The 53,079-nt window shown below is 68.0% G+C and carries 46 protein-coding genes and 1 pseudogene; 24 read left to right on the plus strand and 23 right to left on the minus strand.

Translation table 11 applies throughout. From position 1 onward, the window contains the following. A pseudogene (locus ACFWPX_RS07035) lies at positions 1 to 330 on the plus strand (hypothetical protein); the annotation flags it as partial. Here the strand turns inward: ACFWPX_RS07035 and ACFWPX_RS07040 are convergent. The 3 genes from ACFWPX_RS07040 to ACFWPX_RS07050 all read right to left on the minus strand — a co-directional run bounded on the left by ACFWPX_RS07040 (position 225) and on the right by ACFWPX_RS07050 (position 2,053). After that, a complete protein-coding gene (locus ACFWPX_RS07040) occupies positions 225 to 842 on the minus strand; it encodes a zf-HC2 domain-containing protein (RefSeq protein WP_378926585.1) in 618 nt (205 codons plus the stop codon). The pseudogene ACFWPX_RS07035 and the gene ACFWPX_RS07040 sit on opposite strands and share 106 nt — an antisense overlap. Then, on the minus strand, positions 839 to 1,348 hold the full coding sequence (locus tag ACFWPX_RS07045) for a sigma-70 family RNA polymerase sigma factor (protein WP_378904606.1): 510 nt from the start codon (positions 1,346 to 1,348) through the stop codon (positions 839 to 841). Before ACFWPX_RS07045 ends, ACFWPX_RS07040 begins: the two co-directional genes overlap by 4 nt. A 66-nt stretch (positions 1,349 to 1,414) precedes the next feature. Beyond that, complete coding sequence (locus ACFWPX_RS07050) at positions 1,415 to 2,053, minus strand: YqgE/AlgH family protein (protein ID WP_378926586.1); 639 nt, start codon at positions 2,051 to 2,053, stop codon at positions 1,415 to 1,417. 106 nt (positions 2,054 to 2,159) lie between these two features. Between ACFWPX_RS07050 and ACFWPX_RS07055 the strand changes: the two genes are divergently transcribed. Continuing rightward, on the plus strand, positions 2,160 to 2,918 hold the full coding sequence (locus ACFWPX_RS07055; protein WP_378926587.1) for a lysophospholipid acyltransferase family protein: 759 nt from the start codon (positions 2,160 to 2,162) through the stop codon (positions 2,916 to 2,918). On the opposite strand, the gene ACFWPX_RS07060 is transcribed toward ACFWPX_RS07055, so the two are convergent. After that, positions 2,912 to 3,223 (minus strand): GNAT family N-acetyltransferase, encoded by a 312-nt coding sequence (locus tag ACFWPX_RS07060; RefSeq protein WP_378916212.1) that lies wholly within the window; start codon positions 3,221 to 3,223, stop codon positions 2,912 to 2,914. The genes ACFWPX_RS07055 and ACFWPX_RS07060 overlap by 7 nt on opposite strands. Before the next feature lie 390 nt (positions 3,224 to 3,613). Here ACFWPX_RS07060 and ACFWPX_RS07065 point away from each other — a divergent pair, with 390 nt between their 5' ends. After that, a complete protein-coding gene (locus ACFWPX_RS07065; RefSeq protein WP_378926588.1) occupies positions 3,614 to 4,741 on the plus strand; it encodes a glycerate kinase in 1,128 nt (375 codons plus the stop codon). On the opposite strand, the gene ACFWPX_RS07070 is transcribed toward ACFWPX_RS07065, so the two are convergent. Continuing rightward, positions 4,736 to 5,131 (minus strand): winged helix-turn-helix transcriptional regulator, encoded by a 396-nt coding sequence (locus tag ACFWPX_RS07070; protein ID WP_378926589.1) that lies wholly within the window; start codon positions 5,129 to 5,131, stop codon positions 4,736 to 4,738. The genes ACFWPX_RS07065 and ACFWPX_RS07070 overlap by 6 nt on opposite strands. Before the next feature lie 144 nt (positions 5,132 to 5,275). Here ACFWPX_RS07070 and ACFWPX_RS07075 point away from each other — a divergent pair, with 144 nt between their 5' ends. Further along, the gene (locus ACFWPX_RS07075) at positions 5,276 to 6,151 is read left to right on the plus strand and encodes an NAD(P)-dependent oxidoreductase (protein ID WP_378916221.1); all 876 of its coding nucleotides are present in this window, start codon (positions 5,276 to 5,278) and stop codon (positions 6,149 to 6,151) included. Beyond that, on the plus strand, positions 6,151 to 6,993 hold the full coding sequence (locus ACFWPX_RS07080) for an NAD(P)-dependent oxidoreductase (protein ID WP_378926590.1): 843 nt from the start codon (positions 6,151 to 6,153) through the stop codon (positions 6,991 to 6,993). Before ACFWPX_RS07075 ends, ACFWPX_RS07080 begins: the two co-directional genes overlap by 1 nt. A gap of 43 nt (positions 6,994 to 7,036) precedes the next feature. Here the strand turns inward: ACFWPX_RS07080 and ACFWPX_RS07085 are convergent, their stop codons facing one another. From ACFWPX_RS07085 to ACFWPX_RS07095, 3 genes are read right to left on the minus strand one after another with little or no spacing between them, the layout of a single operon-like run. Next, a complete protein-coding gene (locus ACFWPX_RS07085) occupies positions 7,037 to 7,279 on the minus strand; it encodes a helix-turn-helix transcriptional regulator (RefSeq protein WP_056823747.1) in 243 nt (80 codons plus the stop codon). Then, positions 7,269 to 8,117 (minus strand): ABC transporter permease, encoded by an 849-nt coding sequence (locus tag ACFWPX_RS07090; protein WP_378926591.1) that lies wholly within the window; start codon positions 8,115 to 8,117, stop codon positions 7,269 to 7,271. The genes ACFWPX_RS07085 and ACFWPX_RS07090 overlap by 11 nt, the downstream gene beginning before the upstream one ends. Then, positions 8,114 to 9,043, minus strand: coding sequence for an ABC transporter ATP-binding protein (locus ACFWPX_RS07095; RefSeq protein ID WP_378926592.1), 930 nt, complete (start codon positions 9,041 to 9,043; stop codon positions 8,114 to 8,116). Before ACFWPX_RS07095 ends, ACFWPX_RS07090 begins: the two co-directional genes overlap by 4 nt. A 181-nt stretch (positions 9,044 to 9,224) precedes the next feature. On the opposite strand from ACFWPX_RS07095, the gene ACFWPX_RS07100 reads away from it, so the two are divergent. Further along, positions 9,225 to 9,671: a nitroreductase/quinone reductase family protein gene (locus tag ACFWPX_RS07100; protein WP_378916233.1), complete on the plus strand. Its 447-nt coding sequence runs from the start codon at positions 9,225 to 9,227 to the stop codon at positions 9,669 to 9,671. On the opposite strand, the gene aroQ is transcribed toward ACFWPX_RS07100, so the two are convergent. Continuing rightward, a complete protein-coding gene (gene aroQ / locus ACFWPX_RS07105; protein WP_378916236.1) occupies positions 9,668 to 10,114 on the minus strand; it encodes a type II 3-dehydroquinate dehydratase in 447 nt (148 codons plus the stop codon). The two genes, ACFWPX_RS07100 and aroQ, sit on opposite strands and share 4 nt — an antisense overlap. 201 nt (positions 10,115 to 10,315) lie before the next feature. Beyond that, positions 10,316 to 10,876 (minus strand): hypothetical protein, encoded by a 561-nt coding sequence (locus tag ACFWPX_RS07110; RefSeq protein WP_378916239.1) that lies wholly within the window; start codon positions 10,874 to 10,876, stop codon positions 10,316 to 10,318. A gap of 489 nt (positions 10,877 to 11,365) precedes the next feature. Between ACFWPX_RS07110 and ACFWPX_RS07115 the strand changes: the two genes are divergently transcribed. Together ACFWPX_RS07115 and ACFWPX_RS07120 are read left to right on the plus strand one after the other, a co-directional pair. Continuing rightward, on the plus strand, positions 11,366 to 12,952 hold the full coding sequence (locus ACFWPX_RS07115; protein WP_378926593.1) for an NTF2-like N-terminal transpeptidase domain-containing protein: 1,587 nt from the start codon (positions 11,366 to 11,368) through the stop codon (positions 12,950 to 12,952). A gap of 136 nt (positions 12,953 to 13,088) precedes the next feature. After that, complete coding sequence (locus ACFWPX_RS07120; RefSeq protein ID WP_378926594.1) at positions 13,089 to 13,442, plus strand: DUF3054 domain-containing protein; 354 nt, start codon at positions 13,089 to 13,091, stop codon at positions 13,440 to 13,442. Here ACFWPX_RS07120 and ACFWPX_RS07125 read toward each other — a convergent pair whose 3' ends face one another. Next, positions 13,443 to 14,513 (minus strand): YbhN family protein, encoded by a 1,071-nt coding sequence (locus ACFWPX_RS07125; protein ID WP_378926595.1) that lies wholly within the window; start codon positions 14,511 to 14,513, stop codon positions 13,443 to 13,445. Between the two features lie 4 nt (positions 14,514 to 14,517). Beyond that, positions 14,518 to 16,071 carry an adenylate/guanylate cyclase domain-containing protein gene (locus ACFWPX_RS07130; RefSeq protein WP_378916250.1) on the minus strand — a complete coding sequence of 518 codons (1,554 nt, stop codon included), beginning with the start codon at positions 16,069 to 16,071 and terminating at the stop codon, positions 14,518 to 14,520. 39 nt (positions 16,072 to 16,110) lie between these two features. Here ACFWPX_RS07130 and ACFWPX_RS07135 point away from each other — a divergent pair, with 39 nt between their 5' ends. The 5 genes from ACFWPX_RS07135 (at position 16,111) to ACFWPX_RS07155 (ending at position 22,316) form a co-directional block, all read left to right on the plus strand. Further along, a complete protein-coding gene (locus tag ACFWPX_RS07135; RefSeq protein WP_378916252.1) occupies positions 16,111 to 17,352 on the plus strand; it encodes an AI-2E family transporter in 1,242 nt (413 codons plus the stop codon). After that, positions 17,333 to 18,511 (plus strand): MacS family sensor histidine kinase, encoded by a 1,179-nt coding sequence (gene macS / locus ACFWPX_RS07140; protein WP_378926597.1) that lies wholly within the window; start codon positions 17,333 to 17,335, stop codon positions 18,509 to 18,511. The genes ACFWPX_RS07135 and macS overlap by 20 nt, the downstream gene beginning before the upstream one ends. A 16-nt stretch (positions 18,512 to 18,527) precedes the next feature. Next, a complete protein-coding gene (locus tag ACFWPX_RS07145; RefSeq protein ID WP_378916257.1) occupies positions 18,528 to 19,178 on the plus strand; it encodes a response regulator in 651 nt (216 codons plus the stop codon). Between the two features lie 62 nt (positions 19,179 to 19,240). Continuing rightward, positions 19,241 to 19,912, plus strand: coding sequence for a DUF1707 domain-containing protein (locus ACFWPX_RS07150; protein WP_378926598.1), 672 nt, complete (start codon positions 19,241 to 19,243; stop codon positions 19,910 to 19,912). Between the two features lie 730 nt (positions 19,913 to 20,642). Continuing rightward, on the plus strand, positions 20,643 to 22,316 hold the full coding sequence (locus ACFWPX_RS07155) for a DUF2339 domain-containing protein (RefSeq protein ID WP_378926963.1): 1,674 nt from the start codon (positions 20,643 to 20,645) through the stop codon (positions 22,314 to 22,316). Positions 22,317 to 22,419: 103 nt separating this feature from the next. Here the strand turns inward: ACFWPX_RS07155 and ACFWPX_RS07160 are convergent, their stop codons facing one another. From ACFWPX_RS07160 to trmB, 3 genes are read right to left on the minus strand one after another with little or no spacing between them, the layout of a single operon-like run. Continuing rightward, positions 22,420 to 26,505, minus strand: coding sequence for an MMPL family transporter (locus ACFWPX_RS07160; protein ID WP_378926599.1), 4,086 nt, complete (start codon positions 26,503 to 26,505; stop codon positions 22,420 to 22,422). Beyond that, positions 26,506 to 27,222: an NYN domain-containing protein gene (locus ACFWPX_RS07165; protein WP_211300370.1), complete on the minus strand. Its 717-nt coding sequence runs from the start codon at positions 27,220 to 27,222 to the stop codon at positions 26,506 to 26,508. It lies immediately after the preceding gene. Beyond that, positions 27,219 to 28,022, minus strand: coding sequence for a tRNA (guanosine(46)-N7)-methyltransferase TrmB (gene trmB / locus ACFWPX_RS07170; RefSeq protein ID WP_378920447.1), 804 nt, complete (start codon positions 28,020 to 28,022; stop codon positions 27,219 to 27,221). The genes ACFWPX_RS07165 and trmB overlap by 4 nt, the downstream gene beginning before the upstream one ends. A 133-nt stretch (positions 28,023 to 28,155) precedes the next feature. On the opposite strand from trmB, the gene ACFWPX_RS07175 reads away from it, so the two are divergent. The 4 genes from ACFWPX_RS07175 to ACFWPX_RS07190 all read left to right on the plus strand — a co-directional run bounded on the left by ACFWPX_RS07175 (position 28,156) and on the right by ACFWPX_RS07190 (position 33,229). Beyond that, on the plus strand, positions 28,156 to 29,265 hold the full coding sequence (locus ACFWPX_RS07175) for a hypothetical protein (RefSeq protein ID WP_378926600.1): 1,110 nt from the start codon (positions 28,156 to 28,158) through the stop codon (positions 29,263 to 29,265). Continuing rightward, on the plus strand, positions 29,252 to 30,733 hold the full coding sequence (locus ACFWPX_RS07180; RefSeq protein WP_378926601.1) for a hypothetical protein: 1,482 nt from the start codon (positions 29,252 to 29,254) through the stop codon (positions 30,731 to 30,733). Before ACFWPX_RS07175 ends, ACFWPX_RS07180 begins: the two co-directional genes overlap by 14 nt. A 250-nt stretch (positions 30,734 to 30,983) precedes the next feature. Continuing rightward, positions 30,984 to 32,813, plus strand: coding sequence for a phosphoenolpyruvate carboxykinase (GTP) (locus ACFWPX_RS07185; RefSeq protein WP_378920441.1), 1,830 nt, complete (start codon positions 30,984 to 30,986; stop codon positions 32,811 to 32,813). Between the two features lie 236 nt (positions 32,814 to 33,049). Further along, positions 33,050 to 33,229, plus strand: coding sequence for a hypothetical protein (locus ACFWPX_RS07190; RefSeq protein ID WP_378920439.1), 180 nt, complete (start codon positions 33,050 to 33,052; stop codon positions 33,227 to 33,229). On the opposite strand, the gene ACFWPX_RS07195 is transcribed toward ACFWPX_RS07190, so the two are convergent. Continuing rightward, positions 33,226 to 34,683: an aldehyde dehydrogenase gene (locus ACFWPX_RS07195; RefSeq protein WP_378920437.1), complete on the minus strand. Its 1,458-nt coding sequence runs from the start codon at positions 34,681 to 34,683 to the stop codon at positions 33,226 to 33,228. The two genes, ACFWPX_RS07190 and ACFWPX_RS07195, sit on opposite strands and share 4 nt — an antisense overlap. A 211-nt stretch (positions 34,684 to 34,894) precedes the next feature. On the opposite strand from ACFWPX_RS07195, the gene ACFWPX_RS07200 reads away from it, so the two are divergent. Next, positions 34,895 to 35,191 carry a hypothetical protein gene (locus ACFWPX_RS07200; RefSeq protein WP_378920435.1) on the plus strand — a complete coding sequence of 99 codons (297 nt, stop codon included), beginning with the start codon at positions 34,895 to 34,897 and terminating at the stop codon, positions 35,189 to 35,191. Here the strand turns inward: ACFWPX_RS07200 and ACFWPX_RS07205 are convergent, their stop codons facing one another. After that, on the minus strand, positions 35,192 to 35,992 hold the full coding sequence (locus tag ACFWPX_RS07205) for a class I SAM-dependent methyltransferase (RefSeq protein ID WP_378926603.1): 801 nt from the start codon (positions 35,990 to 35,992) through the stop codon (positions 35,192 to 35,194). It lies immediately after the preceding gene. Positions 35,993 to 36,162: 170 nt separating this feature from the next. Here ACFWPX_RS07205 and ACFWPX_RS07210 point away from each other — a divergent pair, with 170 nt between their 5' ends. Continuing rightward, complete coding sequence (locus ACFWPX_RS07210) at positions 36,163 to 37,326, plus strand: glycosyltransferase family 4 protein (protein WP_378926604.1); 1,164 nt, start codon at positions 36,163 to 36,165, stop codon at positions 37,324 to 37,326. An 81-nt stretch (positions 37,327 to 37,407) separates the two neighbouring features. Here the strand turns inward: ACFWPX_RS07210 and ACFWPX_RS07215 are convergent, their stop codons facing one another. Further along, complete coding sequence (locus ACFWPX_RS07215; protein ID WP_378926605.1) at positions 37,408 to 39,273, minus strand: hypothetical protein; 1,866 nt, start codon at positions 39,271 to 39,273, stop codon at positions 37,408 to 37,410. Between the two features lie 208 nt (positions 39,274 to 39,481). Between ACFWPX_RS07215 and ACFWPX_RS07220 the strand changes: the two genes are divergently transcribed. Continuing rightward, entirely contained in the window at positions 39,482 to 40,702 is a 1,221-nt protein-coding gene (locus ACFWPX_RS07220; RefSeq protein WP_378926964.1) for a polysaccharide biosynthesis protein, read from the plus strand. A 263-nt stretch (positions 40,703 to 40,965) separates the two neighbouring features. Here the strand turns inward: ACFWPX_RS07220 and ACFWPX_RS07225 are convergent, their stop codons facing one another. Beyond that, positions 40,966 to 42,153: a DUF3068 domain-containing protein gene (locus ACFWPX_RS07225; RefSeq protein WP_378926607.1), complete on the minus strand. Its 1,188-nt coding sequence runs from the start codon at positions 42,151 to 42,153 to the stop codon at positions 40,966 to 40,968. A 146-nt stretch (positions 42,154 to 42,299) separates the two neighbouring features. Here ACFWPX_RS07225 and ACFWPX_RS07230 point away from each other — a divergent pair, with 146 nt between their 5' ends. Continuing rightward, the gene (locus tag ACFWPX_RS07230; RefSeq protein ID WP_378926608.1) at positions 42,300 to 43,484 is read left to right on the plus strand and encodes an acyltransferase family protein; all 1,185 of its coding nucleotides are present in this window, start codon (positions 42,300 to 42,302) and stop codon (positions 43,482 to 43,484) included. Between the two features lie 7 nt (positions 43,485 to 43,491). Here ACFWPX_RS07230 and ACFWPX_RS07235 read toward each other — a convergent pair whose 3' ends face one another. The 4 genes from ACFWPX_RS07235 to ACFWPX_RS07250 form a co-directional block, all read right to left on the minus strand. Next, positions 43,492 to 47,820, minus strand: a complete 4,329-nt coding sequence (locus ACFWPX_RS07235) for an alpha-(1->3)-arabinofuranosyltransferase (protein WP_378926609.1) — start codon at positions 47,818 to 47,820, stop codon at positions 43,492 to 43,494. Next, entirely contained in the window at positions 47,771 to 47,941 is a 171-nt protein-coding gene (locus ACFWPX_RS07240) for a DUF2613 domain-containing protein (RefSeq protein WP_022566695.1), read from the minus strand. The genes ACFWPX_RS07235 and ACFWPX_RS07240 overlap by 50 nt, the downstream gene beginning before the upstream one ends. A 40-nt stretch (positions 47,942 to 47,981) precedes the next feature. Continuing rightward, positions 47,982 to 49,106: an isochorismate synthase MenF gene (locus ACFWPX_RS07245; protein WP_378926610.1), complete on the minus strand. Its 1,125-nt coding sequence runs from the start codon at positions 49,104 to 49,106 to the stop codon at positions 47,982 to 47,984. Positions 49,107 to 49,209: 103 nt separating this feature from the next. Further along, complete coding sequence (locus ACFWPX_RS07250; protein ID WP_378926611.1) at positions 49,210 to 49,677, minus strand: universal stress protein; 468 nt, start codon at positions 49,675 to 49,677, stop codon at positions 49,210 to 49,212. A gap of 115 nt (positions 49,678 to 49,792) precedes the next feature. Here ACFWPX_RS07250 and ACFWPX_RS07255 point away from each other — a divergent pair, with 115 nt between their 5' ends. The 3 genes from ACFWPX_RS07255 (at position 49,793) to ACFWPX_RS07265 (ending at position 52,986) form a co-directional block, all read left to right on the plus strand. Next, positions 49,793 to 50,971: a glycoside hydrolase family 3 N-terminal domain-containing protein gene (locus tag ACFWPX_RS07255; RefSeq protein ID WP_378926613.1), complete on the plus strand. Its 1,179-nt coding sequence runs from the start codon at positions 49,793 to 49,795 to the stop codon at positions 50,969 to 50,971. 86 nt (positions 50,972 to 51,057) lie between these two features. Further along, positions 51,058 to 51,657 (plus strand): TetR/AcrR family transcriptional regulator, encoded by a 600-nt coding sequence (locus tag ACFWPX_RS07260; protein WP_378920415.1) that lies wholly within the window; start codon positions 51,058 to 51,060, stop codon positions 51,655 to 51,657. A gap of 60 nt (positions 51,658 to 51,717) precedes the next feature. Next, positions 51,718 to 52,986, plus strand: a complete 1,269-nt coding sequence (locus ACFWPX_RS07265; protein ID WP_378926614.1) for a DUF5685 family protein — start codon at positions 51,718 to 51,720, stop codon at positions 52,984 to 52,986. Positions 52,987 to 53,079: the final 93 nt, after the last annotated feature.

The raw sequence follows: 53,079 nt of genomic DNA on the forward strand, positions 1-53,079 counted from the left end.
CACTGCGACCTGGATGGCGTGATCAGTGAAGGCGCGGCGGAGATCGGTCCGTTCGCGCGCCTGCGCCCGGGTACCGTGCTGGCCGAGGGCTCGCACGTCGGCAATTTCGTGGAAACCAAGAAGGTCGTGCTCGGCGCCGGCAGCAAGGCCAACCACCTCACCTATCTGGGCGATGCGGTGATCGGCAGCAAGGTCAACATCGGCGCGGGCACCATCACCTGCAACTACGACGGCGTGAACAAGTCGCAGACCACCATCGGCGACAACGCCTTCGTCGGGTCGAACCGCTGCTCACCCGCGGTTACGACCAGCCCGTACGTTCGGGTGTAGCCGGAGCCGTAGGCGCTCGGCGCGTAGCGGCAGGTCATTACCAGGCGTGTGCGGTCACCGTCGCGGACCAGCTTCACCTGCGCGCTCACCGGGGTCTGCTCCACCGCCTGCATCTGTTGCTCCGCGACGATCTGTTCGGTCGGCGTGTCCGAGCGCGCCATGGTGATCGTGACCGGAATCGCGATCGCCACCGCGGCCGCGGCAGCCGCCACCGCGCTCCCGACACTCACCCAGCGCCGCCGCTTCCTGCGCCGTTCGGCGGCCGCGGCCAGTGCCGGGAGCAGGTCGGGGACCTGCGGCGCATCCGGCTCCGGCGCCTCGATCATCGACAGCGCGGTATCGCGGTCGACCAGACCGAGCATGCCCGGCATCCCGGACAGTTCGGCGACCGCCTGCTGGCAGTGGGCGCAACCGAGCAGGTGCGTCTCGTATTCGCGCCGCTCAGCGGCACCGAGCGAGCCGAGGACATAGGCAGCGTCCCAGGTGCTGTACTCGTCGGCGAGGTCGGTCATCGGTTCGTCACCCCCATCTCCTGAAGCGCCAGTCGCATGGCGCGCATGCCGTAGTGCAGGCGCGATTTCACCGTCCCCGGTGGGATGCCCAATTCGTCGGCGATCTGGGCCATGCCGAGGCCGCGATAGTAGGCACGCACGATCACCTCGCGATGGTCGGGGCTCAGCGTGCTCAGTGCGTCGGCGACCAGCCAGCCGTCCAGTGCCCGATCCGATTGATCGGGGCTCACCTGCTCCGGTGGGGTGTCGGTGCCGAACTCGCGGCGGTGCCTAGCGCTGCGATGTTCGTCGACCGCGAGATTACGAGCCACGGTGAACAACCATGCGCGCGGTGAGGTTTCGGTCTGCTCCAGCACGGCGGGGCGTTGCCAGGCGCGCAGCAGCGTCTCCTGCACGATGTCCTCGGCCCGGCCGGGATCGCGCACCAGCCCGAGGGTGAAACGCCACAGTGCGGGTGCGTGCTCGGCGTAGAGCGCGCGCATCAATTCGTCGCGACCATCGTTCATCGGCGGCCCTGGTCACTGCTCGTCGTAATTCATGAGTCACTCCTGCTCGTCGAAGGAGTAACGGCGTCAGTTGCGTTCGAGTTCAATCGGGTGTGTCGCCAGCAGGGCCAGCGGCAGCGGCTGACGCCGCAATACCGCGGCCCACAGGTCATGGCGGTCGGTGGCGATCGGGTCCGAGGGCAGCGCCGACACCACGATCCAGTCGTCGTTGTCGAGTTCGCCGTCGAGCTGGCCCATCGACCAGCCCGCGTACCCGGCGAAGATCCGGATCTGCTCGATGAGCGGGCCGATCTCGGCGGGGTCGGCGTCCAGATCGACCAGCACCACCCGGCCGTCGACCCGGCGCAGCCCGCGGATATCGGAGATGTCGACGCCCGCGCGCAGCACCGCCAGGCACAGCGCAGCATCGCGTTTGACCGGGCCGCCGATGTAGAGGTCGGTCGGGGCGGCGGCCAGGTCGGCCCAGGCGGGCAGCACATCGATGACCGGGGTCTCGCTCGGCCGGTTCAGCACCACGCCGAGGCTGCCCGCGTCGTTGTGCTCGATCACGTACACCACGGTGCGCCGGAAAGTAGGTTCCACCAGGTCGATCGCGGACACCAGCAGGTTGCCCGCCCGGACGTTCACCGCGGGCTGACCGCGCCGCCGATCGTCACCGTGCCCGTCGCGAGTCCGGCGCTCGTCCGGGTCGTCTCCGCCTGCCACCGAGTCATCATCGCATTGGAGCGGCGGTACGCGCTTCCCGCGGACCGGATCGGAACCGGAATTTCTTCACGCGCGTGCCCGTGGGATCGCCCGGTAGGGTCGCGCTATGCACTTGCCCGAGGTCCTGCTCGACGACAGCGACGCCGTGTACGACTACTACCTGCGGCATCAGCAGAACAGGTGGAAGGCGCTGGCTTCGTACGCGGTGCTGGCCCGGCGGTTCCGGCCGCGCGTGATGTTCACCGATGGCGCGAAACAGCAGCTGAAGGCGCTGGTCCGCAGTGGGCGTCCGGTGATCTTCGCGATCAACCATCTGTCCACCAGCGACCCGTACACGATCGCGGCGACGGCGTGGCGCTCACCGTTGCGCTCGAAGATCGGGCGGATCCGGGTGCTGGCCAAGGATGAGCTCTTCATCGATCCCGAGCAGCGCCGCAAGGTGGACATGATGGGTGGGATCCCGGTGTTCCGCGGCAAGGATCATGGGATTCGGGCGGTCAATGCCGCAGGTCAGCGCATGATGGATGTGTGCGCGCAGCGGTTGGCCGCCGGTGACCACCTCGCGATCTTCCCCGAGGGGACCTGCAATGAGGTAGATCACACCAAGGTGCAGGCGGTCGGTAGCGGGATCGGGCATATCGCGTTCCGTGCGGCCAAACTGGATGCCGCGCCCGCGCTGGTCGCCATCGGCATGAATTACGGGAACCGCGACGCTACCGTCGAAACGACCGCTGCCGAGGTGGTGTCCGGGGTCGCGTACTTCCGGGCGCCGATTCTCGAGTTGCCGCAGCGGCCCGCCGACATCGCCAGGCTCGTCAAAGAAGAGCTGCAACTGGCTGTCGACGGGGCCGTCGCGCATTACTGAGGTAGGCCGAACAACTCTCTGGCTCGCTGCGGGACATAGGCGATGTAATCGGGATGGGTGGTGATGAAATGCAGAACCACCGGGCACATCGGCAGCACGCTGAAGCCTTGGCCGCGGCTGGCGTCGAGTGCCGACTCGACGAGGATGTTCGCTAGTCCGCGGCCTTCGAACCGGGGATAGATCTCGGTGTGGACGAGCGCGCGTTCGTCGCCGGTGTCCTGGTATTCGATGTAGCCGGCGGGTTGACCGTCGGCGGTGAGTTCGAACCGCTCGAGCGCGGTGTTGTTGCGGACCTCGGTCGCCATAGGTTGACGCTACCGTGTTGGTTGGTTTTGGCCCTTATTGTTCGGTGGTCCTTGGGGTTGCGGGATGACCGGGCGTTGGTAGTCCCAGGCAGGTTTGACGCTGTGTTTATTGGAGCGCTGGCGCGCTCGAGTCCGCGGCCCAAGGGGCCGCCGAGAAACCCCCCCGGGCACCCGCAGCACAGGCCCCATCCCGGCCGCCCGTCAACTACCTCTGCCCGATACTCCGGGGGGCGGCGCTCCCGCTACCCCCGGCCGCCCGGCCACTTCGTGGCCGCCGCTCCCCAGGGGTCGCGGGTGCGGGTTGGGAGTGCGGTCATGGCGGTTTGGGGTGAATGGTGTGGCTGGAACTGCGGGGATGCGGGTTTTGGTCTCAGGGCGGAAGATGTCGGGATGACTCGTGGACCGCTCGTTGTGCTTGCACCGGACAAGTTCAAAGGTTCGCTGTCGGCACCCGAGGTCGCGCAGGCGTTGGGACGGGGGATTGCTCGGCGGGCGCCGGGGGCGCAGGTGCGGTGTGTGCCGGTCGCCGATGGCGGCGATGGGATGGTCGACGCGTTCGTGGCGTCGGGGTGGAAACGCGTGGAGCTCGCCGCGCCTGGGCCGACGGGGGAGGTCTCGACGGCGGTGTACGCGGTGCGCGGCGATACCGCGGTGGTGGAGCTGGCGGCGGCCGTCGGGCTGGTGAAATTGCCGGGTGGGCGGCTGGATCCGCTGCGGTCCGACACCTTCGGGCTGGGGGTGGCTATCGCGCACGCGCTCGACGCGGGGGCTCGCGAGATCGTGCTCGGGCTCGGTGGGAGTGCGTCGACCGATGGCGGGGCCGGATTGTTGCGGGCGCTCGGGTTGCGGCTGCTCGATCGGGAGGGGCGGGAACTGGCGGGGGTCGCGGATGTGGCCACGATGCTCGAGCAGGTTGCCTCGGTGGATCGAGCCGGGCTGCATCCGGCGGTCGCGACGGCTCAGTTCACGCTTGCCTGCGATGTGGACAATCCGTTGCTCGGACCCGCCGGGGCGGTGGCGGTGTACGCGCCCCAGAAGGGGGCCAATCCTCGGCAGATGCTGAAACTCGAAGCAGGGCTCACCAATTGGGCCGCCGTGCTGGGTACGGGCTATGCCGAGATCGGCGGGGCGGGCGCGGCGGGTGGTACCGGGTTCGGAGTGCTCGCGGTGCTGGGGGCACAGGTGCGGAGCGGGATCGATGTGCTGCTCGAGCTGCTGGAATTCTCGACGCTGGTCGACGGGGCCACGCTGGTTGTCACCGGTGAGGGCTCGCTGGATCATCAGAGCATGCACGGGAAGGCGCCGGTCGGGGTCGCGGCCGCGGCCAAGAAGGCCGGGGTGCCGGTGGTCGCGGCGGTGGGCCGAACTCTGCTGTCGCCTGGGGAGATTCGAGCCGCCGGGTTCGCCGCTTGCTACCCGCTCAGCGACCTCGAGCCCGATCCCGCGCGTTCGATCATGGCCGCGGCGAACCTGCTCGAGCGAATCGGCGAGCGAATCGCCGTGGAACACTTGCTATGACGCGCTGATACCCACCGCGCGATTCGACGAGGGCGAAGGCGCCGGGGCGGACGTTCGGGCGGCGGTGCTCAACGCCGCGCGGTGCTCGTCGCCCCAGGATTCGAGCGGCTCCAGTGCCAGGCGCAGGGTTTCGCCCAGCTGGGTGAGCGAGTACTCCACCCGCGGGGGGATCTCGGGGAAGATCTCGCGGTGCACCACGCCGGTGCTTTCCAGATGACGCAGGTTCTCGGCGAGCACCTTCTCACTCACACCGTCGAGCATCCGCCGGATCTGGCCGAACCGCTTCGGCCCGGCGCCGAGCACCCACATCAGGTGCAGCTTCCATTTGCCGCCGACGACATCGATGGCCAGGCTCATGCCACACACATCGTGATCTGCGTCACTATTCATCTTCGGCACACCCTTCTGACCGTATTTCGAACCTCTAGGTAAGCAACCACACCCCAACGTTCGGTCTTCCCGACGATACCCGCGCCGACCACCATGGAATGCGGCGCCGAACCATCCAGTTGTCGAGTATCGAAGGGCCACAACATGTCCGAGCAAACCGCTTCCGTTTCCGTTCTCGGCCTCGGCCCGATGGGCCAGGCCATGGTCAAGGCCTTCCTCGAAGCAGGCGTCGAGGTGACGGTATGGAATCGCAGCACCGCCAAGGTCGACGCGCTGGTGGCGCTGGGTGCCAAGCGCGCCGACACCGTCGCCGACGCGCTCGCCGCCAACGAGGTCTCCGTGCTCAGCCTGACCCACTACGACGCCATGTACGACGTGCTCGGTCAGGCCGTCGACCAGCTGCCAGGCAAGGTCATCGCCAACCTGTCCTCCGATTCACCGGACAAGGCGCGGGCGGGCGCGAAGTGGGTTCGTGAGCGCGGCGCCGAATTCCTCTCCGGCGGCGTGATGTCGGCGGGCGACAATATCGTCCACCCCTCGTCCTACATCTTCTACAGCGGCCCGAAGGCGGTATTCGACGCGCACGCCGAGCTGCTGCGCCCGCTCAGCCCGCAGGAATACCTCGGCGCCGACGACGGCTTGGCCCAGATCTTCTACCAGGCCTTGCTGATCACCTTCCACCCCTGGTTGCTGGCGTTCGACCAGGCGTCGGCGATGATCGCGAACTCCGGTCACAGCATCGACCAGTTCGTGCCGTTCGCCGTCCGCTCCGCCGGCGCCTACCCGTTCTTCATCGAACAGTTCGCCGAGGCGAACAAGGTAGGCGGCTTCGCGGAGCTCTCGCACCTGAAGATGATGGACGCGGGCGCCCAGCACATCATCGACGCCAGCGAGGAGGCAGGCGTCGACGCGAGCTTGTCCCACCTCGCCCAGTCGTTCTGGCGCAAGGCTGTCGCCGCCTCCGAGGCCACCGGCAAGCAGATCTCGCCGTACGCGTTGTTCCGCGGCGAGGCGTCCTGATGCCGATCTCGGGCCGGGCGGCCGATGCGGTCACCGTCATCGGCCTCGGCCCGATGGGGCAGCAGATCGTGCGCACCTACCTCGCCGCAGGTTTCGCGGTGACGGTCTGGAATCGCACCCCCGGCAAGGCCGACGGTCTCGGTGCCCATCGCGCCGAGACCGTGGCCGACGCGGTGGCTGCGGCCGAGCTCATCCTGCTCAGCCTGACCCACTACGACGCGATGGACGAGGTTCTCGGCTCCGTGGATCTAACCGGCAAGGTCGTGGTCAACCTGTCCTCGGATTCGCCGCAGCGGACTCGGCAGGGCGCGGCGTTCGTCCGGGCTCGCGGTGGCGAGTTTCTCGCCGGTGGGGTGATGGCTCAGCCGCACGAGCTCGCTGGACCGGCGGCTTTCATCTTCTACAGCGGCCGGCCTGCGGTCTTCGAGGAACGACGAGAGTTGTTGCGGCCCTTGGCGACAACGGAATATCTGGGTGCGGATGACGGCGCGGCCCAGGTCTTCTACCAGGCCGTGCTCGCCCTGTTTCTGCCTTTGCTGCTCGGCTACGAACAGGCGCTGGCGATCGTCGACCGGTCCGGTTTCGAGATGGCTCGGTTCGTGCCCTACGCCCAGCGTTCACTGGGCAGTGTCGGCGAGCTGTACGCCGCGTGGGCGGGAACGGCCGAGGACGATGGGCCTGCCGATCCGGCGTACCTGCGGATGATGGCCGCCGGCGCGCGGCATGTGGTGGCGACCGGTGCCGCTGTCGGTGTGGACACCGTGCTGGCCGAGTCGGTTTCGTCTTATTGGGAGCGTGCGGTCGACGCGTCCGAATCGACGCTGCGGGTATTTCGCGGATGACATGCCGAAACCGTTCGGCGTGGTGCCGAACGGTTTCGGGTGTTCACGCGGTCTCGGCGCCTGATCCCAGTCTCGGGAACGGCTCGGTGGAGAACACCACTTCCACCGCAACCTCGAAATAGGCCGCCAGTCGCAGGGCGAGGTGCAGGCTGGGACTGTATTCGCCGCGTTCGAGATAGCCGACGGTTTGGTAGTGCACGCCGAGCGCTTCGGCCAGGTCCCGCCGCGAGATGCCGCGTTCGGCACGCAACATCGCGATGCGGTTGTAGATGACCTCAGAAGGCACGCTGCATCGCTTTCTCGCGGCGGACGGCCACGCTGGATCCCGACTCATGGCGGGCCGCTCGCCGCAGCACGATCGGCGCGAGCAGCAACCCGACGATCGACCATACGCCGAGCACTGCGACGGTCTCGAGGTGCCGCCACGACCCGTCGATCTCGATCGCCGCAGCCTCGGCGGGCAGCAGTGCCGAGCGCATGCCGAGGCCGAGCCAGTACATCGGGAAGAGCTGGGCCAGTCCCTGCACCCAGCCGGGGAGCGCGGTGATCGGGTACCAGATGCCGGAGATGGCGATCAGTCCCATCAGCGGCAGGGTCAGCAGGAAGATCTCGCGGGCGCCGACCATCAACCCACCCAGAATGGCGCCGATCGGCAGGGTGGCCAGCAGCCCGAGCACGATCACCCAGGCCAGTGTGATCAAGGCGCCGCTCGGTGTCGACAAGCCGCCGACGATCACGGCACCGATGGCCAGCACCACCACGACCTGGACGAGTACAGCGCCCGCGGTCGTGCCGATCTTGCCGATGAAGTAGCCGAGGATCCCGTTCGGAATCGTCTTGGCGCGCAACAAGGTTCCGTCCTCCCGGTCGAGCGCGAGGACTTCGGCGATGCCGTACAGGCCGTTGAAGGCGATGATGCCGCCGAGCAGTCCGGGCACCGCCAGTTCACCGAGGGACAGCTCGGTGTCCTGGTAGGACCGGTCGCGAAGGAAGAAGATCGCGATCAGAAACAGTGCGGGAGTGAGGAACTGGCCCACCAGGCTCGGCCCGTTGGTGTACAGCTGCCGCAGCTCGATCCACATCGCCGCCAGGCCGCCCCTGATCGCTACCAGCGTGGGATTCATCGCGTGACCTCCTGCAGTGAACGGACGGGTTCGGCATCCGTGCCGGATTCGAAACGGCGGACCAGCGCCATGTAGGTGTCCTCCAGCGACGCGCGCTGCACCTCGAGGTCCTCGATCAGTTCACCGTGCTGCTTGAACAGTTCGTGGACGTATTTGGTCGACTCGGTCGTCGTGTGGACGAAACGTTGACCGTCGCGGGTCCAGCGCACCTCGGCCTCGCCCGCGGTGGCGGAGCTGAGCTCCTCCGGGGAGCCGTCGGCGATGATCCGACCACCCGCCAGGATCAGGATCCGGTCGGCCAGTTTCGCGGCTTCGTCCAGGTCGTGGGTGGTGAGCAGGACGGTGGTCTCCTCCAGATCGGCCAGTCGATGCACCAGGTCGTGGAAGTCGCGGCGGGCGGCGGGATCGAAGCCGGCCGTCGGTTCGTCCATGAAGAGCAGTTCCGGTCTGCCGACGATGCCGATCGCCACATCGAGTCTGCGTCGCTGACCCCCCGAGAGGGTGGCGATCTTCGCATCGCGCTGTTCGGTGAGACCGACCAGCTCGATGAGTTCATCGGTGTCCCATGGTCTTACGACGCGGTCTGTGGAATACGGCCGGTAGTACCCACCGAGATGGCCGAGCAGTTCGCCCACCCGCCATCTCGCGTGGTCACGCCAGGATTGGAGCACGACGCCGATGCGGGCGCGCCAGAGTTCGTCACCGTGTTCGGGATCGGCCCCCAGCACGTCGACCCGGCCGGCCGACCTCCTGCGGAACCCCTCGAGGATCTCGATCGTGGTGGTCTTGCCCGCGCCATTGGGTCCGAGCATGACGAGTACTTCCCCGCGCTCGGCTTGAAACGTCACATCGTGCAGGACGTCTGTCTCGTCGTATCGCATCCGTAGTTGCGCGACATCGAGAACGACGTTGTTGTTCGAAGTCATGAGTCCTCCCAGTCATCGACCTTCGATGAGATGTAGCATACGTACTACATTCCATCGCGGCAATACTTCACCGAATAGGGGGTCTTCGGAAACTGTGAGCACTGCTCTTGACTTTGAGGCGCGGGTCGCGCATGCTTGTACTCAACAGAGAGCAGTGCTCACAGTTTCAGGAGTGATCATCATGGACAACGCGACCCGCCACCTCCCCCCGACCGGCATCGATCCGATCGTCAACAAGATCGCCAACCTGCTGCCAAAGCTGGGGATCAGCATCATGGGTTCGCGGCTGCTGGCCGTGCGCGGCCGCAAGAGCGGTGAATGGCGCACCACCATGGTGAACGTGATGACGGCCGCCGACGGCGAGCGCTATCTGGTCGCGCCCCGCGGGCACGTCCAGTGGGTGCGCAATCTGCGCGTGGCAGGCGACGGCGAACTTCGCCTCGGCCGCAAAACCGAACAGTTCACCGCCACCGAGGTCGCCGACGCCGACAAGGTGCCGCTGCTGCGGCTGTACCTGGAGAAGTGGGGCTGGGAGGTCGGCAAGTTCTTCGACGGCGTCACCAAGGACGCGACCGACGCCGAATTGATCGCTATCGCACCGGGTTTCCCCGTTTTCCGACTCGCCTAGGGCGTGCTCAAGAACTCGATGGCGGCGGCGTAGCCATAGATTCCCAGCCCCGCGACGACCGCGGTGGCGATCGGGGAGATGAACGAGTGGTGCCGGAACTCCTCGCGCGCGTGCACATTGCTGATGTGCACCTCGACGATCGGCACCTCCGGGATCACCAGGGCGTCGCGTAGCGCGACCGAGGTGTGTGTGAGACCGCCGGGATTGATGACGATGGCCGACACCTCGCCGCGGGCCTGCTGGATCCGATCGATCAGCGCACCTTCGTGATTGGACTGGAACGCGACGACCTCGCGGCCGAATCGGGTGGCGGTTCGTTCGCACAGCGCGACGACATCGTCGAGGGTGTCGGCGCCGTAGATCTCGGGCTGACGGGTGCCGAGCATGTTCAGGTTCGGTCCATTGATTATCAGGATCGGACCAGTGGCCTGCGCGGTTTCCATGTGGGCAACTGTATCTAGGTGTACCCGCCCCGGATCGTATGGTGGCTGTGTTTTTGGAGCGCTGGCGCGCTCGAGCGGGCCCCTGGGGGGCCCTGATCTTCCCTCCCTCCGGGTACTCCTTCGTCGCACCCTCCGGTCAGTCCAGATCAGGGCGGGGCCCTTTGGGTAGAGACATACGGGCTGTACCCGTTCCGCTGGGGACTACAAGCCCGTGGGTCCCTCCGAGCGCAGGTCGTCGACCTTGCGCATGGCTTCGCGGAGTTCGGCCAGCCAGGTTTCGGCGTGCTTGCCCGCGAGTTTGACCGTCCAGGCCAGGGCGTCGGCGCGGGAGCGGGCCACGCCTGCGTCGATGAGGGTGTCGAGGACCTGGCGTTCGGGCTGGCGTAGGCGGGTCATCACGGGGACGGCCAAGTGGGTGAAGATGATTCGTTCGCCGTCCACTTTCACGCCCCAGGCGACGCTGCGGCCATAGCGGCGCTGGGCCTCGTCGGCGATCTGCATGCGGGCCGGGCGGGTCGACTCGCGGAAGCGGGCGAGCGCGCCTTCTTTGGTGGCTGCCGGGGTGCTCGCGTCGCCGGAGACGGGCAGTTCGCCGACCACGACGATCTCGTCGCGGTCGATCTCGATCTCCACCGGCCCGGTGAACCAGTCGGCGGGCAATCGTCCGGCGAACCAGTCGGGGGCGTCGGCGGGATCGGGAAGGTCGGCTTGCTGCCAACCGCCGGGTCGGCCGAATCCGCGTCCGCGTTTGTCGTTCCGCATGGAAATCACCTGCTATCTCTGTTGCGCACTTTGCGTTGATTACAAGATTACGCCGATATCAGCGCGTTGGATTCCGCTCTGCGTGAACGGGTGCGCACCGGCCCGGCACGGCCGACGCCGTGCGGTTGGATGGAGATGGCCTGGGTACCCTCGCGTTGAATCGCCGGACAAATGCGAGATCCGCACCACGCGGCGCGGCTGTCGGTACGGTTGACACAGCAGTTGTTGCCGCTTACTGGGCGAGGTTGGAAAACGGACCCTCATTCGGGCGAGATTTCCGGCACAATCGAAGCGTCGAGGTCGGGCAGTGGCCCGACTTACCGGGGCATTGGAGACGGGTCAACTTCCGGTACGGTGGATTTGTTACCGGAGTGGCAAGAGTGAAGAGTGGGCGATATGGATGTGTGGGGATCCCGCCGCTTTCGCGTCCGGGGCGCAATGGCGATCGCGGGGGTTGCGACCCTCGCCATGGCACTGTGCTCGTGCGGAGTGGGTGGGAAGACGAGTGAGTCGGAGACGGTGGTCCAGCGGTTCACCGAGCTCCTCGATGTGCAGGACTACGGCAAGGCCGCCGACCTGACCTCGTACCCCGCTGCCGCGTCGGCAACCATGAAGCAAATGTTCGAGGGCCTGCAATCGGGCACCGTCGACTACGAGGCGTCACAGGTCATCGACCTCGACAAGCAATCGGCGATCTTCAGCATGGAGGTCGCCTGGAACTTCGGCGAGAAGAAGGACTGGACCTACACACTGCAGGGCACCGTCCGCAAGCTCGCCATCGGCTGGCGGATCTCCTGGGAGCCCGCGGTGGTGATGCCGCAGCTCACCAACAATCGCACCGTCAAGCTGGTGCGCACGAACGCGAAGCCGCCGCCGAAGGTTGTCGACCTGCCGGGTGAGGCGCTGATGACCGAGCAGACACTCAACGTCATCAAGATCGACCCCAGCCGCACCGGCGATCTCGTCGGCACCACCAACGCGCTCGCCGACGCCATCGAACCGGTCGCATCGCTCATCACCGGGCCATCGCTGATGCAGCAGTTGGCGGTCTCGCAGGGCAAGCCGATCGTCGCGGTGAACCTGCGAGAGGGGGATTTCGCGATCCTGGAACCGCGGATGGCCAAAGTGCCGGGCGTGGTGATGGAGAAGCAGACCAAACTGATCTCCGCCGACCGGCGCACGCGCTCGCCGATGCTCGACGCGCTGCACAAGGTATGGCAGGACAGCCTCGACGCGACGTCGGGCTGGGGTGTGCAGATCTTCGAGGCCGACGGCAGGTTCGTCAACCAGGTGGCCGGATATCAGGGGCCTGCCGGGCCGGATATCGCCGCGACGCTGGATCAGCGACTACAGCGTGCCGCCGAAGCCGCGGTCGTGAGCGTGGGGACCGCGGCCACTGTCGTGGCCATCCAGCCCTCGACCGGCGCGGTCGTCGCGGTGGCGCAGAACTCCTACGCCACCGCAAAGGGCCCGGTCGCCTTCACCGGGCTGTTCCCGGCCGGCGGCACGATGGAGTTGTTCCGCGCCGTCGCTGCGGCGACCAAGAACAAGCCGCCGCAGGACGTGACGGTGCAGGAAGCGGCCGAGGCGGCCACCGCGCTCGGCGTCGGCGTCGACTTCAAGGTGGCCGGGCTCGACGAGGTGACCGGGCGGATCAGCGCGCCCGGCCGCAGCACCGAACAGGTACGTCAGGGTGCGGGTGCCGATGCGGTCCAGGTCAGTCCCTTCGGCATGGCCATCGCGGCCGCCGCGATCTGGCGTGGCTCGGTGGTGCCGCCGATGATCGTGGCGGGCAATCCCGGCACGACCGATACGCCCGTTCCCGCGCTGTCCCAGCCCGCGGTGGACCGGTTGCGCGCGATGATGCACGAGGGCATCGGTAAGCCGGAAACCGCTGCGCTGCGCGGATTCCGCGATATCACCGCGTTCGCCGCGACCGGCGACACCGACGGCTGGCTGCTGGCCACGATGGGCGATCTGGTCTTCGCGGTGCACATCGCCGACGTCGACAGTGGTGACGCCACTTCACGCCTGGCGGCTGTACTCCTCAAATCTCTGGCGACGCCCGAACCCTGATACGCGCGATAAGCGCTGATCAAGCGGGTACATGGGTAACTCGCCGGGGACGGGCTAACATCAGTCGGTCCTACCGGCGGCCGCGTGGCTGCTGATAACGCACCTGAATCTGGCCCAGAGTCGCGGGGAGGCGGAAATGCGATACGCGCCGTTCGGTATCGATGCTCTATTGGTGATCGTCTTCTGTGCGATCGGGAGGCGCAGTCACGACGAGGCCGTCCTCGCCGGTCTGCTGAAAACGGCGTGGCCCTTCGGGTTAGGGCTGATCCTCGGCTGGGGGTTAGCGGTGCTCGTCGCGCCGAGTACGCGGTTCGACGCAACGGCGTTGTGGCCGAGCGGAATCCTGATCTGGGCGGGCACCTTCGTCGGCGGGATGGTCTTTCGCGCCATCAGCGGACAGGGTGTCGCGCTCAGCTTCATGATCGTCGCGGCGAGCGTGCTCGCGCTGTTCCTGCTGGGTTGGCGGGCGGCCATTCGCGCGTTGCGGTGATCAGATTCGTCGCTGCTGCTTGAATTCCTGCTCGTATTCCTCGTCGTCGGCTTGCGGTGTGCGGAACAGGAACGCGAACACGATCCAGCCCACGACGGCGACCAGAATGAAGCTGACCAGCCGGTAGACGAACGCGGCCGCGACGGCCTGCGAGGCAGGCAAGCCCGCGCCGACGGTGAGACCGTAGATCAGCGTCGCGTCCACGTAGACGATGCCGCCCGGCGCGAACGGAATGGACCCCACCGCCTTGCCCGCCGCGAACGCGATGAGCAGCCCGGACAACTTGGGATCGGCACCGACCGCGAAACAAGCGGCCCCAAGACACGCCACGTCGGCGAACCGGTGCACCAGCGCCCACACCCCGACGAGCGCCGCGTCCTTCTTCCCCAGATCGACCGACTCGAGCTGAGCCCGGATCTCGGCCAGATTGGTGATGCCGTGATCGGCGGGCTTCTTCCGCAGCCGGTTGACCAGCCCGAGCACCCGCCGCAGCACGGCCTCGAGCGTGCCGGGATGGCGGGCGAGATAGTTGCCGATGAACACGACCAGGCCGAGCACCACCAGCGAGACGACGAATTTGAACCCGATCCCCTGCCCGACCAGCGCGGCACCGCCGATTCCGAGCAGCGCCAGCCCGGCGGCGGCGACCACACCCGAGAAGACCAGCTGCCAGGAGGCGACGATCGGGCTCGCGCCCCAGCGCCGGGTCTGGCGGTAGGTGAACGCGGTGGAGAAGACCTGGCCCGCGGGCAACGTCAGCGACATCGCGGTCGCGCCGTAGACCACCGACACCGATTTCCCCTGGCTGACATCCACCCCGCCCGCGTGCAGCAGCTGCTTCTGCACGCGCCCGAATCCGCTCATCGACATCGCCTGCAGGACGATGCACAGGAACAGCCAACCCCAGTGGATCTCAGTGAGCGTGCGCCAGGATTCGTGCAGGCGGGGCCACAGATACACGCCTTCGCCGACGAGCAGCGCGAGGACCACCGCGCCGAGCACCCACTTGACCCACCTGAACCGGCGGCGGCGCTCGGCCGGTGCCCCTGTTAGGTCGCCGTCGGCCGTCACGGTCTCAGCCTAACGAACGCATCTGTTCTCCCTCGTCCTCGCGCGGCGCGGCGATCGCGGACTTCGGCCAGGCCAGGCGGGTTTTTCTGCGTCTGCCGCGCAGTTGGACCTCGTCTCCTGTTATCCAATGTTCTTGCTCGCTTTCGTCGGCGAAGTAGAGCGCGCTGCCCGAAGCGAGAACGCGGCCGGGATGATCTTTGGCCAATTCCGTGAGCCGCGACGCCTCGTTGACGGGGTCGCCGATCACGGTGTATTCGAAACGATTCGCGGCACCGATGTTTCCGGCGACCGCCAGGCCCGCCGAGACGCCGATGCCGATGTCGAGGCTGGTCACCTCGCGCAGTGCCTCGCGCAGATCGCGGGCCGCGGCGAGCGCGGCACTCGGTGCGTCGGGGCGATCCAGCGGGGCGCCGAAGATGGCCAGCGCCGCGTCGCCGACGAACTTGTTCACGAATCCGTGATGGCTGTCGATCACGTCGACCACCACCCGGAAGAACTCGTTGAGCAGGCTGACCACCTCGGTCGGCGGGCGTTCGGCCGCGGCGGCGGTGGAGCCGACCATGTCCACGAACAGAACGGCCACGAATCGGGTCTCACCGCCCAGTTCGGTGCCGTAGTCCAGTGCCCGTTGCGCCACGTCCTCGCCCACGTGCTGGCCGAACAGCTCCTGCAGCTTGCGCCGCTTGGCCGCCTCGTCCATCATCCGGTTGAAGCCGACCTGCAACAGCCCGATCTCGCTGCCGTCGTAGACCTCCACCTGCACATCACGCGAGCCGCCCTGCACCCTGTTGATGGCTTGGGACAACTGGCGCACCGGGTCGGAGATCGACGAACCGGTCAGCATCGACAGCGCCAGCGCCTGCAGGATCACCACGCCACACAGCAGCAGGATCGAGATCGCCAGGGACTTCGCCGAGAACTTCACATCCGAGGAGATCTGGGTGACGCACAGCAGCACGATCGCGATGGTCGGCGCGAAGGTGCCCATACCCCAGGTCATCGCCATGCGGGTGCCGACGCCGGGCGTCAGCGTGTGGTCGAAGGAGCCCTCGGTCAGCGCCTCGGCGGCCACCGGGCGCAGGATGCGCTCGCCGAGCATGTAGGTGAAGCCGAACACGATGGTGGCGGCCATGCACTCGGTGACGATCACCGCGCCCGCCAGCTCGGGCGATTCGGTGATGATCATGGCGGCCAGGATCCCGCCGCCGATGATCCACAGCACCAGGTGCACGATCGACTGCCGCAGCGGCACGTGCAGCGCCGCCATCTGCTCACGTCTGCTCGGTGGCCCGCCGCGCATCTGCCAGCGCATCACCGGCCGCAGCATGAACGCGGCGGCGCAGATGCTCAGCACCGCGGCGACACCGAAAACGAGCAGGGGCGCGAGCAGACCGGTCTGGCGCACCCCACCCGGATCGCCCTCGGGAACCGGCAGGCCGTATTGGATGAACGCCCACACCAGCACCGCGCCGAAGGCATTGGCCAACAGCACCGACGTCAGATACAGCGGCCAGCGCGTTCGCATGGTCTGTTTGACCGCTTCCAAGGGCGCCGACACGACCACCAATCTAGCGTTCGGACCGATAGGCTCTGTCGGGTGACCGACCAGAAGGTAGTTTCGGGGCCCACGTCGTCGCCGTGGAGCTCGGACGCCGAGGCAGTTCATCCCCTGGTCCGGAAAGCCGCGGCATGGAGCTGGCGGTTGCTGATCATCTTCGGCGCGTTGCTCGCGGTGGGGATGCTCGTGCAGAAGTTCGCCACGGTGGTGATCCCGCTGGCGATCGCCCTGCTCGCCGCGGCGCTGCTCGCGCCGCTGGTCGATTGGATGCAGCGGGTCGGGATCCCGCGTTCGCTCGGCGTGTTCGTCGCGCTGCTCGGGTCGATCGGGCTGCTCGCGGGGGTGCTGACCTTTGTCGTCGAACAGTTCGTCGACGGTGTGCCCGGACTGTCCAACGAGGTCACCAACAGTGTGCACAAGGTGCAGGACTGGTTGATCAACGGTCCGCCGCACCTGAGCGATCAGCAGATCCGCAGTGCGGGCGACACCATCGTGCGCACCATTCAGGACAACCGCGAGAGCCTGACCAGCGGCGCGCTGACCACCGCCACCGCCATCGGCCACATTCTCACCGGCGCGTTCCTGATCCTGTTCATCCTCATCTTCTTCCTCTACGGCGGGGATCAGATCTGGAACTTCATCACCCGGATCATCCCCACCGCGCACCGCGAAAAGGTCCGCACCGCCGGCGAATTGGGCTTCGGGACGCTGGTCGGGTTCGTGCGCGCCACCGTCGTGGTAGCGGCGGTCGACGCGATCGGTATAGGAGCCGGGCTGGCGATTCTGCATGTGCCACTCGCGCTGCCGCTGGCCTCGCTGGTGTTCATCAGTGCGTTCATCCCGATCATCGGCGCGTTCTTCGCCGGGTTCGTCGCGGTGTTCATCGCCCTGGTCACCAAGGGTTTGGTGACCGCGCTGATCGTGCTCGGCATCATCATCGCGGTGATGCAGCTGGAAGGCCATGTGCTGCAACCGCTGCTGCTGGGCCGGGCCGTGAGCATCCATCCGCTGGCCGTGGTGCTGGCCATCACCGCCGGTTTGGTCGTGGGCGGGATCGCGGGGGCACTGCTCGCGGTGCCGTTGATCGCGGTGGGCAACACCGCGATCCGGTACCTGCTCGCAGACAGCCCGGCGGAGGCCTTCGGCGAACTGGTCGCCACCGAAGAGCGAAAACGGTTCACCGCCGAGCCCGACAAACCGGAGCCCCCAGGCCGCTTCGACGTGGCGAAGCGGCTGCGCAAGGAAGAAGCCGAGTCCGGCGATGCGGACCCACACAGCTGAGCTGAGCTCGGCCGATGCCGCGACCGCGCCACTGTGGCGGGCCGCGCAGGCGTTTCGGCTGGTCACGCTGCTGTACGCGATCGGGCAGCAGATCGCCTCGGTGCCGTATTACGAGCATCCGCGACTGAGCTGGATGCTGATCGCGATGATGGCGATCTGGTCGGGGAGTTCGGCGCTGCTGTTGTCGCAGTGGTACTTCCCCGAGTCGACCGGGAAGATCCGCGGCTGGGTGGTGTTCGGCGATCAGGTGGTGACGATCGCGCTGATCGCCTCGACCAGGCTTGTCGCGGATTACGATTGGTACCACGGGCATCAGACCCTGCCGACGACGTTGTGGATCGCGAACTCGGTGATCTCCATGGCGATTCTGCGCGGCCCGGTCGCGGGTGTGGTTGCCGGACTGGCGATGTCGGCTGCCGTAGTAACCGTGCGGGATCAGTGGGGACAGGACGTTTGGGGCGATGCGACCGCGCCGGTCCTCGTTTCGGTGGGGTTGGCGCTCGGTCTGGCGGCCAATACCGCTCGACGGGCGCAGGGACAGCTGGAGCGGGCATTGCGGATCACGGCGGCGGCGCAGGAGCGCGAGCGGTTGGCGCGCGAGGTGCACGACGGGGTGTTGCAGGTGCTCGCGTACATCAAGCGGCGCGGTGGCGAGATAGGCGGGCCCGCACAGGAACTCGCGCAGCGAGCGGGCGAGCAGGAGGTGGCGTTGCGGGTGCTGTTGTCCGAACAGGCGCAGCAGCCCGACTCCGGTTCGGGGGAAGTGGATCTGCGGCCGCTGCTCACCGCGCGCGCTACGCCGACGGTGTCGGTGGCCACGCCGGGCGATCCGGTGCGCGTGGGACGGGTGGTCGCGCAGGAGATCGCGGCGGCGGTGACCACCGCGCTGTCGAATGTGTCGCTACATGCCGGGGCCGACGCGAAAGCCTACGTGCTGCTGGAAGACACCGGCGACGTGCTGGTGGTGAGCGTGCGAGACGACGGTGTCGGCATCGCGGCGGGGCGCCTGCAGGCGGCCGAAGCCGAAGGGCGGATGGGGGTTTCGCGGTCGATCGTCGGGCGTGTCGAGGCGCTGGGCGGTACCGCCGAGTTGCTGACCGAGGGGGAGGACCTCGGTACCGAGTGGGAATTCCGGATTCCGCGCCACCCGGCGCGCTGAGAAGAGGAGTTGGGCGATGCCGGTCATTACGGTGATGGTGGTCGACGACCATCCGATGTGGCGTGAGGGAGTTTCCCGCGATCTCGCAGAAGCCGGTTTCGAGGTGCTGGCCACCGCTGACGGCGTCGGAACGGCTTCTCGGCGCGCCGCGGCCGTGCAGCCGGATGTGGTGCTGATGGATATGCAGCTCACCGACGGGAACGGGGCCGCGGCGACCGCCGAGGTGTTGCGGGTTTCGCCGCACAGCCGGGTGCTGGTGCTGTCGGCTTCGGCAGAGCGCGACGATGTGCTCGACGCGATCAAGGCCGGGGCAAGCGGGTACCTGGTGAAGAGCGCTTCAGCTGCCGAGCTGATCGATGCTGTCACGGCTACTGCCGCAGGTCAGCCGGTGTTCACGCCCGGGTTGGCCGGATTGGTGCTCGGGGAGTACCGGCGGATGGCGACCGCCCCGGCGGCCGCTGATCAGCCGCATCGGCCGTCGTTGACCGAGCGGGAGACAGAGGTCTTGCGGATGGTGGCCAAGGGCTTGTCGGCCAAACAGATCGCTACCCGGTTGAATCTCTCGCATCGGACCGTGGAGAACCACGTGCAGGCGACGTTGCGCAAGTTGCAGCTCGCGAACCGGGTCGAGCTCACGCGCTATGCGATCGAGCAGGGCCTCGAGTAGTCGTAGTGATTAGGGGTTTGCCCTGATGTGCTCGGTGGGTGTGTCTGGTTACCCTCGATGACATGGGCGGTCCTGAATCCCTCTTCGTACCCGGCGCCGCGACGGCTGGTCCCGTCGGTGATCGTGAGCTGCGTGTTTCCGATGCCGAACGTGAGCATGTCGGCCAGTTGCTCCAGCGTGCCGTCGGGCTCGGCATGCTCTCGCTCGGGGAGTTCACCGAGCGGATGGATACCGCGCTGGCCGCCAAGACCCGTGGTGAGCTCAACGCCGTGCTGGTCGACCTGCCCGGGATGCGGGTGGCGGGTACGCCGCAGCCCGCGGCTATGCCGCGCCCACGACACATCCCGGTCCCGTCCGGTGGGTCCAATCCGAGTGCGATCCGTAGCCGGTTGTCGGGGGTTCATCGACGGGGACCGTGGCAGGTGCCGCCGGTGCTGCATCTCAACAACCTCATGTCCGGGGTGACCTTGGACTTCACCGAGGCGGTCATGCAGACGCAGATCGTCGAGATTCAGGTCGACGATTACTGCACGAGTTTGACGTTGCTTGTTCCGGCGGCTGCGACCGTCGACCTCAATGGTCTGGATTTGGTGGGGTCTTCGGCCAACAACAAGGTCCGCACAGGGCCGCCGATCGGGCCGTTGCATCTTGTTGTGCACGGGCGGATTCGGTTCGGTTCGGTCACCGCGAAGTATCCGTTGATGGTGCAGTGGAGACGGTTCCTCGGTTCGTAGGGGCACATCCGGCTCGGGGTGGTAGGCGGCTGCTCGGGGCGCGGTTCGAATTCGGGTAAGAACAGTGGGCAGGGCAGGGGTTTCTACTCATGTTCGGCGTTCCTCGCGCGCCGACTATTGGGTTATGAGTACTGGTATCGATCCCGCGCTGGTTGCGCGGCTCTCGGGTGAGTTCACCGCGCTCGGCGCCCGCATGGGTCAGCTGGGGGGCGATCTGGATGTGCTGTCCGCGCAGTTGCGGGCGGAGGTGTCGCCTGTCGCGGGTGAGGCCCCAGATGCCGGAGGCGCGCAAAGTGTTGCGAGGCAGGCAGTTCCGGGTGCGGCTCCTGGGTATGTAGGTCCGGTTGGTGGCCCGGTGTACGGGTCGGCGGACTGGCAGGCGGGTGTGCGGCACGGCGGGCCGATGGGTGCCGCGCCGTACGCGCCGAGTGGAGTGCCTGCGAATTGGGTGGGTCCGGCTGGGGCGCACGGTGGCCGTGCTGCGCCGTACGGGTCGGGAGGGGTCCCGGCGAATTGGATGGGTCCGACTGGGCCGCATGGTGGGCGTGCTGCGCCATACGGGCAGGTAGGGCAGCCGCCGGGTTGGGCGGCCGGTCGGCCTGGGGATGCGGGGCGTGGCGGGAAAGTTGGGCCTGCGCGGGAGGCCGGGGTGCCGTGGTGGCAGCGGGAAGGGGTGATTTCTCGCGTGCTAGCGGTGGCCGGGGTTGGGGTGACCCTCGTCGGGGTGTTGATGCTGTTGGTGTTGGCCGCGCAGGCGGGGTTCTTCGGTCCGATGGCGAGAGTTGTTGCCGGAGCGGGACTGTCGGTGGTTCTGGTTGGCCTCGGCTGGCGCGTGTTCGGGCGGCCGGGTGGTCGCGTTGGTGGAATTGCCTTGGTGGCCACCGGTATTGCCGGGTTGTATCTGGATGTTGTCGCGGTCACCGGGTATTACCGGTGGATTCCAGGTGGAGTCGGGCTTGCCGTGGCACTTGTGGTGGCGTTGGCCGGGGTGGGGATCGCGGTGCGGTGGCAGTCTCAGCCGTTGGCGGTGGGGGTGGTGCTGGGAGCGGCGGTGTTGTCACCGGCGTTGACCACCGAATTGATGTTGCTCGGGTTCTTGGTGGTCTTGCAGGCGGCGGGGGTTCCGGTGCAGATGCGCAGGGATTGGCCGGTGCTGCACGTCGCACGCACCTTGCCGGTGGTGCTCGCCGTGCTGGGGATGGTGGCGCTCAGCGGGATCGAGGGGGCGATCTCCGGCACGGAGGCGGAGCAGCGGCAGGGGCTGCTGCTTGCCGCGATCGCCTGTGCGGTGGTCGGGCTGGTCGGTGCGCTGCTCGCCGTGCGACGCAGGCCCGGCGACATCACCGCGAGCATCACGATCGCGCTGACCGCACTCCCGGTGCTCGCCGCCGCCGTGCTGTTCGACCGCGTGGTGAGCGCCTCGATCACGGCCGTACTGGCCACTGTGCTTCTCGGCCTCGCGGCCACGCTGATTCCGCGCCTTTCGACTGAAATCCGTAGGCACGCGGAGTCGACGGCAGGCCCCACGAAAGCCGCGACAGCTCCCGACGCACTTTCCGGCCACGCGAACGCTGCAGCCCTGGCCGGCCCCGCAAGTGCCACGGTGGTTCCGGGTCCCGAGGGTCCCGGGCTTGTCGGACCGTTGCGGATTGCGCGGCACACGGCGCTGGTTGCGGGATTGACCGGAGCCGTCGCCTTGTTGCAGACCTGCACCATCGCGTCGGGCGGTCACCCTAGACTGCTGCCGACCATGTTGTTCGCGGTCGGCCTCGCGTTCCTGGCGGTTGCCGCGGCGAGTCGCACGCGGGTGGCCGCTGGGCTAGGTATCGCCTTCGCTTTGCTGGGCGGGCTGGTGATGCTGGCGATCGCCACGCCGGAAACGCTTGCACTGCAACGACTTGCCGACGACAAACTCGATGTCTCGACGGCGGTGGCCGCGGTGGTCGGGCTTGGCGTGGCGGCGATGGTGGCGTGGACTGTGCCGCGGTTGCCACGGTGCGACGATCCCGCGCTTGTCACCGGTGTATGGATCGCGGTGAGCATCGCCGGGCTGTACTACGTGCTGGTCGCCGCGGTGTCGCTCGGCGTATCCCTAGGCGGCGCGGACGGTTTCATTATCGGCCACAGCCTCGCGACCATCGTGTGGATGGTCGTGGCGACCGGCTCGCTGTTCTACGGTCTGCGCCGACTGTCGAGTTCGCCCGCAGTGGCGAAAGTCTGCCTGGTCTCCGGCCTGCTGGTCGCCGCGGCCGCACTGGCGAAACTGTTCCTGTTCGACCTCGCGACCCTGTCCGGCCTGGTCCGCGTCACGGCCTTCCTGGCGGTCGGAATCCTGTTGCTACTCACCGGAACCCGCTACGCCCGTGCCTTCGCCGACGCCGCAACCCCGCGTCAGACCCCTTGAGAAACCGAAAACCGACCCGGCCGCAAACCTGGTGTGCGCCCTACTGAACTCCGTGTACAGCCTGGGCCGGGCGAACATCCGTCCACCGGCGATCCCCGAACTCTCAGTCGTCCTCACGTCGCCGCAGAAGTTCGTTCACGCTGACAGTCCGGCCCTCGTTACCGGAATGGCGACCCTCGTCCGCCGGTGTACCGCGGCGAGACGAGCGCAACTGAGCCATCCAGTTCTCGATCTCATTGCGGGTATCCGCCTGGGGTTCGCCGGATTCCGGTGCGGTGGAATCGGTTTCGACCGAGGCCGACGGGGCCGAGTCGGAAGGCTCCGAGGGCGAGGCGGCGGGGGTCGGGACGGCGGTGAAACCGGAAGGCGCCTGCCACTGACCCGGGGTGCCGGCCTGGCCGGTCGGTACCTCGTCGGCAGCTTCCCGACCCGGTGTTGCCAGTGAATCCGGCTGCCGGGGCGAAGGCGCGGTTTCGCGCTCGACCTCGGTGAATCCCGGTGGCGCCACCTGCGGACGCACCACGCCTGCCGGGCGAGTCGAATCCGGCTGGGCACCGGCTGAATTCGATGCACCGGCGAAGTCCGCCGGTTGCTCGAAGGCGGGACGGGCACGGTCGCCCGCACTGTCCGCCGAGGAGGGCGTGACCGGCGTGAACCGTGGTCCGCTGTCCTGGTCGGGCGTATTGAAACCGCGTGGCGTGCCAGGGCTCGTCATGCCGTTGTTCCACGGGGTGCTCGGCTGCGGTTCGACGGGCACCGCAGTGCCGAAAACGCTCTGCGGCGGGATCGGCGAATCGGGTTGGGTCTGCGCGCGAGCCGCGTTGCCGGGGTAGGCCTCGGCGCGATGCGCGCCGGGTGCCGCGGAGAGGTCGGGACTCGATGGCTCGAATCCGTGCGAATCCGTGTCGCGCACTGCGGCATCAGCCTGGTCGGACAGACGGCTCGGCTCGGCCGGGGTGCCCGAATCGGGTGCGGGAGAGTCGGGCGTGACCGGCCGGAGATTCGACGAGGTCACCGGGCTGAACCCACTGAAGGTTCCGCTCGGCGGGGTATCGCCCGCGCGCGGGGCCGGTGTCGCCTGGCTCGGCGGCGTATTGACGATCCTGGGTGCGGGCGGTGGCACGATCCCGCGGGGCGGCGGCGTCACCATGCTCGGCCTGGCCGGGGGGACGATGCTCGGCCGTTGCGGCAAATCCGCTGGGGGCGTACCGAATCCGGCGCCATCGCCGGTCTCGTCGGGCGTCGACACCCGAGGAGTTTCGCCGATCACTCCTGGCGTGTACCCCGCGGGCGGCTGCACGCGTGCGGAGCCACGCGGCGGAACACCGGTGACGATGCCGGGCAGGTCGAGGCCGGACCCGCTGTCGACCGGGCCGGGGCGGGAGATCGAAGGCCCACTGGGGGTTTCGGCGTCCGGCGCGGTGGTACCGGCGTTGCCGTTCGTCTGTCCGCGCCCGTTGGCGGAGCGAGTGGCACCGCCGGGGCCGGTTTTGGGATCACCGAGGTCGGTGAGAGGTATGGGGGGTGTGCCGAAACTCGGCCCCGAGTAGCCACGGTCTTCGTCCGCGGCGGTATCCGGGGTCGAATCGCCATGTCCCTGGGCGGGATCCGGAGTGTTCGGCTTCACGATCGGGAGAACCTGGGTCGGCTCGCCGGACACGTACTGCGGCAGGTCGAGACCGGAGTCCTCCTGCTTCGCCGCATCTTCCTGATCGGCTTTCGCGGGTGTACCCGGCTTGACCACCGGCAATTCCCGCGTCGGCTCACCCGAGGACAACATCGAGGCGCGGGGGCGCGTCGGATCGGGCGACATCGGCTGGCGCGCACGTGCGGGCTCGGCGGATTCGGCATCGGTGATCTTGTCGATGCGCTGGGTCGGGGCCTCGGCCTCGATCTCGGCGACCGTGCGCGGCCTGCGGGGGGTGCGGGCCAGCTTGGAGTCGGGGACCGCCGTCATCTGCATGGTCGGCGGGTCGGTGATCGGCGTGGTCTTCACCAGGTCGACAACGCCACCGTGCTCGGGGCGTTCGTCGTCGAGGATGGGTTCGCCCAGGCCGATCTTCTCCTGGATCCGCTTCATCCACTTCGGCGCCCACCAGCAGTCGTCGCCGAGCAGCTTCATGATCGCGGGGACAAGCAGCATGCGCAGGATGGTGGCGTCGATGAACAGCGCCGCGATCATGCCGTAGGCGATGTACTGCATCATCACCATGTCGGAGAACGCGAACGCGCCGGTCACGACCAGCAGAATCAGCGCGGCAGCAGTGATGATCCTGCCGGTTTGCGCGGTACCGATCCGCACGGCTTCGGTGGTCGACGCGCCTTGGGCGCGTGCCTCGACCATGCGGGAGAGCAGGAACACCTCATAGTCGGTCGACAAGCCGTAGATGATCGCGATGATCAGCATCAAGACCGGTGCGCTGATCGGCTGTGGCGTGAAGTTCAGGAGGGTCGCGCCGTTGCCGTCGACGAAGATCCACGTGAGGATGCCCAGCGTCGAGCCGAGACCGAGCGCGCTCATCAACGCGGCCTTGATCGGCAGCACCAGCGAACCGAACGTCAGGAACATCAGGATCGTGGTGGTGACCAGGACGATCAGGATCATCCACGGCATCAGTTCCAGCAGCGTGTCGATGCTGTCGGCCATGAGCGCGGGCTGACCGGTGACATACATCGTGACGCCGTCGGGTATTTCGATCGCGCGAAGGTAGTCGATGGTCGGTTCGGCGTTGTTGGTGGGATCGACCAGGGTCGCCGAGGTGCGGAACACCTCGGGGTTGGTCGGCGACTTGACCGGCACTTCGAAGGGGCCGACCAGCCCGGGAGCCTGGTTGGCTTCCTTCCAGACCTTGCCGATCGCATTGGTGTTGTCCGAGACGAAGACCAGCTGGATCGGGTCGGTCTTCTTCAGCGGGAAGACCTCATAGAAGTGCTCGAGCGCGGAACGAGTCTGGTTGTCCGGCGGGAGGTACTTCTCGTTGATGCCACCGAACGCCAGATCCTTGACCGGGATGATCAGCAGGAGCAGGCCGATGGTGATCGGGATGGCGATCTTGAGTGGGTGCCGCATGACCCAGCGGGTCAGGTTGCCCCAGAAGCCGTTCTCGACCTGCTCGGCGGTCTTGGTCTTGCGGAACCACTTGAGACCGAGCATGTCGACGCGCGGGCCCAGGATGCCCAGCATCGCAGGCAGGATCGTGACCGCGGTCAGTGCCGCCAGCGAGACGGCGGCGAGAGTGCCGTAGGCGACCGAGCGCAGGAATCCCTGCGGGAAGATCAGGATGCCGCCGATGCTGGCGATGATCATCGTCGCGGAGAACACCACTGTTCGTCCAGCGGTCATCACCGATCGCCGGACGGCGGCGCGCGTGGAGTAGCCCTCGGCCAATTCCTCGCGGAAGCGGCTGACGATGAACAGGCCGTAGTCGATCGCGAGGCCGAGACCGATCATCGAGACGACAGCGGTGACGAAGAAGTTGACTTCGACGAAGTTGGTCAACACCATGACGATGCCGGTGGCGCCGATGACCGTCAAACCGCCGATGATCAGCGGCAACGCGGCAGCGACGACGCCACCGAAGATGAAGAACAGCAGGATCGCCACCGCGGGGAGGGCAAGCACTTCCATCCGCTTGACGTCGTGGTCCATGGTGTCGGTCAGGGTGACCGCGATGGGCTGCAGGCCCGAGACCTCGACATCGACGCCGGGAATTGTGAAGACGTCTTGTACGGCACGGTAATTGGCCATCATGACCGTGTCGTTGTCACCAGCGATCGCGATGGAGGCGAACGCGTGCTTTTTGTCCTTGGACCCGAACGCTGACGGCACGGCGGGCGAGTCGCCCACCTTCCAATAGGCGCCGTTGATCTTGCCGATCTGATCGGGATGTTCGGCGACGACGGAAGTCAGGCTGTCGACGATCTTCTTCGAGAACTCCGGGTCATCGATCGTTTTGCCCTCGGGGGCGTTGTACATGACGATGACGTCGGCTTGGTGGTCGCGACCGTAAGACCCGTCGGCGATCTGCGCGCCCTGCACCGACTCCGAGCCAGGATCGAACCAGCCACTCTGGCTCAGCCGAGGCCCGAGCCCCATGCCGTAGGCACCCAACGCCAACATGGCTCCACCGACAACCACGATGACGGCGAAGCGGAACCGATAGACCAGATCGCCCCAGCGGGTGAACACTTAAGCGACTCCTTGACCAGGGCGAGAAGTGAGTAGTGCCGACAGCGGCCGGAAAGGCTGCAGCCAGGCACCCTCGTCGGGCAGCGACTCGAGACTCACCCGCGGTAGCGGTTCCCGGAACACGCCGGGGATGTCCTCGAGGTCGACGAACCCGAGGGTATCCGAAGTGACCGCCCAACTCGCGTGCTCACGGAATCCGAGCACCTGAGCTGGGATTCCTTTGGCCGCGATGGCCTCCAGCGGTTCACGGAACGCCTGACCATCGGCCGAGGCGACCATGATTCCGGCTAAACCACCGTCGCGTTGACGGGCCGCGATGTGCGCGAGCATGTCGGCGTCGACATCGGAGTCTTCATCGATCTTGGGCTTGGCGAACACCGCGAAGCCGACATTGCGCAGCGCTTCCACCCAGGGGCGGACCACGTCGGCGGTGCCGGGCGCGATATTGGTGAAGACGGTGGCCTCGGCCTCGATGCGCCCCTTGGAGGCGACCGAGATCTCGGCGGTGCGGGCCAGCAACCAGCGGCCGAGCGCATCGAAACGGGGGCGATAAGCGGCGGTGGGACGTCCACCGAGGATGGCGCCGAGCCCCATGTCGAGGTTCGGCGCGTCCCAGACCAACAGGACACGCCGAACATCGGAACCGCTCAACGCCTCGGAACCGGAGCCTGCCTGGGCGGGCACCGGCATCTCGGGGGCGATCTCACTCACGCTCATCTGTCGATCTTCCCCCATATGAACTCGTTGATGGCGCTACCGGCGCGCAGGCCTTTGCCTTCGAACTTGGTGACGGGCCGTTCGAAACCGATCGGCGCGGTCGTGCGGTTGGCGGCACTGTCGCCACCGGTGGTGTCGTTCAGGCCGGTGAACAGCGGTTCCTTGGAGCCTACTTCGAGAATATGCTCGGCGTAATCCGCGTGGTCGGTAGCCACGTGCAGCACTCCGCCCGGCTTGAGTCTGCTGGCGATCAGGGCGAAGGTCGGCGCCTGGAGCAGCCTGCGCTTGTGGTGGCGGGCCTTCGGCCACGGGTCGGGGAAGAACACCCGAACGCCGATCAGCGATTCCGGGGCAACCATGTTCTCCAGTACGTCGACGGCGTCGCCGCGCAGCAACCGGATGTTCTCGATCTCTTCGCGCTCGATCTGCTGAACCAGCTGGGCCAGACCCGGCTGGTACACCTCGATGCCGATGAGGTTCAGGTGCGGTTCGGCCTTGGCCATGGCGGCCGTCGCGGTGCCGGTGCCGGTGCCGATCTCGATCACCAGCGGCGCCTCGCGCCCGAACCAGGCGTCGGCGTCGACGGGATCGTTGGACACATTGCGCCCGATCACCGGCCACGTCTTGTCCCATGAGGCCTGCTGGTTCGGCGTCAGCGCGCCCCGCCGCGTGCGGAAGCTCGTGACGCGCGGGTACAGCCGGGAGCCGGTGAGCGAGCGTCGGCCCGCGTCGTTCGGCATCTCCGACAGCTTGTGGCTGGTCGGCTCGGCGTGGTCGGCGGCGTCGTTCACGTCGACCATTGTCCAGCATGCGCACAGCTGCGTCGCAGGCGAGTTCGTGCGACCGCTGATCCGCCCAGGTCGGCAGAAGGTTCGCCCGGCCCCTGCTCGGCCCGGATCTGACACAATGCCCTCCGAAAAGGGGGTGTGCGCAATGCCGACAGTCACCGAATTCGCACAGACACGGCCCGCGGACCAGCTCGACGAGCTGATCTCGGTTCTCAGTGCAGGTCGCGGGGGTGATCCGGGGATCGCCGACCAGGCCGCGGCCGCCGCGGCGCGCCGTCGCCGTCCGCTGCACATCCAGATCACGGGACGTGCCCTCAGCGGGCGGACCACCGTGCTGGCCGCGCTGGCGTTGTTGTCGGCACAGGAGACCGCGCCGGTCGATCAACCCGAGCTGCCCGACCCGGTGCTCGACGGCGATCTGGTCATCTATGTGCTGGCCGGTGCGCCGCAGGCCGCCGACTATCGCCTGCTCGCCACCGTGCCGCAGGGTCGCGGTGTGGTGGTGCTCAACAAGGCCGACGCGGTGGGCGCGCGCTGGGGCGAGGCCGTGGCCGCCGCGCAGCGGCACGCGCAGGAACTCGGGCTGCCGATCGTGCCGATCGTCGCCTCGGTCGCGGCCCGGACCAGGGCAGGCGCGGTCAGCGCCGACGATCTGAGCGATCTGCGCAGGCTCGCGGTCGGCCCTGATGTGCCCTCGGTGCTGGCGGCCGATCTGTTCATCGGCAGCGGCTCCGACCAGGAAGCGCGCAGGCGGCTGATCGCCAACTGGGATCTCTACGGCGTCGACTGCGCGCTGTCGGCCCTGCGCGCCGACCCCGACCTGCCCGCCTCGGCTCTCATCCAGATCCTGCACTCCGCGAGCGGGATCGATCCGCTGCACAAGCTGGTCCACCGCCGGTACGAGCAGGTGGAAGCGGTGCGTGGCGGCGAACTGCTCGACGAGCTCACCCGGCTGGCCGCCCGCGCGGTCCCCGGCGACGGTGGACGCGGCCGCGAGCTGATCGAGCACTATCTCGCCGGTGACGAAGCGCTCTGGGCCGGATTGTGCGCCGGATTGGCCTGCCCGCAGGTCTCGCACCTGGCCGCCGGCTACCCGTCACCGGCGCCCGCCGACGCCGACGAGGCGCTCGCCCGCGCCACCCGCTGGCGTGCCGTCGTGTCCAGCGACATGCCCCCCTCGGCCCGGCGCGCCGCGCTGCGCGTCCACAACGGCTATGTCAGAGCCTGGGAGCGGATGTCCAGTGCAGGCCTCTGAGGTCCCGCCCGATCAAGAATCGGCCGAGGATCCGGCCGCCCTGCCCTCAGCGGTGGACGCGGTGATCGACCGGTGGAACCCGCAGGGCGGCGCGCTGCTCCGGGCGATGGCCGAGGCGGGCGAGGGCACCAGCATCTCCTTCTACGCCCCCGACGACGCCAACACCACCCTCCTCCGCACCGAACTCGCCCGCTTCGAACCCCATATCGAGCTGGCCGACCCGGCCGCCCTCACCCCCGAAAACGAACCCGCCGCAGCCCTGATCCTCTTCGACGCGGGCAGTGTCCTCGGCGCCGACATGTTCGCCCTGATCGACCGCCTCCGCGCCGCCGACCAGCGAATCCTGCTCGCCATGAACGGCTTCCACGCCTATCAGGACTGGCGCGCGACCCGCGCCCGCAATCTCGAACTGCTCGCCGCGCGCGGCATCACCGACCTCGACATCGTCGCGGTCTCGGCGCGGCTGTCCGCCGCGGCCCGCGCCACCGACGACTCGGCCCTGCTCGATCGCTCCGGCGTGGCCGGACTGCACGCCACCCTCGCCGCGGCCACCGCGCGGCGACCAGCCGACGGTGCCCAGCGCCGAACCGCCGTCCGCGCCCGCGTACTCGCCGACACCAGGGCCAGAATCGACGAACAGATCACCGCACTGCGCTCGGGCACCGACACCGCGCGGATCAGAGAGGAACGCATCGGTCTGGTCGCCGAGCGCGACGGCGGCCGTCAGACCGGTCTGGCCGCCGTGCGTAGCCAGGTCCAGCTCGCCCGCGTCGACCTGACCACCGAACTCGGCGCCATGGTGCGCGCACTGCACACCCGGTGCCGCGCCGAGCTCGACCGCTGCGACCGCGCCGACCTGCGCGCCTACCCCCAGCGCCTGCAACAGGCGGCCGGTGAACTGTCGGTCGCGGTCGACGCCGTCATCGACGAGCGGGTCATCGAAGCCGCCCGCCGGATCGGCACCGCCGCGCCCACCACCCGGCGCCGCGATCCGGCGCCTCGGGTCGGTCCAGATCCCGACAAGAGACACCGTGGTGTCGAAGATCACCTCATGATCGCGCTCGGCGCGTCGGCGGGTGTCGGCCTCGGCAGGTTGATCGTTGCTCCGCTGTCGCTGGTCCCGACACTCGACGTGGCGAGCGTCCCGGTGACGCTGCTGCTCGGCGCGGGCGCGGCCGCCTGGGTCGTGCGCGCCCGCGGCCAGCTCGCCGAACGCAACCACATGGCCCAGTGGGTCTCCGAGGCACTGGTGAATATCAAAGCCCAGCTCGAACAGCGTGTCGCCGCGGTGCTGGTGGATATCGAGGCCGAACTGGCCGAGCACGTGGTGCGAGAATCGACCGCGCGGGCGGTGGCCGTGGACCGGCGTGTCACCGAACTCGACGCGCTCGCGCGCAGGCTCGTCGCGGAGCGTCCCGCGCAGCTGACCGCGTGCGAGCGTGACATCGTCACGCTCGATCAGCTGTGAGCGTGGGATTGACCGATACACCTGTGGGTACCTGTTAGGGAGCCCGATGCCGTATCGGTGGTCATATCGCGTTAACCTTGAGGCAGGAACCTGGGCGTCCGCTCTTGCCAGTCGATGCGCGGCCACCGTCCGTGTACGGCCTTCCTCAGCCGTCTATCGGGGTTGTGCGACGGTTGGTCACTGCGGACGCCTTACCCGCCCATGGTGGCGATCGATGGATCGAACAACCGCCCATCTCAGGAGAGTTTTCATGACCTCAGCGACCATTCCTGGTCTTCGTGGATCCGACGGCAAGGCGCCGACCGAGCACAGTGAACTGCTCGCCTGGGTACAGGAAGTCGCAGAGCTCACTCAGCCCGCTCGCGTGGTCTGGGCCGACGGCTCCGACGCGGAATGGGATCGCCTGACCACCCAGCTGGTCGAGGCAGGCACCTTCAAGCAGCTCGACGAGAAGAAGAAGCCCAACTCCTTCCTCGCGCTGTCCGATCCCTCCGATGTGGCCCGCGTCGAATCGCGCACCTACATCTGTTCGGCCACCGAAGCCGAAGCCGGTCCGACCAACAACTGGGTCGACCCCGCCGAGATGCGCGCCACCATGACCGAGCTGTACCGCGGCTCGATGAAGGGCCGCACCATGTACGTGGTGCCGTTCTGCATGGGCCCGCTCGGCGCCGAGGACCCCAAGCTGGGCGTTGAGATCACCGACTCCGAGTACGTGGTCGTCTCCATGCGCGTGATGACCCGCATGGGTGCCGCCGCGCTGGACAAGCTGGGCACCGACCGCCCGTTCGTGAAGGCGCTGCACTCCGTCGGCGCGCCGCTCGCCGAGGGCCAGGCCGACGTGCCGTGGCCGTGCAGCGACACCAAGTACATCACCCACTTCCCCGAGGACCGCGAGATCTGGTCTTTCGGTTCCGGCTACGGCGGCAACGCGCTGCTCGGCAAGAAGTGCTACTCGCTGCGCATCGCCTCGGCGATGGCCCACGACGAGGGCTGGCTGGCCGAGCACATGCTGATCCTCAAGCTGATCTCGCCCGAGAACAAGAACTACTACGTCGCCGCCGCGTTCCCGAGCGCCTGTGGCAAGACCAACCTCGCGATGATCCAGCCGACCATCCCCGGCTGGCGCGCGGAGACCCTCGGCGACGACATCGCCTGGATGCGTTTCGGCAAGGACGGTCAGCTCTACGCCGTGAACCCGGAGTTCGGCTTCTTCGGCGTCGCGCCGGGCACCAACAACAGCTCCAACCCCAACGCGATGGCCACCATCGACGCGGGCAACACCGTCTACACCAACGTCGCCCTGACCGACGACAACGATGTGTGGTGGGAGGGTCTCGAAGGCGACCCGCAGCACCTGATCGACTGGAAGGGCAACGACTGGACCCCCGAGTCCGAGGGCCACGCCGCGCACCCGAACTCGCGCTACTGCACCCCGATGTCGCAGTGCCCGATCCTGGCGCCGGAATGGGACGACCCGCAGGGCGTGCCGATCTCGGCCATCCTGTTCGGCGGTCGCCGCAAGACCACCGTCCCGCTGGTGACCGAGTCGTTCGGCTGGGAGCACGGCGTGTTCATGGGCGCCACCATGGGCTCCGAGCAGACCGCCGCGGCCGAGGGCAAGGTCGGCACCGTCCGCCGCGACCCGATGGCGATGCTGCCGTTCCTCGGCTACCACGTGGGCGACTACCTCAACCACTGGATCGACCTCGGCAAGAACGCCGACTCGAACAAGCTGCCCAAGATCTTCTACGTCAACTGGTTCCGTCGTGGCGACGACGGCCGCTTCCTGTGGCCCGGATTCGGTGAGAACTCCCGCGTGCTGGAGTGGATCGTCGGCCGCATCGAGGGCCGCTCTGGCGCCACGGCCACCGCGGTCGGCAACGTGCCTTCCGCCGCCGATCTCGACCTGAACGGCCTCGATGTGGTCGCCGCCGACGTCGACGAGGCGCTCGCGGTGAACGCCGACGAGTGGCGCAACGAGATCCCCTCGATCGAGGAATGGTTCGAGTTCGTCGGCGACAAGCTGCCCTCCGGCGTGCGCGACGAGTTCGAAGCACTCAAGGAGCGCTTGGGCTGATCCGCCCCGTAAACACAGAACCGCCCGTACCGTTTCGGTACGGGCGGTTCTGTTTGTCCACAGTTCGTCGGACGATTCCCTCGGACTCTTTCTGGGTACTTCTGTCGGTGTCAGAGAGTCGCTGGTGGCCTCAGCGGCGATGTCGCATATATTGCCTCTCGAGCTGAAACTCCTGCGAGACTCCTGTACCGCCACGCGGTCAACGACGAGATCGACGCTGAGAGGTGGTTTGACGCATGACCGATCTGGTGACCGGATCCGAGTCCGACACCTATTCGAGCACGCCCCTACTGCGCGTGGCGGGCCGCCTGGAGCGGGTCCTGCCCCCGGGCTGGCGGGTCGAGGTCGTCGACCTACCTGCCCGGGGTGAGGTTGCCGCGCAGCCGGTACTCCGGGTCCATATGCCGGAGAACTAGGAAGCGGTGGGCGCAGTCCATCCCATGGGCATGAGCACGGACTTCTGTTCGCAGAAGGCGTCGAGGCCTTCCGGGCCGTTCTCGCGGCCGATGCCCGAGTTCTTGTAGCCGCCGAACGGTGCGGTCGGGTCGAAGGCGTACCAGTTGATCGCGAAGGTGCCGGTGCGGATCCGGGCCGCCACCTCGACGCCGTGCTCGATATCGGTGGTCCACACCGAACCGGCGAGACCGTAGTCGGAGTCGTTGGCGATGGCGATGGCCTCGTCCTCGGTCTCGTACGGGATCACCGAGAGCACCGGGCCGAAGATCTCCTCCTGGGCGATGGTGCTCGAGTTGTCGACGTCGGCGAAGATCGTCGGCTCGACGAACCAGCCGCGCTCCACACCCTCGGGCCTGCCGCCGCCGAGCACCAGTCGCGCGCCCTCGGCCTTGCCCTTGGCGATGTAGCTCTCCACGCGGTCGCGCTGCTTTTCGCTGATCAGCGGGCCGAGCACGGTCGCGGGATCGGTCGGGTCGCCGGTCTGCATGGTCTTCACGTGCGCGACCAACGCATCGACGATCTCGTCGTAGCGACTGCGCGGGGCGAGAATTCGCGTCTGCGCGACGCAGCCCTGACCGCTGTTCATCAGCCCGGAGAACGCGAGCACGGGAATGCTCGCGGCCAGGTCGACGTCGGGCAGCACGATGGCGGCCGACTTGCCGCCGAGCTCCAGCGACACGGTCTTGAGCTGCTCACCCGCCAGCGCGGCCAGCTTCCTGCCGACGGGGGTGCTGCCGGTGAAGGTCACCTTGTCGACGCCGGGGTGGCCGGCGAGGTATTCACTGGCCTCGGCTTCGGCGGGCAGCACCGAGAGCACGCCGTCGGGCAGGCCCGCCTCGGTGAAGATGTCGGCGAGGATATTGGCGGTCAGCGGAGTCAGCGGCGACGGCTTGAGCACCACGGTGCAGCCGGCCAGCAACGCGGGTCCGAGCTTGTTCGCCGCGAGGAACAACGGGACATTCCAGGCGGTGATCGCGGCGACGACACCGCGCGGTTCCCGTGAGACACGCGAGGTTCCGAACAGGCCGACCCGAGTCTCGTTCCAGGCGAAGGTCTTCGCGAGCTCGACGAGCGCGTCCAATGCCGCGACGGCGGGAATTTGATTGAGCGTCAAGGCCGCTAACGTCGTCGCACCCATCTCGGCGGTGAGTGCGGCGAGCAATTCCGGCGAACGCTGCTCGATCAGCCGGGCAACCTTGCTGAGTACCTCGGCTCGTTCCAGTGGGGGCGTCGATGGCCACGGCCCGCTGTCGAACGCGTCGCGCGCCGCGGCGACGGCCGCGTCGACATCGGCGTTCGTTACCGCGGGCACGCTGCCTACGGTCTCCTCCGTTGCAGGGGAGACCACAGAAATGCGGTCACTACCGGCCGGGGTGGTCCACTTCCCGCCGATGAACAGACTGTCGTAGTGCATGAGAACACGTTACAGTTTTGCGAGCGAATTGTCTGCAACCTGTTCTAATTCGCTGTGGCGCAACGACTGTGAAGATTGCGAATTCCAACCTGTCGGTTCGCTTTTCGGGGAAACGCACTATTGCGTTCCGGTGGTGAAAAGGGGATGCTTTAGCTACTGATCAGCTCGCTCGATTCATCGGACATTAACAGCGAATTGGGGAGACCGACTCATGGCTGTGCAAGTGATCGGCCGATCGTTGATGACCAGCGACCAGACCGACCATCAAGCGAAAAGTGTGGGCAGTGGCGGATGGGTTGTCTCATTCCTGCCGGGCCGCACGCTGACGATCGAGCAGGCGACTGCCGCTATCCAGGCCGCTGAGGCGGTCGCGATGGTCGGCGCGCTGGCCGATCAGGTCGGCCTGACCACGTTGGAGACCGTAGGCCTGGCGATTCAGGAATCGCCGTGGGTCAGGGTGTTGCCCGAGCCGATACGGAGGTCACGCCGCTTGAGCTGGCTGGCGTGATCACACTTTGGTGGCAACCACTACCAAGTTGCTGACCAGTAGCTCCCGGATCACCGGAACTCGGACGAGCCACCAGGCCCAGCGCGGGTGATAACGCGGAAAAATTGTCCGCACATCAGCTGAAGTCGTTGCCGCCCAGTGCAACCCATCCGCCGCCGATACAGCGAACAGTGATCGCCCGAACCTGTTCTTCGGTTCGTGTCCGTGCTTGCGCCGGTATCGGCGGGCCGCGAACTCGCCACCGAGGTAATGCCAGAGGCCGGTCTCGTGACCACCGAACGGTCCGTGCCACACCGTGTACGAGTACACGATGAGGCCGCCGGGCTTGGTCACCCGCACCATCTCGTCCGCCATCAGCCACGGCTGCGGCACGTGCTCGGCGACGTTGGAGGAGAAGCAGACGTCGAAGGCGTTGTCGCGGAACGGCAATGCCATCCCCGACCCGCGCACCGAACCGGATACCCGCAGCCCGGCCGCGTGCATCTCCGACGGGTCGGGCTCCACCGAGACATAGCGTGCGCCTACCGCGGTGAACTCGTCGGCGAAGTAGCCGGGGCCACCGCCGACGTCGAGGATCACGGTGCCGGTGAGGTCGCGGCCGGTGATGTCGGCGTAGAAGTCGCCGATCAGCGCGGCGCTGTCGGTGGCGATGCCGCCGTAGAAGCGGGCCGGGTCGGACTGCTCGAAGCGGAAGCTGGTGAGCAGGCGCAGCGAGCGGCGCAGGTCGGCTCGGCGCGCGAACCTGGATCGGTCGCGTCGCGCGACGGGCTGCTCGGTTCTCGGCTTGGTGGCGGTCGACACGGGCAGGAGTTTATTGGGAGTGCGTTCGGGTGCGGCAGGTGTGGGGTGCGTTGGGGGCATGATCACGCGGTCTGGGCGGACACTGCCGATACATCCGTGTTGCGCAGACCACACCCGCTAGTGTGGGGGCCGACGTTTGTCTACCACCGAACCGATTGCGAGCCCCGACCGTGCGTGAAGTCCTCCTACTCTGCTGGCGTGACACCGGGCACCCACAGGGTGGCGGCAGCGAGCGGTATCTGGAGCAGGTCGGCGCGCAGCTGGCCGCGCGTGGCATCAAGGTCACCCTGCGTACCGCCGGTTATCCCGGTGCCCCCAAGCGCGAGCGGATCGACGGGATCGACATCAGTCGCGCGGGCGGGCGCTTCACCGTGTATCCCCGCGCGCTGGCCGCCATCGTGGCCGGTCGGCTCGGTTTCGGCCCACTGCGTGGCCTGCGCCCCGACGTCGTGATCGACACCCAGAACGGCATCCCCTTCTTCGCCACCGCCACGGGCGTGCCCTCGGTGGTGCTGGTGCATCACGGGCACCGCGAGCAGTGGCCGGTCGCCGGTCGCCTGGTCGGGCGGATCGGCTGGTGGATCGAATCCACGCTGTCCCCGCGCGTGCACCGCGACAACCAGTACCTCACCGTGTCGCTGCCCTCCGCCGAGGAGCTGTCGGTGCTCGGCGTGGACCGTGAGCGCATCGCCGTGGTCCGCAACGGTGCCGAACCGGTCCCCGCCGAGGTCGTCCCCGGCGACGACGCCACCCGCGCCACCCACCCGCGCATCGCGGTGCTGTCGCGCCTTGTCCCGCACAAGCAGATCGAAGACGCCCTCACCGCCGTCGCCCACCTGCGCGAGCGCTTCCCCGACGTGCACCTCGACGTCATCGGCGACGGCTGGTGGGCCCCCAACCTGCGCGCCGGTGCCGACGCGCTCGGCATCGCCGACGCCGTCACCTTCCACGGCCACGTCGACGAGCGCCGCAAACACGAGATCCTCTCGACCGCCTGGGTCCACGTGATGCCCTCCCGCAAGGAAGGCTGGGGCCTGGCCGTCATCGAGGCCGCCCAGCACGGCGTGCCGACCATCGGCTACCGCAGCTCCCGTGGCCTCACCGACTCCATCGTCGACGGTGTCACCGGCCTCTTGGTCGACGACGCCCCCGCGCTCGCCTCAGCCGCCGCCGACCTCCTCGCCGATCCCGAGATCAGACTGGTCATGGGCGAAAAGGCCCGCGCCCGCGCCAACGAGTTCTCCTGGGAACAGACCGGCGCCGGGGTGCACACGGTTCTCGCCGCCGCGGCTTGCGGAGAACGAGTCTCCGGGTTGGTCGCGTCGCGCGACTGAGCGCGCAGTCATCGACCGAGACGTCGCTGTCATTCGACTACGAGCAGGCCGGGCAATCGGCCGCAAGGATCCTCAGCCGCGCTAAGTGACAATCCGGCTCGCCGGACGGCGCTCCAGCGGTGTGCGGTAGGGGCGTAGCGCGGCGGCGATCAGTCCTGCGAGCAGAAGTCCGGCCCAGAGCAGGTGGGCTGCGGTGGAGATTCGGCGTTGGGCTGGGGTGGCGGTGTCGAGGGAAGTTAGGGAGGGGACTCGGTAGAGGGCCAGGTCGGCGTCTCGGTAGGCGAGTTCGGCTGTGGCGAGGGTGTTCTCGGAGGTGCCGAGGGGGCCGGGGGTGGTGCGCTCGACGAGGATCCAGCCGACGCCCATGGCTGCCAGTTCGGTGGCCGGGGCGCCGCGCAGTAGTGCTTCCTCGACGGTGCGGGCGCGGTTGCCTTCGCCGGTTACCGCGTAGCCGCGGACGCGGAGTTCGCCGGTTTGCAGGACGTCGTTGGGCAGGATGCGGGGAGCGGGGTCGAGGACGGGAGCTGTTCCGCTGTAAGGGAATCGGCGAAACATCCCCCCGGGGAGTACGGCTATGTCACCGGGGGTGTCGATATGGTCGACGACCTGTTGCCAGCCCGCGGGGTAGTGGACGGGACGCATCGCGCCGCCGACTCCCCAGGCCAGGTCGGCCAAGGGGAGGGTTATGAGAAGAATGAAAAGGGTTGCGGTGGCTCGTATTCCGAAGTCACGTCGGTGGGTTGCCGAGTGGGCAACGGATTCCGGCTCTGTGTCTGCTGAGTCCGCGTCCGGATCGCTGTCCGGCTGCCCATCGGTCAGCAGTCGGCGGCTCGCCGTAGCGACGGTTCGGCACGCGGCCGCGGCGCACAGCGCGTACGCGGGCATCGCCAAGGCGACGTACTTCTGCGTATCCCGCAGCAGCCCGGCCCCGGGAACGTGCACCATCAACCATTCCCCGGCCGCCAGCCCCCAGCTGGTCGCGCCGAGGGCGGGCAGCACGATCGCCACCGCGGCGATCACCAGCAGGGCCCGCCCGTCACGGCCGAGCGCCCATACCGCCCGCACCCCGCAGGTGACGATGCCGAGCAGCAAAAGCGTGCCGACCAGGGCGAGCGGGGTCGTGCGGCTCGCGGGCACGGCCTCGCCGTTCCAGATCCCACCGAGCCCGGCGAGGCTGCCGAGCGTGCCGAGCCACGGTTCGGCGCGTGCCGCGAACGCCGAGACCCCGGCCGGGTCCGAGGGCTCGGCCCCCGATCCGAGCGCGGTTGCGGTCAGCCAGGGCGCGCAGGTCGCGATCCAGACAACGATGGCAGGGAGAAAGGCTCGCCGCCCGACCAGCGCGAGCCCGATGACAGCGGCCAGCAACGAGCCGGTCGGCGTCAATCCGGCGGCGGCGAAGCTCGCGGTCAGCGCGGCCCACCCGCCGAGAGTTCCCCTGCGGGCGGCAAACCCGAAGCGTCGGGTTCCGCTGGGTTCCGTTCCGCCCGTGGCTGTTCGAATGCGCGCGGCGGCGAGGCCGGTCCATGGAAGGGCGGCGTACCCGGCGAGCAGGCTCCAATGCCCCTGCAGAAGACGTTCCGCGACATAGGGATTCCACAACGCGAGGGTCGCGGCGACCAATTGTGCTCCGGTGGAAGCGGAGACGAATCGTCGTGCGAGTACCGCCGCGCCGTATCCGGCCGACCACAGCGCGACGATCAGGATCGCCTTCACCAGAATCCCGCCGTCGATGACCGGCGAGAGCACCGCGAGCAAGGCGTCCTGTGGGACGGCGCGGGGTGCGGCCGCGCCGAGGCCGAGTGCTGAATCGGTGAGGTACGAGCGCGGGGTACTCACCGCGTCGCGCAGCAGCAGATAGCCCGATCCGGCCAGCGGTCCGACGATGATCATCGTGAGCAGCGCGCAGTATCCGGCCACCAAGGCCCTTGCTCGCGCGCTACTCGTCACGTCCACGCACCTTACGTCCCGTCGGGCGGCGCCGTGGGCAGGGTCGAATAGGCGCTGTTCGGGGCGCGGTCGCTCGAGGTGAGTCCGCTCGGACTCACATTTTCGGGGTAGGCGTGATGGCGAACACAGTGGGGTGCGACGATGAGGCGTGTCCTCAGTCCGCCGCCCGCCCGTCGTTGCCGATCTGACCTGGGTGACGGCTGGCGCGATGACCGCCAACGTCGCCGGTTACCTGCTGCAGTTGCTGGCGGCGAGCTGGCTGGGGGTCGAAGGCTACAGCGAGTTCGCGAGTCTGCTCGCGGTGCAGTTGTTGTGCGCGGTCCCCGCCCTGGCCATGCAGAACGTGGTCGCCAGAGAGGTGGTGCGCGGGTCGTCGACGCGGGCCGTGCGGGCGATGATGTGGCGGTGCGCCGCGTTGGTCGCGGCAGTCGCGGTGGTGTTGATTCCGGTGGTGGCCGGCGTGCTGAACGTAGGCGTGTGGGCCGCTGCCGCCGCGCTCGGTGCGGCGCCCGTGTTGGTGATCCTGTCCGGCGAGCAGGGAATCTTGCAGGGCGGCAATCACTTCCGCGCGCTCGCGACGGTGCTCGCGATGGCGGGTACGGCACGGGTGGTGCCCGCGCTTGTCGCGCTCGCGCTGGGCGGCGGTGCTGCCGGTGCGCTGTGGGCGGGTGCGGTGGGCATCGTCGGCGCGGCGATCGTCGCCGGTCGAATCGCTCGGTCGACCTACGCAGCGGATCAGGCGACCGAGCACGGCAGCGATGCCGGCAGCCGAGAACCGGCGGTCGATACGAAGGCCGTCGGCGTCATGCCGGTGCTGCGTGCTGTTCAGGTGCAAGCTGCGCTGATGGCACTGTCCTCGGTCGACCTGATCGTGGTCCGCATCGTGCTCGACGAGGTCGACGCGAGCCGCTACTCGCTGGGCACCATCGCCACCAAGATCGCGTTCTGGCTGCCGCAAGCGGTCGGCGTGGTGCTGTATCCCCGCATGGCCCAGCCCACCCATTCGGCCCGCGCGATCCGCGACGCCCTCTCGGTGCTCTCGGTGATCGGCGTCGTCGCGGTGCTCGGCGCCGCGCTGGCCGCTCCCTTGGCTCCCCTGTTCGCCGGCGCCGACTACGCGCCCATTCAGGGCATGCTGTGGCTGTTCGCCCTGCACGGCGCGATCCTGGCGGTCCTCCAGGGCGCCCTGCTCTCCGCGATCGCCGTCGAACGCACCGCGCTGGCCGCTGTCACATGGATCGGCCTGGCCCTCGAGATAACCCTGATGCTCACCTTCGCCCGCACCATCGAATCCCTGATCGGCACGGCTGTCTCCATAGCCGCAGTCACCACCACAATCGTCGCGGTAGTAGTCCTCCGAACAGCCCCCCGGACCCAGCTAAACCCCGGTATGTCCCTACCCGGAGGGGCCCGCCCCGATCTGGACTGACCGGAGGGTGCGACGAAGGAGTACCCGCAGGGAGGGAAGATCGGGGGCCCGAAGGGCCCCGACTCGAGCGCGTCAGCGCTCCAACAAACACAGCAAGGTACACCGCCCCGGGCCCGGTTTTACGTGAGCAGCAAGGTACACAGCCCCAGGCCGGTTTTACCTGAGCAGCAAGCTACACCGCGCCGAGCCCGGTCCAACCTGATGTTTCCCCAAAAACACGACAGCCCCGGTCAATGACCGGGGCTGTCGATCAGCATCAGTACTCAGGGACGCTTGTCGGTATCAATCTGCTCGGTCGGCGCGTCGTAGTCCCCACGGGGGAACTGCGTAGTCGGCGCGTCGTCGCCATCCCACCGACCGGCGGTGTCATCGGGCGCGGCAGTGGGCGCGGGCGTCGGACGCGACCTACGAGGGCTCGCATGAGCCGCAGTGCCACCACCGCGAAGCCCGAGGAACAACCCGGCCAGCAGCGCCAGCACACCCAGCACACCGAACACGATCGGCACCACACGACCGAACAGCGACAGCTTGTCGGTGTTCTCCTTGGCGATGGCGATCTGCGACTCGATGGTCGCCTCGTCGAACACGATGTGCGACTTGAGCGCCGTCACCTCGGGCTTGTCACCGGACCGCGCGTAGAACAGGTGGATCGCTTCCCCACCCTTGATCACGGTGCCGGTCTGCGGCTCGACCCACAGGTCACGCACGTTGGTGTAGTAGCGCGTCATGGTGACGGGGGTGTCGCCACCCTCGACGCCCCACTTGGCGGCGGGCAGGGTGAGGCGGTTGGTCGGCGACTGCACGACGTCCCAGGTGCTGGTGACCGGCGCGGTCATCTGGAACCGGTACACCTTCATGCTGTTGATCTCGGTCTCTTCGATGAAGTTCGCGTCGAAGGACTTGCGCACGTTGATGTCGAAGTACGGGTAGGTCTTCTTCTCGGTGCCGATCGGGAAGCGGTAGCCGATGCCGGTGTGCTGCACCGGCTCCATGACGCTGCCGTCCTTGTTCACGGTCACCGCGATCGACCCGTTGGGTTCGGTGTCCACCGGCATGCCGGTGGTGCGCGAGATGGTGACACGGTCGATGGCGGCGGTGAGCAGGCCGGTGTCGCCCTGCACATCGGTGCGCCGCAGCGTCTGACCGGCCTGCAGCGTCATCTCGTCGGCGTTGGAGGGCTCCTCGACGGTGACGAAGCGCTGGGAGATCAGCGGCACATCCTTGTTCACCACGGCGGCACCGTCACCGGAGGTCAGCGACTTGGAGTCGAGGACGAGGCTTTCCTCGCCCTTCTGATTCTCCGCGATCGTGGTGATCTCGAGATCGAGTGGAGTCTTGGCTACTTTGCTCACCGTGTAGGTGGGGATCATCAGCGCGGCGACGAGTAATGCCGCGCCCAGACCCACGAGCACACAGGCGACCGTTCTTCTGGTACCGGCACTCAGTGCCATGCAAACTCTCCTCGTCGTTCGAACACGGATGGCCCGGTGGTCTGGTATTGCGCCACAGGCACTCGTGAGCCCCGACACTAACAGCCCAGGCTCCGAAGGTGCGGTGCTGTGCCATGGAAATCGCCGACACGGCAGACTGGACATCGATGACGACCGCTACCGCCCCCGTTTCGCCCCCGCGTGCCTTCGTTCCCGCCCTCGAAGGGATGCGCGGGATGGCTGCGCTCGGTGTGCTGGTCACGCACGTCGCGTTCCAGACCGGAACGAGCCGGATAGCTGTCCTCGGCCCGATCCTGGAACGCTTCGATATGGCGGTCGCGGTGTTCTTCGCGCTGTCGGGTTTCCTGCTGTGGCGTCCGCACGCGGCGGCCGCGCACGGTCTCGGCCGCGCGCCGAGGACCTCGCGCTACCTGTTGCACCGGGTGGCCAGGGTCATGCCCGCGTACTGGGTCGTCGTGGTGTTCGTCCTGCTGTTGCTGCCCGGCGCGGCGCATTCGGCGAACCTGCGGGTGTGGCTGTCGAATCTGAACCTGCTGCAGGTGTTCGTACCGCTGACATTGACCGATGGGCTCACGCAGATGTGGAGCCTGTCGGTGGAGATGGCGTTCTACCTGGTGTTGCCGCTGCTGGCCTGGCTGGTCGTGCGATTGCGCGGCCCCGCGGCCAGGTGGCGGGTGCCGGTGCTGTGCGGGCTGGTCGCGGTGTGTCTGACCTGGAATCTGTGGCCGATCCCCACGCCGGACGCGATCCACGCCGACAATTGGCTGCCCGGCTACATGCCGTGGTTCGCGGCGGGCATGCTCCTTGCGGAACTGATCCACCTCGTTCGCCCTGAGGTCCGGTGGGCCCGGATCCTGTCGAGTCAGCCGTTGATGTGGGCTGTCGCGCTCGCGGCGTTCCTGCTCTCGGCGACCGAGTTCGGCGGCCCGGCCGGTCTGGAACGCGCGCAACCGTGGCAGTACGCGATGAAGATGGTGCTCGGCATGATCCTCGGCTTCTGCCTGCTCGCGCCCCTGGTGGTGCGCCGGGCCGACGCCCCGCACCGCTGGCTGGAATCGCGAACCGCCGCGATCCTCGGCCGCTGGTCCTACGGCATCTTCCTGTGGCACCTGGTGGTTCTCACCGTGGTCTTCCCGGTCTTCGGCATCATGCCCTTCCACGGCCACTTCCTCTACGTGCTCATCCTGACCACCGCCCTCACCCTCCCGCTGGCCGCCGCGAGCTTCGCGCTGATCGAAGAACCGGCGCGCCGCTGGGCGGCCCGCTGGGATCGGCGGGCCGCGGCCGCGCGCGCCGAACGCGAATCGGTCGAGAGTTCGGCTGCGAGCTGAGTCGCGGTCAGCGGCGGCGTGGGAGTGCCGCCACCCCGACGGCGACGACCGCGATGACCGCCGGTGCCTGGGCCCACAGCGAGCCACCCATGTATTCGGTACCGGAGCGCCAGGTCCCGGTCGACAGGGCCGCCGCCGAGACCAGCGTCCCGATACCCGCGAGCCAGGGTAGGGTCCGCGCCGTCGTTGCAGGCCGGAAGTAGCTGCAGCCCAACGCGATCAGCGTGCAGGCCGCACCGAACGGTCCGGAGATGACCGCGATCACGCCGGTCAGCCCGATCGCCGAGATCCAGTTGACACCCCAGGTGGTCGGTGCGGGCCCGGCATCGGCAACCGCACGTCGGCGCGGAATCGCGAGCAGCACAAGGGGAATCAGCAGCAACAGCCCGCCGAAGATCGCCAGCCGATACCAGCGGTCCGCCGGGAACGACACCGTGATCTCCCCGCTGGTTCCTGGCGGAACGAGCCACGCCTGCTGCCAACCGTCGACGACGATGGGCGAGAGCTCCCGTCCGTCCGCGGTGTGCGCCTGCCAGCCGACATTGGTGCTCAGCGGCAGAACCAGCACCTGAGTACCCGAATCTCCTGCACCGGCGGGGGTTTCCGGTGCCGCATCGGGAGGCGCGGCCGTGGTTTCGCTGGGATCGGCGGGGTCTTCCGGTGTGGCGTCAGTCGGGGTGCTGGTCTTGCCGGGGTAAGGGTCGGTGCGGGGCAGGCGTAGCCGGTCGACGGTGAACAGTTCGGTGGGGGCGACGGTGAGGTCGGGGTGGCCCGGGAGGAGTTCGATGTCTGCCGCGTCCTCCGGGCACGGTTGTGCGGAAACCGGAGCACCGGAGCGGAGTTCGTCGGAGGTGGCGGTGATGGTCGTGTGGACGGCGCGCCCACCGATGGCGATCACCGGCCCCGTGTCGCAGCCGATGGTGACGAGCCGGTCGCCGGGGGCATGCGCGGGGTACTCGGGGCCGAGCACCTCGACTTCGGCCAGGCCTGCGGGTTGGGTGAGGACGAAGCCGAGTGCGGTGCGGTCGAGCACCTCGTTCCAGCTCTGGATGCTGATCTCGACGCGATCGGTCTCGGTGGGGTACAGCGAGATTCGGGCCGGTTCGCCGTGCTCGCGTTCGGGCAGTTCACGGATCTGCGGGCCGTTGCCCAGGTTCACCGCGACAGAGGTTGCTGTCGCGGGCAGTCCGCCCAGCGCGGTGGTGATGTCGAGTCCGGTCACCGTCGTCGGTTCCGGAAGTTCAAGTACCAGTGTGGGTCTGCCGCCCGCGAGTCCGCGCACGGTGGACTCCGGTGCGGTCCAGGTGGTCTTCGGGTCGCCATCGGTGGCGGCGAAAGCGGCACCGCGCAGGTCGGCGACATCGGCCTTGCCACGTGCCACCGGCCTGGTCGGGTCGGTGAGCAACGCCTCCAGCGCGGGCCCGGGGCGGGTGCGCACGGTGAGATCGGTGCTGACGGTGAGCGGCTCCGGTACGGAGAGAGTGCGGCCGAAGACGCCGGGCTCTTCGGCGGGCAGACCGAGTCCCTTGCTGCAGTGCACGCGGTCGGGACCGTCGAAACAGTTACCGCGACCAGGGAATTCCTGTCCGAGATCCCACCCGCTGACAACTGTTCCTGCGGCGACATCGGGCAGCACGACCCGGTGCCGGATGTCGACGCGCACCGGCTCTTCCCGATTCGAGTAGTCGTCGAGCGTGAGCTCGCTGATCCCGAATTGCCCACCACGCGTGCCGGTTTCGGTGCGGGCGGCGGAGATCATCACCCAGTCGGATTTGCCCGCGGGCAGCGCGACAGACACGGGCTCGCCGGGTTCGGTGATCCGCGCCGACACCGTCCCGCGCGAGGTGCGGACCTCGACCCACTTCACTGGATCACCCAGCGCCGCCGCCGTGGTGGTGAAGCGCAGCGAGCCGTTGGCGATCGGCTTGTCCAGATCGAGTCGAATCCATTGCCCGAGAGCCGATTCGGACCCATTGCTGATCCACGCGGTACTCGGATCGCCGTCCACGGCGGCCGCGGTGGAGCTACCGGGTGCCGCCCCGCCGATCTGGGTGGCGTCGGCGGCGGAGCTGGACGCGGTGACCTTCGCGCCCGACCACTCGCCCTGCACGAGTTCGGCGCCGTCGACCGGGTAGTCGGGGACCAGATTGTGGGTGCGCCGGGCGTCGTCGGCGGCGCGGACCGCCGAGTTGTGGTTGTCGACCCGGCCGAAGTCGGACTCTCGATCCATCGGGGTGTCGGTCACCAGTGCGGGCTGCGGCGGTAACCCGGCACGTCGTGCGTCCGCTTCGAGAAGTATTGGCGTCGTGGGGTTCTCGCCGTCCCGGCGCACGCGCTCCAGAACTTCGGGACCGCCCTGGACGACAGGGATCGGATCCAGCGGGGTGGTGTACGCGCCGGGGAATCCGGGCGGCGCCCCGGTGCCGCTGCGCACGTCGACGGGTGTGCCGGGCGGCGGCACGTCGACCCGGTAGATCTCGACCGCCGGATAGGCGGGCAGCAGATCGTTGTCGACCACCAGTCCCGCGTCCGCCGCGCGCGGCCCGATGTTAGCGCCGAACGAGGCCACCTTGGTCAGCCCCGGCGAACCCTCGATCGCGCGGTGCGCCAGTATCGGACGCGTGGAACGCGACGTCTCGGGGTCGAGGTCGTTGCGCAACACCAGGACTCCGATGCCCTGGTCGGCGAGGGTGGCGGCGAGACCGGTCGACGGCCTGCCGTCGGCGATCAGCCGCTGCACCGAATCCATCGCGCGAATCGTGCCCGGCGGATTCAGCGGTACCGCATCACGTACGGCCCATGGGGTACTCGCCAAGGCTTGGAGCGGTTCGTCGCGGGTGAGTCCCCAGATCTGACTGCCGAACGGCGCGCCGGGCACGACCAGCGCGCGGGTGTCGGCGGCATTGTCGGCCAACCAGTCCGCGGTATCGGTCCAGTAGGCGGGCACCCGGTCGTAGGCCCCGCGCGGGGCGAGCCTGCCGGTCCACGCCAGTGAGGTCGCGAGAGTGAGCGCGGCCAGGATCAGCGCCGCGACAGCGACCATCCGATCGCGCTCGGGATGGGCGAAAGAGCTGCGCCACACCGGCATCGGCACCGAAGCGGGCAGCGCGACACGTCCGAGCAGGTGCGCCAGCCCCACCACGAGCGGCAGCCGGATCAGCGGTTCGAGCTTGTGCACATTCCGCAGCGGCGCACCGCCGGAGTCGAGGAAGATCCGCACCGATTCGGCGAACGGCCCACCGAGCGTCCCGACATACCCCGCACAGATCCCCGCCAGCCCCACGCACAGGATCAGCGCGAACCTGCCCCGATACGGCATCGACGACCGCGCGAGTCCGGCCATTCCCGCTGCCGCGAGCAAGCCGGTCGCCAGCACCGCGGCGGGCTGGGTCACCAGCACCGCACCGGCGATCCGCTCCGGCGAGACGAACGGTGTCCAGCTATCGGTCCCGCGCAGCACCTCGCTCAACGCCGCCCACTGCGTCGTCACCCCCGACGACTCGATGAAATCGAGGAACGGCGGACTCACCTTGCCGAGCAACAGCAGCGGCACCACCCACCAGAAAGTGGCAAGGACCAGCAGCGGAATCCACGCCCGGGTGAACCGCCACCACTGCCGATTCGGTCGATAGGTTGCCCACCACAGCGCCGCGGGCAGGAACGCCGCCACGGTAGCCACGGCATTGACCGATCCCATCAGCGCCAGCGCCAGCGCGCTTCCCGCGGGAGAGAGCGGGCCGCCGCGCCGTCGTTTCAGCGCCGTGCCGAGGGCCGCGGGCGCGAGCAGAACCCACGGCGCCAGCATCATCGGCAAGGTTTCCGAGGAGATCGAGCCCAGCGTGGTCAGCACTCGCGGCGACAAGGCGAACGCGATGCCCGCGATCACGCGCGACCCGCGCGAGCCGATGCCGAGCGTTTCGCACAGCTTGACGATTCCCCAGAACCCGGCGAGCAGCAGCAGCGCCCACCAGACGCGCTGGGTGACCCACGCGGGCAGTTGCAGGAGGTGCCCCGCGGAGAAGAAGGTGCCGTGGGGGAAGAAGTAGCCGTAGGCCTGGTTCTGGACCTGGCCCATCGGGGCCTGGCTGCTCCACAGGTGAGACGCCCGCGCGAGGAAACCGAGGGGGTTCTGCGCGAGGTCGTATTTGGTGTCGGCGACGGTGAGGCCAGGCGCCTGCGCGAAGGTCAGTACGAAGGCGGCTACTACCGAGCCGACGAGCCAGCGCCAACCCAGTGGCGCCTTGTCCGGTTGCCCCGATGCGGGGCGCGACGCGCGGGCGTTCGCCTCAGCGGCTGCCGTATTCAGGGGCGTTGAGCAGCGAGGAGTCTTTGTCACCGCTGCGGTCGATCGAGGGCGCCGTGTTCTGCTGGACGGCCGCCGTGATTGCGAAGACGGCGATCGCGCTCAGCAGGGCGCCGCCGACCGCGCTGGCAACAGCCGGAACAGCAAACTTCATCGCGCACTCCAATACGCTCGACGTCGGGGCCTGTCTCCGGTCAACCTAGCAGGTCTATCGGGCTCGGTCGGTCGTTGGGCAGCTCGCAACGCAGGGCGCCGAGCAGGGTTCGGAGTTTGGCGGTGGTCTCGGCGAGTTCGGCCATGGGATCGGAGGCCGCCACGATCCCGCCGCCCGCGCTGGCTCGAAGGACGCGCTGATCGGCCGATAGTTCGCCGCCGCGAATCGCCACGACCCATTCGCCGTCGCCGTCGTCGCCACACCAGCCCACCGCCCCGCCATAGAACCCGCGCCACGGTTCATCGGTGGTGATGGTGTCGAGCGCGGCGGCGAAGGGCGTGCCGTTGACGGCGGGCGTCGGGTGCAGCAGCAGTGCCAGGTCGAGTGCGGTGGTCGACGAATCGCGCAGCACGCCGTGGATGGGCGTGGCCAGGTGCCAGACCTGTTCGGTGCTGAGGAGTTCGGGCGCGTCGGGGATGTGCAGCTCCGCGCAGACCGGCGCCAATTGCCAGCGGATCCAATCGATCACGAAGGCGTGTTCGTCGTGATTCTTGGCGCTGGACAGCAGCGCTCGGGCCTGTGCCGCGTCCTCGGCGGGGTCGGCGAGGCGGGGGAGGGTGCCTGCCAGCGGGTGCAGACTCACGCGATCGCCGTGTCGTGCGACCAGCACTTCGGGCGTCGCGCCGATCAGCGTCTCGCCTTCCCGCCCCGCCGCGGACAGGTCGACCGCGTACACAGCGGCATTCGGATGCCTGGTGAGCAGGTGGCCGGCCAGCACCTCGGGGTCGAGCGGCGCGTCGGCCTCGAGCACCATCGACCGCGCGGCCACCACCTTGCGCAGCTCGTTCGCGGGGTCACCGAGCTGCTCGACCAGCTTCGTCACCCGCGCCACATGCTCTGCCGCGCTCGGCATCTCGGCCACCACCCGCACCCCGGGCAAATCCGGCAGTGCGGCGGGCCGCCACGGACCCGCGGTGTGCAGCACGCTCTCGGGCTGCCAGAGCGCGGCGGCCGCCCGCGGATCGAACGGCAGCGCACCGACGATCACCTTCGGGGCGGCGGTCCGGCGCAACGCCTCGACCGCCTGCCTGGGATCCGAATACGTCGCGCGCACGCCCGAGGTCCGCAACACCGCGTCGGGTCGAGCGAGCAGGAATTCGTTCATGGTGCTTCGACCATAACTCCGTCACCGTGGCCCCGATCCGGGAGAGCGACCGAACTCTCACTGCTCGGCGGCACCACGAAGACCCGCCGATCGCGGCGAACGGCTACTGCTCGGGCGGCACCAGGAAGACCGGCCGATGGCCGTGCTTGAGCACCGCTTCGGCGACGCTGCTGTGCAAGAGCGCGCGTAACCCCGTGGAACCGCGCGTACCGGCGACGATGATGTCGACGTCGAGCTCATCGGCGCAATCCACGATGGCGTTCCAGATCGTGTTCGTGCACTCGGCGGTGCGCGGTTCGGCGTCGATTCCGGCCAGTTTCGCCAGGTGCACGCCTTCGGCGTTGATCTTGCGTGCATCGGAGTAGGCGATGTCCTCCACCTCCTCGTCGGGCACCCAGTCCGGCTGCATCACCCCGGCGAGCCCGGAGATGCGCGCGGCCTGGCGCACCATCGGTTCCCATGCGGTGAGCAGAATCGCGCGTTCGGCGGTGAGGAACCGCCCCGCGTACTCGATGGCTCGTTTGGCGTGTTCGGAACCGTCGTAGGCGATGAGCATCCGATCGCATGCCATGACGACCTCCTGCGCTGGTCGGAGCGGCTTTTCCATCAGATTACCCCCGGACGGCGTGTATCAATCCGAACCGCGGTGGTGGGGTTCGTGCCGGGAGCGAGCTACCGTGGAGCGCATGCGGAAATCGCCTGTGGTCGTGTTCGCAGTCCTCGCCGCCGTTGCCACCGCCTGTTCGGGAGGTTCGTCGACCGAGACGGCGCCCGCGGCGACCAGCAATGGAGTGGCTGCCCCGTCTGCCGCCGGGGATCCTGGTTCGCCTGCTTCGGCGACCCCGATTCAAAGCAGTTGTGGCGCAGACTATCTCGCGAAACTCTCCCAGCGAGAGAAGCTCGCCCAGTTGCTGACCGTTGGCATCACCGGTTCGGCGGACGCCTCGAACGTGGTGAGTACGGAGCAGGTGGGCGGAATCTTCGTCGGCAGCTGGACCGATCCGAGCCTGCTCGACCGCACCGCGCTCGACGCGGTGAAGGCTCAGGCCAAGGTGCCGCTGATGGTGACCATCGACGAAGAGGGCGGGCGTGTCTCGCGCGCGAAGAACGTGATCGGCGCCGTGCCGTCGGCCCGCGAGATCGCGCAGACCCAGACCCCCGAGCAGTTCTACCAATTGACCCTGACCAGGTCGAAGGCACTCAAGGACGCCGGCATCACGGTCAATTTCGCGCCCGATGTCGATGTGAGCAGCCAGCCTGCCGACAGCGTGATCGGTGACCGCTCCTTCAGCGACGACCCGAAGGTCGTCTCCGAATTCGGGGGCGCCTACATTCGCGCGTCCAACGAGGTGGGCCTCGGCTCGGTCATCAAGCATTTCCCCGGCCACGGTTCCGGTTCCGGCGACTCGCACACCGGCGCCGTGACCACCCCGCCGCTGGATCAACTGCAGGACTCCGACCTGGTGCCGTTCCGCGACCTGGTGACCTCCGGCGCGGCGGTGATGGTCGGTCACCTCGACGTCCCCGGCCTGACCGAGCCCGACGTGCCCGCCAGCATCAGCCCGGCCGTGATGACGCTGTTGCGCGAGGGCAAGGGCTACGGTGCTCCGCCGTTCGACGGCCCGATCTTCACCGACGATCTCAGTGGCATGGCCGCCATCACCGCCCGTATGTCCATCGCCGAGGCGGTCGAGGCCACGCTCGTCGCGGGCGCCGACAATGCCCTGTGGATCAGTACCGATGCGGTGCCGCAGGTGCTCGACCGTTTGGAACAGTCGGTCTCGAGTGGCAAACTGCCCGCCGACCGGGTCGACACTTCCGTACTGCGGATGGCGCGCTACAAGGGCGTAGCGCTGGGCTGCTGATCGCACCCGGCGACTGTGCGGCAAATGAGCGCGGGTGAACTTACCTTGAAGTAAGATAGGTGGTTCACCCTGCGGTAGGAGAGTGGATGGCAGGCGGGACCAAGCGACTTCCCCGGGCGGTTCGCGAGCAACAGATGCTCGATGCCGCTGTCGAGGTGTTCGCGCGCAAAGGCTTCCACGACACGTCGATGGATGCCATCGCCGCCGAGGCGAAGATCTCCAAACCCATGCTCTACCTGTACTACGGCTCCAAGGACGAGCTCTTCCGCGCCTGTATCCAGCGCGAGGGCCTGCGTTTCATCGAAGCTGTCGCGCCCGCGGGCAACCCGCAGCTGACCCCCCACGAACAGGTCCGCACCGCCCTGGAGGGCTTCCTCGATTTCGTCGACCGCAATCGGCAGTCCTGGCAGGTGCTCTATCGTCAAGCTATTGGTCAGCAAACTTTCGCCTCGGAAATCGACAATGCCCGTGAGCGGGTCATCGAGCTCACCGCGAAACTGCTGGAATCCAGTGCCAAGAACGCCGACCCCGGCACCAATTTCGAGGTCGTCGCGGCGGCGGTGATCGGCGCGGGTGAGGCCATCGCCGACCGGGTGGCCAGCGGGCGGATCGAAGTGGCCGAGGCTGTCGACCTGCTCGACGATCTCGCCTGGCGCGGTCTGGCCGGCCGGAAGAAGATCGACTAGCGGTTGCGGCGGCCCCGTCGGCCTGCGAAGGTGCACGGTTGACGTTTCACGACAGACGGGGTGGCAGTGTTCGGTGTGTTGAAGCCGTGTGCGCACGGTGCGGCGAAATATGGCATCGATCCGGGGCAGTGGCAGGCACACATGTGCGGGCTGTGTCTGGGTCTGCGTGACGGGCACGGTCAGCTGGCCCGCGCGGCAACCAATACCGATGCGATCGTGCTCAGTGTGCTCACCGAGGCGCAGGCGGGTGCGGGCGAGCGCACGACTGCCGGTCCGTGTCCACTGCGCGGTATGAAACGCGCTTCGGTGGTCGCCGCGAGCGCGCCGGGCGTGCAATTGGCCGCGACGGCGTCACTGCTGTTGGGGGCGGCCAAGATCGGCGATCACGTCGATGACGGAGATGCCGCTGCCCTCACTCGTCGACCGATGCGGAGGGTGTCGAACACCTGGGCCGCACGAGCCGAGCGGCAGGCCGATCTGATCGGGCTCGACGTGCGGCCCATGCTGAGCGCGATCGCTTCCCAGTCCCTGCTCGAGTCCCGCGCGACGGCCGCGCGAGCGCTCGCTGCGGGTTCGGCCGCCGACTCGGCTGATTCTGTTGCAGGGCACCGTAGTCCGGGAATTCAGGCGGTCGAGGTGATCACGCTCGATGAGCTCACCGGCCCGACTCAGCTCTGCGCGGCTACGCTGTTCGGTCATACCGCCACTCTGGCCGGTCGCCCGGAAAACGTTGCGGCTCTAGAGGAAATCGGGCGGCACGTGGGTCGGATCGCGCATCTGGCCGACGCCATCGAAGACCTCGAACGTGACCGTGCCCGTGGCCGCTTCAATCCCCTGGAAGCCACCGGCACGGATATGCCACGTGCCTATGATCTGCTGCGCGAGAGCGAGTCCCGCATCCGCCAGGTCGCGGCCGAGGCCGAACTCGACCAGCTGCCGACCGTGCGCTGGGCGCTGCTCGATCCGCTGGCGAGCCTGCTGCGAAACCTCGGCAAAGGTCTGGGCATCGTGGTCGGCCACGTCTGCCGCGCTTCCGTCACGGCGCAACAGCGTTCGCCGTACGAATTCCCGTCCCCGCCCGAACAGCGACCGAACCGGCCCGGTCCGCTCGAGACGCTCGGTGTGGTCATGGGCATCTATTGCACCGGTCTGGCCTGCTGTTTCGACCACACCAGCCCGTGTACCGGCGAGAAAAAGGATGCCTGGGCCAAGCGCTGCGATTGCGGTAGTTGCTGCGATTGCGGTGAGTGCTGCGGTGGTTGCTGCGGCGAGGACGGTTGCTGCAGCGGTTGCGGTTGCGACAGTTGCGGTTGCGACTGTAGCTGCTGACGAAAAAGGCTCGGGGGGGGGGGGGTGACCCCCGCGCGCGGGCCCCGGTACAGGGGGTGATATACACACACCCGCGCCCCCCCGAGCGAAGAG

Origin of the sequence: Nocardia sp. NPDC058518, from assembly GCF_042719655.1 — a bacterium.
Lineage (GTDB): Bacteria > Actinomycetota > Actinomycetes > Mycobacteriales > Mycobacteriaceae > Nocardia.

Coding starts and splice junctions, on each gene's coding strand:
- ACFWPX_RS07240 (WP_022566695.1), bottom strand. CDS start 47,941: ATGAAGTTTGCTGTTCCGGCTGTTGCCAGCGCGGTCGGCGGCGCCCTG.
- aroQ (WP_378916236.1), bottom strand. CDS start 10,114: ATGGAAACCGCGCAGGCCACTGGTCCGATCCTGATAATCAATGGACCG.
- ACFWPX_RS07255 (WP_378926613.1), top strand. CDS start 49,793: ATGCGGAAATCGCCTGTGGTCGTGTTCGCAGTCCTCGCCGCCGTTGCC.
- ACFWPX_RS07080 (WP_378926590.1), top strand. CDS start 6,151: ATGCCGATCTCGGGCCGGGCGGCCGATGCGGTCACCGTCATCGGCCTC.
- ACFWPX_RS07185 (WP_378920441.1), top strand. CDS start 30,984: ATGACCTCAGCGACCATTCCTGGTCTTCGTGGATCCGACGGCAAGGCG.
- ACFWPX_RS07155 (WP_378926963.1), top strand. CDS start 20,643: ATGCTGTTGGTGTTGGCCGCGCAGGCGGGGTTCTTCGGTCCGATGGCG.
- ACFWPX_RS07145 (WP_378916257.1), top strand. CDS start 18,528: ATGCCGGTCATTACGGTGATGGTGGTCGACGACCATCCGATGTGGCGT.
- ACFWPX_RS07225 (WP_378926607.1), bottom strand. CDS start 42,153: ATGGCACTGAGTGCCGGTACCAGAAGAACGGTCGCCTGTGTGCTCGTG.
- ACFWPX_RS07195 (WP_378920437.1), bottom strand. CDS start 34,683: ATGCACTACGACAGTCTGTTCATCGGCGGGAAGTGGACCACCCCGGCC.
- ACFWPX_RS07100 (WP_378916233.1), top strand. CDS start 9,225: ATGGACAACGCGACCCGCCACCTCCCCCCGACCGGCATCGATCCGATC.
- ACFWPX_RS07095 (WP_378926592.1), bottom strand. CDS start 9,043: ATGACTTCGAACAACAACGTCGTTCTCGATGTCGCGCAACTACGGATG.
- ACFWPX_RS07190 (WP_378920439.1), top strand. CDS start 33,050: ATGACCGATCTGGTGACCGGATCCGAGTCCGACACCTATTCGAGCACG.
- ACFWPX_RS07090 (WP_378926591.1), bottom strand. CDS start 8,117: ATGAATCCCACGCTGGTAGCGATCAGGGGCGGCCTGGCGGCGATGTGG.
- ACFWPX_RS07165 (WP_211300370.1), bottom strand. CDS start 27,222: ATGAGCGTGAGTGAGATCGCCCCCGAGATGCCGGTGCCCGCCCAGGCA.
- macS (WP_378926597.1), top strand. CDS start 17,333: ATGCGGACCCACACAGCTGAGCTGAGCTCGGCCGATGCCGCGACCGCG.
- ACFWPX_RS07110 (WP_378916239.1), bottom strand. CDS start 10,876: ATGCGGAACGACAAACGCGGACGCGGATTCGGCCGACCCGGCGGTTGG.
- ACFWPX_RS07175 (WP_378926600.1), top strand. CDS start 28,156: ATGCCGACAGTCACCGAATTCGCACAGACACGGCCCGCGGACCAGCTC.
- ACFWPX_RS07245 (WP_378926610.1), bottom strand. CDS start 49,106: ATGAACGAATTCCTGCTCGCTCGACCCGACGCGGTGTTGCGGACCTCG.
- ACFWPX_RS07065 (WP_378926588.1), top strand. CDS start 3,614: ATGACTCGTGGACCGCTCGTTGTGCTTGCACCGGACAAGTTCAAAGGT.
- ACFWPX_RS07075 (WP_378916221.1), top strand. CDS start 5,276: ATGTCCGAGCAAACCGCTTCCGTTTCCGTTCTCGGCCTCGGCCCGATG.
- ACFWPX_RS07070 (WP_378926589.1), bottom strand. CDS start 5,131: ATGAATAGTGACGCAGATCACGATGTGTGTGGCATGAGCCTGGCCATC.
- ACFWPX_RS07055 (WP_378926587.1), top strand. CDS start 2,160: ATGCACTTGCCCGAGGTCCTGCTCGACGACAGCGACGCCGTGTACGAC.
- ACFWPX_RS07150 (WP_378926598.1), top strand. CDS start 19,241: ATGGGCGGTCCTGAATCCCTCTTCGTACCCGGCGCCGCGACGGCTGGT.
- ACFWPX_RS07260 (WP_378920415.1), top strand. CDS start 51,058: ATGGCAGGCGGGACCAAGCGACTTCCCCGGGCGGTTCGCGAGCAACAG.
- ACFWPX_RS07120 (WP_378926594.1), top strand. CDS start 13,089: ATGCGATACGCGCCGTTCGGTATCGATGCTCTATTGGTGATCGTCTTC.
- ACFWPX_RS07200 (WP_378920435.1), top strand. CDS start 34,895: ATGGCTGTGCAAGTGATCGGCCGATCGTTGATGACCAGCGACCAGACC.
- ACFWPX_RS07250 (WP_378926611.1), bottom strand. CDS start 49,677: ATGGCATGCGATCGGATGCTCATCGCCTACGACGGTTCCGAACACGCC.
- ACFWPX_RS07045 (WP_378904606.1), bottom strand. CDS start 1,348: ATGAACGATGGTCGCGACGAATTGATGCGCGCGCTCTACGCCGAGCAC.
- ACFWPX_RS07040 (WP_378926585.1), bottom strand. CDS start 842: ATGACCGACCTCGCCGACGAGTACAGCACCTGGGACGCTGCCTATGTC.
- ACFWPX_RS07060 (WP_378916212.1), bottom strand. CDS start 3,223: ATGGCGACCGAGGTCCGCAACAACACCGCGCTCGAGCGGTTCGAACTC.
- ACFWPX_RS07230 (WP_378926608.1), top strand. CDS start 42,300: ATGACGACCGCTACCGCCCCCGTTTCGCCCCCGCGTGCCTTCGTTCCC.
- ACFWPX_RS07220 (WP_378926964.1), top strand. CDS start 39,482: ATGACCGCCAACGTCGCCGGTTACCTGCTGCAGTTGCTGGCGGCGAGC.
- trmB (WP_378920447.1), bottom strand. CDS start 28,022: ATGGTCGACGTGAACGACGCCGCCGACCACGCCGAGCCGACCAGCCAC.